The sequence below is a fragment of the Iodobacter fluviatilis genome, assembly GCF_900451195.1.
Lineage (GTDB): Bacteria > Pseudomonadota > Gammaproteobacteria > Burkholderiales > Chitinibacteraceae > Iodobacter > Iodobacter fluviatilis.
In genome coordinates this window covers 288,357-343,357 of sequence record NZ_UGHR01000001.1, presented here as the reverse complement: position 1 = coordinate 343,357, position 55,001 = coordinate 288,357, and the positions used below count along the sequence as shown (strand labels likewise).

The following is a 55,001-nucleotide window of genomic DNA, read 5'->3' as shown; positions in this document are numbered from 1 at the left end:
TGGCCGCCAAACTGGTGGCGGATCTGATCGCCATTCCCCTGCCCGCTTCGATTGTCGTCAGCGAAGGCATCGGCGCACTGATTGCCGGTGCGATCAGTATGAAGCTGCTGCAATGGCTGATTGTGCGGGCTGAACACCCCGAGGACTTACTCAAGATCGGGGGCAAAAAATGAACCTCTATTTACTCATCAGCGTGCTGGCCTGCCTCTTTGCAGCGCTCAGCATTGCCCTGTTTAATCGAAACAGCAAAGCCCATAGCCTAGGCATTTCTATTTTTGCTTATGGCTTAACCGTCTATTACGGCCTGACTGCTATTCGCCTTCTGATGGGGATCACGGCCACCAATCCGGCACACACCTTTTTACTGTTGTTTGGCGGTGTTTATTTCTGCTTTAAGCGCGGCAACGTCAGCGATTTATGGGCCGCTTTGGTATGGCCTATTCAGAAATTATTAGACAAGGAGCCTCACATTGAACACCTCTCCCCAGCTCTCCCCACACTTCAGCCTGCGCGAATTCACCGCCAGCGCAACCGCCGACCGCCTCAACATCGACAACAGCCTGCCCGCCACGCTGCAAGACAACGCGACCCACACCTGCGAGCAATTAGAAAAAATCCGGGCAATACTCGGAAACAATCCCCTCATTATTACTAGCGGCTGGCGTACCCCCGCATTAAATAAAGTGGTCGGTGGCAGCGCCAGCAGCGATCACGCTACCGCCCGCGCCGTAGATATCCGCTGCCCAAAGTTTGGCACGGCCAGAACGATTGCAAGAACTTTGGCCGCCTCTGATATCGAGTTTGATCAATTGATTTTAGAGTCCCCCACACTGCCGAGCGCTTGGGTACATATCGGCTTTCGTAAAGGAGCCAACCGGCGGCAAGTGCTGACCAAGTTTGCAGGGGATAAAACCTATTACGCGGGGCTTAAATGAGCCGACTCACCGCCCTTGCCCTTATCGCTTTGTGCTGCCTAGCCGCGCTGCTGATTGCCATCAATTTGCACCAAGGCCAGAAGCACACAGCCGAGCTGCTGCAAATCGAATTAAACGCCAGCGAGCAAGACAAGGCCCAGCAAGCGGCCTTACTTGAGCAGCTTTACAAAGCCAGCAGCGACAACGACGCCGCCCAGGCTGATTTACGCAGCAGCATTGAAAGCGTCAATTCTGCCCTGCTTAAAAACAAACGCGCCATGGAGCAAATTAAAAATGAAAGCAAAGAAGTCAGGGATTGGGCTGATGCTCGCCTGCCTGCTGATATTGCCCGCCTGCGCCAGCGCCCCGAAATCGCCAGCGGTGCAGCTTATCGAGATTGGCTGTCCCACCGTGACAGCCTGCCGCCTGCCAGCGAGCCAAGCCCAAACAAACGGCGAGCTGAATCAAGCGATTGATGATCTGGAAGCCGCGTGGCACAGCTGCGCGGCACAAGTCGATATGGTGCTGCAATGCCAGCAGACCCCTAAGGCCGCCCCATGATTAAGCCCGCCAGCCTGCGCGATTACCTTTCTGCCACCGTTCAACACCTCGCCCACAATCCCGACAAGCTGGCCATCTTTATTGATGAAGGCAATCTCATTGCCACGGCGGGCAAGTCGCTTTCATTTGAATATCAATACACCCTAAACGCCATCATTCAGGATTACGCCGACCACCCAGACACCATCATGGTGCCGTTGCTGGCCTGGGTAAGCAGCAATCAGCCCGAGCTTTTTAGTAATGTAGACAAACGCCAGAACGGTATCAGTTTTGAAGCGGATATCCTGAACCACGACACCATAGACCTTTCGATCAAGATAAACTTGACTGAGCGCGTGGTGGTGCGAGAAGTAGACGGCAAGCCCGTCATCACCCATTACGGCGAGCCGCCGCTGGATGAATACGCGGGCAAAGATTGGGAGCTATTCCTGCGCGATCAGCCGTGGCCAGTTGAATGAGCGACAACTTTAAAGCGCTGGAAGGCTGGGCGGCGGGCTTATTGGGGAATCTAAGCACGAAAGAATTACGCGGCATGAATAAGAAGCTGGCGATGGAGTTACGCAAACGCCAGCAAGCGCATATCGCAGCCCAGCAAAACCCCGACGGCACGCCCTACGCCCCACGCTTGCCGCAGCAGCGTAAAAAGAAAGGACGCATTAAAAGGCAGATGTTTGCCAAACTGCGCACCACCCGCCACCTTAAAACCCAAAGCAGCGACAACGGTGCAGTCGTTCGCTTCTCCCCCAGCACGGCCCGCATTGCTCAAATTCATCAATTTGGCTTATCTGGCCGCGTCAATAAAACGGGCACCATCAAACACAAATACGCCGCCCGCGTATTGCTGGGATTTAGCCAAAGCGATAATGAACTCATCGCCGAGACTATCCTCAGTCAAATTAGCAAGTAATTTGTAAATTTGAGCGAGGTTAGTTAGCTATAAAATTTATTTCGCGGATAAAGATACCCTGCCGTTTATCAGTTTTTCATTTTCCCCTGTTTTTTGATAATCGTCGTGACGGCAATTTGGAGGCTGTTTAAAACGGCAGGAAAATGTCATGAGAAAGCTTAAAAAATCACGCTTTTGCAACATCTTTAAAAAGGTCATAATAATAATGATTAAAATCATTATTCATGTTTCAGGGCCGAGTAGCAGCGAGATTTATCCCCAGCACGAATACAAGTGTAGTGAAGACAAGAACTGCCCTCAAGCACAGAGCCCAGACTGCCCTGTGAACAAAAAAAACACTTCGTAGCATATTTTAAAAAACCACTCGTTAATGTAAAAAACCTCCTCACACCCGCCGGTGCGTGAACATCACGCACCGGCGCGGCACTATGGCTGAATGAATCAAACAGCCGAACATTCCCGAATTTTAGAAAGCCTGATCCGCATCGGCACCGTGGCCGAAGTGGATCACACCAATGCGCTCTGCCGTGTGCAAAGCGGCGAGCTGCTGACCGATTGGCTGCCATGGCTCACCCCTCGAGCAGGCAAGGTGCGGATCTGGAGTCCGCCCAGCGTCGGCGAGCAAGTGATTCTATTTAGCCAATCCGGTGAAGTGGGCGCGGGCGTGGTATTGCCTGGGCTGTTTTCAGATGCGATGCCTGCGCCAAGCTCTGCCGCCACCGTCACTTGCGTGGCCTTTCCTGACGGAGCGCTCCTCAGCTACAACCACGACAGCGGCGCACTCAGTGTCACCGGCATCAAGACTGCACTGATTCAAGCCTCCGATAGCGTCACCGTCGATTGCCCTGAAACGACCACCACGGGCAATCTCACCGTGGGCGGTGATCTGGTTATTAAGGGCGACAGTACATTTAAAGGCAAAGCCGATGTGCTGGGCGCATTCAGCTACGCCGCAGGCATGAGCGGTACCGGCGGTGAAGGGGGCGGTGCAACCACGATTACCGGCCCAATCACCCAAAGCGGTGGCGCACTCACCAGTAATGGCGTGGTCTTGCATGATCACACCCACGATAAGGTGCAAAGAGGCAATGACAGCACAGGCGGGCCGAAATAATGGCGGGCCTGAACAGACACAGCGGCCATGCGATTGATGATCTGGCCCATATCCAGCAATCCATTGCCGATGTGCTCACCACGCCACTAGGCAGCCGCTTAATGCGCCGCGACTATGGCTCTGAAATCCCCGCGCTGATCGATCAGCCTTTAAACGGTGCAACCCGCTTACGGGTGATGGCCGCAACTGCCACCGCGCTTAAAAAATGGGAGCCGCGTATCCGCGCCCAGCGTGTCACCTTAGAGCTGGGCCAGCCACACGGCGCACTCAGCGTCACCTTAGAAGCTGAACGCATCGATGGCCCGCGCGGCCAGCAGCCGGTGGCGCTTTCTATTCCTTTGCGAGCCTAAGCCATGAAAAGCCAAGAAGTAGACCTCTCCCGCCTGCCCCCGCCCAACCTGATCGAGGCGCTGGATTTTGAAACCATTTTTAAGGATCGCAAAGCGGCGCTGATTGCGCTCTACCCCGATGCGGCCGCCGTACTGAGTCTGGAATCTGAACCACTCACCAAGCTCTTACAAGAAAACGCTTACCGTGAAGTGATCCAGCGGCAACGCATTAACGAACGCGGCGCAGCTTGCATGTTGGCATTTAGCCAGGGGAGCGATTTAGACCATCTGGTGGCTAATTTTAATGTGCAGCGCTTTGTAATTACGCCAGCCGACCCAAACGCGGTACCGCCCACCGATGCGGTTTTAGAATCTGATGATTCACTCCGCGCACGGGGCCAGCGGGCCTTTGAAGGCTTAAGCGTGGCGGGGCCAAGGTCGGCGTATATCTTTCATGCTTTATCGGCGGATGCCCGTGTGGCCGACGCCAGCGCCATCAGCCCCAACCCCTGCGAAGTGGTCGTCAGCGTGCTGGCAAATGATGACGACGGCTCAGCCCCCGCTGATTTACTCAGCAAAGTCAGGCTGCTGCTATCGGGCGAAGATGTGCGCCCCGTAGGCGACCGGCTGACCGTGCAGTCGGCCAGCATCGTCAATTACGCCGTTACCGCCGTTTTATATCTTTACCAAGGCCCAGAAAAAGGCCCGATTTTAGAAGCCGCCCACGCCCAGCTTCAAAAATACATCAGCACCCAGCGCCGCATGGGGCGCGATATCCGGCAATCGGCCATCTTTGCCGCGCTGCATGTGGAAGGCGTGCAGCGTGTCGAACTCGTTTCACCGGCTAAAGATGTGGTGCTTGATGAAACACAGGCCGCGCACTGCACCGCCGTGGATATCACCGTCGGCGGCATCGATGACTAAATCCCTGCTGCCCACCGGATCAAGCAAATTAGAACGCGCTATTGCCCAAAGCTGCCAAGCTGGGCAAGAACTGCCTATTTTGCTGGCGGCGCTTTGGAATGCCGACACCTGCCCGAAAGCGGCCTTGCCCTATTTAGCCTGGGCTTTCTCTGTAGATCGATGGGACGAGAACTGGAGCGAGCCGGTGCAGCGGGAAGTGATCCGCCAATCGTTCTTTGTACATCAGCATAAAGGCACCATCGGCGCACTTAAACGCATCGTCGAGCCGCTGGGCTATCGCTTAGAGATCACCGAATGGTGGGAAGAAAACCCCATCGGCCCGCGTGGCACCTTCAAGCTGGAAGTCAAAACCATAGACCAAGGCATTACCGAAGAAACCCAGATCGAGCTGAATTATTTAATCGACGAAGCCAAACCGCTCTCGCGCCATTTAATCGAAATGAATATCAGCGTCGAGCCACGCGGCCTGATCTATATCGGCGTCGGCCAATACCAGGGCGAAGTCATCAACATCTACCCCAAGGCAATCGACACCCTATGAGCCAAAAATACTTTGCAATCCTGACGACCTACGGCGAAGCCCAGATTGCCGAAGCCACCGCGCAAAACAAAACCATCCATATTGAAAAAATGGCGGTAGGCGATGGCGGCGGCAACGACACCACCCCGGATGAAAACCAGACCCAGCTCATCAAAGAGAACTACCGCAGCAATCTAAACTCGCTCAAATCCGAAGCGGGAAAAAACACCGTGATTGCCGAACTCATCATTAAAGAAAACGTCGGCGGCTGGTGGATTCGAGAAATGGGCCTGTATGACGACAAAGGCGGCTTAATCGCCGTCGCCAATTGCCCGGCCAGCTACAAACCGCAATTAGAAGAAGGATCGGGCAAGGTACAAACCCTGCGCATGGTGTTTGTCGTCAGCAACACCGCCGCTGTCACCATCAGCGCCAGCCAAGATATTGGCATCGCCAGTATTGAGCTGGTCGAAGAAACCATGAAGCAGCATATTGCCGATGACGACCCGCATTCAAAAGACTACTACAACAAAAAAATCACCGACAAAACCAACGCCGACTTAAGGCAAGACCTCAGCGACACCGCAGTTAAAGAAGGCAACCGTGGGCGCGATGAAGCGATCCAGCACGCTGACGAAGCAGACAGCGCCCACAGCCAGGCCGCAGACCCTCACCCGCAATACACCACCGAAGGGGAAACCAAGGGGCTGATTGAAGCGCACGTCAATGAGGCCAACCCGCACGGCGAGCGCTATTACCTGAAGAGCGAAGCAGATGACAGATACCCAATACTTGGGGCGTATTTAGGAAAATCACTTTCTATCAATGGCGTGTACAACTCGAATGCGGAATTGTTCTCTGATGGCGGTTTGTATAACTGGACGCAAGGCGCATTCCACAATTACACCCAATTCCCCCTAGACAATAAAGCGACCTGGCTTGTCTCACAAAGAACTCAGTATTCCCAAGGCTATTCGATCCTGAGCAAGATCGGCACTTATCGCAATGGCTACGCTTACGGGGCGTCAATGGTTTTTCAAATGACGGGCGAGGCCGATTTAGCGCTAGGGCGCTGGGAGATGCGCCAAGATGGCACGCTTCTAACAAAGCACATGACGCTGAATCAAACTACCGAAGCCGCTGATTTTTCGCGGGTCGTTTTTGAAAAAAAGAACCCCAGCGCGACCAAGCAAATTTTAGGGGCGATTACTTGGGATTCATTCAGGGATGTTTCCGCCGTTTCCAATGTTGCGGCCATCTGGGCAGAAGGTGCAGGCGAGGCGGCCAATTGGGGCGAGTTGCACTTTGGCGTTACCACCAATGGCGACGGCAACCTGCCGACTAAAATCATGTCGATCAGCGATGGCCGTGTTCTGACCAGCCAGCTGCATACCTATTACTTAAAATCACGCGATCCAGCGGGCAGCATTGCAGATAGGGCCAGAGATTACGATGGCGTATCGAGCCTGCTGCGCTGGCAAAACTACGGCAACGGCCATGTGATCTTTGACGGCAGCAATGGCTTATCGCCCAAAGGCGGCGGCGTCAGCACAATCAATGCGACCGAGCCTTGGAAACAAAGCTACCCTGTTTTAATGGGCTGGAATGGCGAGAACACCTTCGGCGTGCGCGTGGACGCCTGCCGGACGGCTGACAAGCTGGTCGATGGCTCTTTCGGCGTACCAACCGGCGTCCCCGTCCCATGGCCCAGCAATACCCCGCCCGCTGGCTGGATCTTTTTACAGGGCCAAGGCATTAATCCAGCCGAAGCCCCTGTCCTTGCTTCTCTCTATGGTGCCACCCTGCCCGACCTGCGCGGCATGTATATCTCAGGCTGGGATGCGGGGCGCGGTATTGATCCGGGGCGGGAAGTCTTAAGCTATCAAGCCGCCAATGTCGGCGAGCATCAGCACACCGTGCCTTTTGATGATGGTGGCTGGTTATCTTATTCGGGTGGCGGCGGCCAGCCAGGTGTGAACTATGTACGCACCCAACCCAGAGCGACGGTAGACGGCCCGCAGGGCAGAACGCACCCAGACAATATTGCATTCAATTACATCGTTCGGTGGGGATAATCCAATGCTTAAAAATACAATCAAACCAGACAACACCCGCCCAATGCTGAAACCAGAAACCAAGCCCGTGCAGCCGGTTTCTTTCGATCAAGACGGCTTTGCCAGCCACGACGGCGTCGTGCCTTGCTTTTGCCACGACACCCGCACGCTGGAATATATCGGCAAAGCTGAAATGTGGGTGTCTAAAGATTGCGGCTTGCCTGCCGGTGCGGTGCAGGATGCGCCCAAAGTTCGGCCCGCTAAAAACAAAGCCATCATTCGAAATAAGGCAGATCAGTGCTGGGCGCTGATTGAAGACTACCGAAAGATGATCGCCTACCAAACCAGCGATGGCGCGGCGCGTGTGCTGGATACATTAGGCCCAATACCCGAAGGCTTCACCCTGCTGCCGTATTTTGAAGGGGCGGTCTGGAACGGTAAAAAATGGATCACGGAAGCTCAACCCATCCCGCTGGTTTTAGACCCACCAGCAGCCATCGCTGACGATCAATTGCTCGCATTAAATGAGAAAATCGAACGGCTGGAAGGCTTGCTGGCGCAAGTTTTAAGCGAAACACCCGCCTAAGCTTTGTCGTTCCCTGCTTCACAATCCCCAGTGAAAGCGAATCCAGCCGTAAACGCTCATGATGGCTCGGTCAATTCAAACCGAGGAAATCATGGGCGATCAATTCCACCATGGTACGCGAGTCATCGAGATTAACGAGGGTACGCGCACCATTCAAACCATCAGCACCGCCGTTATCGGCCTGGTCTGCACCGCCCCCGATGCAGATGCAAAATTCTTCCCGCTCAATCAGCCGGTACTGATCACCAACGTACAAAAAGCCATTGGCAAAGCAGGCACGAAAGGCACCATGCTGCGCACGCTTAATGCCATTGCTAAACAGACCAGCCCGATTGTTGTCATGGTGCGCGTCGAGCAAGGCAAAGACGAAAAAGAAACCGAGCAGAACATCATCGGCGGCACCGATGAAACAGGCCGCTTTACCGGCCTTAAAGCTTTGCTCGCGGCCAACAGCATCGTGCATGTGAAGCCGCGCATTTTAGGGGTGCCGGGCTACGACACTTTGCTGGTCGCCAATGAGCTGGCAACCCTCTGCCAGAAGCTGCGCGGCTTTGCCTATATCAGCGCACGCGGCTGCAATAGCGTGCAAGAAGCGCTGGAATACCGCGCCAACTTCGGCCAGCGCGAATTAATGATGATCTGGCCAGACTTTAAAAATCCCAACTGGTCCGGCCTTGATGATGAAGGCCTCGACTTAGCCGTCGCTTACGCCATCGGCTTACGCGCCAAACTGGACAAGGAAATCGGCTGGCATAAGACGCTTTCCAATGTGGTGATTAACGGCGTCACCGGCTTAAGCCAGGACGTGTTCTGGGATCTGCAAGACCCGGACACCGACGCGGGCCTGCTCAATGGCAAAGACATCACCACCCTTGTTCGCGCCAAAGGCTTTGTGTTCTGGGGCAACCGAACCCTGTCTGCTGATCCGCTGTTTATGTTTGAGAACTACACCCGCAGCGCCCAAGTCATCGCCGACACCATGGGCGAGGCGCATATGTGGGCCATCGATCAGCCGATGACGCCGAGCTTAGCCAAAGACATTTTGGAAGGGATTAATGCGAAGGGTCGCGCCTGGGTTTCAGCGGGTTACTTGCTGGGCTTTAACGCCTGGCTGGATGTTGAGGCCAACGGGAAGGAGGATCTGAAGGCGGGCAAGCTCACCATCGATTACGACTACACCCCCGTCCCGCCTCTGGAAAACTTAGAGCTGCGCCAGCGCATTACCGATCAATACCTGATGAATTTTAGCGCCAGCGTCGGCTAATCAAGGGGAATCAACATGGCTTTACCAGGTAAGTTAAAAGCCCTCAATTTGTTTATGGATGGGATCAACTTTGCAGGACAGGTTACGGAAGTGACCCTACCCAAGCTCAGCCGCAAGATGGAAGAGTACCGGGGCGGCGGCATGAGCGGCACAGTCGATATCGACCTTGGCCTTGAAAAGCTCGAAATGTCGGCGACCTACGGCGGCTTTATGCGCGAAATCCTCGCCAGTTTTGGCGCGGCCACGCACGACGCGGTGCTGCTGCGCTTTGCCGGTGGCTATCAGCGGGAAGACTCGGAAGAAGTCGATGCGGTCGAGGTGATTGTGCGCGGGCGGCATAAAGAAATCGATATGGGCAGCGCCAAGCCTAGCGACGATACCGAGTTCAAAGTCGCCAGCTCCCTCAGCTATTACAAGCTAACCCTAAACGGCAAAACGCTGGTGGAAATCGATACGGTCAACATGATTGAAATCATCGACGGTACCGACCGCCTCGCAAAAATGCGCAGCGCCATTGGCCTCTGATTAAAAGGATTTAAACCAAAATGAATGTTCAAGAAAAAAACCCCAACACCGTCGAACTCGATAGCCCGCTGATTCGTGGCGATCAGACCATCAGCCGCATTACGCTGATCAAGCCCAAAAGCGGCGCATTGCGTGGCGTGAAGTTGGGCGACTTGCTGCAGATGGATGTAGAAGCCATCACTAAGGTATTGCCGCGTATTTCAGACCCTGCGCTCACCGAGCAGGACGTCCGCAATCTGGACCCTGCCGACCTGCTGCAATTGGCCGGGATCACCGCCGGTTTTTTATTGCCGAAGGACGCCAAAGCGGACTACCCGCAAGCGTAAATTCAGCCATGGCCGATATCGCCATGGTGTTTCATTGGCCGCCTTCGGCCATGGACGACATGACGGTATCGGATCTGATGGAATGGCGTGAAGAAGCGCGCAAACGATTCAACCCAGAAAACAATATATGAAAAATTTCCTCCACCAAGGCGACTGCCTGCCCTTCTTAGAATCCCTCCCCGCCGCCCGGGTAGATGCGCTGATCACCGACCCGCCTTATGCCTCGGGCGGCTTACACATCGGCTCTAAAAACCGCAGCACAAGCGAGAAATACCAAAACAACGACACCGTCCGCAAATACCCTGAATTCACCGGCGATCACCGCGACCAACGCGCCCACCTGCGCTGGATGACGCTTTGGCTGTCTGAATGCCTGCGCGTTATGAAAGACGGTGCGCCCATTTGCTTATTCACCGACTGGCGACAATTGCCGCTGACCACCGACGCTTTGCAGGTGGCGGGTTTTACCTGGCGCGGCATTGCGGTCTGGGATAAGGGCGAAGGCGTGCGCCCCCAGATGGGCCGTTTTAGAAATCAGGCGGAATACATTGTGTGGGGCAGTAAGGGCGATATGCCACTGGCCCGCGATGTGGGCGTATTGCGCGGTGTTTATAAGGAAGTGGTCAAACAAAAAGACAAGTTCCATATCACCGGCAAACCCACCGATTTAATGCGCGATCTGATCAAGATCTGCACGCCTGGCGGTTTAATTCTGGACCCTTTCGCCGGATCAGGCTCCACCCTGCTGGCGGCGGAATTGGAAGGCTACGACTGGCTGGGCTGTGAGTTAAGCGAGGAATACAAAACCATTGCCTTAGAACGATTGGCACAGGAGCACTAATGAGCGCGGCGCGAAATTTACGATTAGAAGTGGTGTTAAAAGCAATTGATCAATTTACCGCGCCGTTTAAAGGGGTACTGAATCAAAGCAAGGCGGTATCAAAGCAAGTCAGCGAACTTAAAAACAAAATGAAGGCACTGGATAAAACCCAGGGGCAGATTGATTCATTTAAAAAGCTAACCCGCGATACCGCCCAAACCTCGCAGCAAATGAAAGCCGCCCAGGAACGCGCCACGGCGCTGGGCAGAAGCCTCGCCGCCACGGCCCATCCGACCCGGCAAATGAGCGCGGAATTTAACCGGGCTAAAAAAGAAGCGGCGGAGCTGGCCGCCCGCCACACTCAGCTGGTCAACCGGCAACAAAGCCTGCGCACCTCTCTGAATGCGGCGGGTATTTCTACGCGCAATCTGTCCCAGCATCAGCGCGAGCTCAGACAAAACGCCACCAGCACCAGCGCCGCCCTGCAAAGAGAACAACAGCAGCTGGAACGCTTAGGCCGACAGATGCAGCGCCAACATGCGGCCAGAGCAACTTACGACCGAAGCATGAACGCCAGAAACAATCTGGCGGGAGCTGGTGCGGGTATGGCCGTTGCGGGTGGCGGTGCGCTGTACGCGGCCAAACGGGTGATGGGACCGGGCTTAGACTTTGATGCGGAAATGTCCAGCGTACAGGCGCTTACCCGATTGGATAAAAACGGCCCGCAGCTCGCCGCCTTACGCAAACAGGCGCGGGAATTAGGCGCGGCCACCAGCTTTACCGCCAACGAAGCGGCACAGGGGCAAGGCTATTTAGCCATGGCAGGCTTTGATCCGACCGCGATTCAAAAAGCCATGCCGGGTGTGCTCGATTTAGCCAAGGCCGGACGGGTAGAACTGCCCGCCGCTGCCGATATGGCCTCCAATATTCTGACCGGCTTTAAGCTGAACGCAGATCAGATGGGCCGTGCGGGCGATGTGCTGGTCGGCACGTTCACGCGCTCGAATGTCGATTTAAGAATGCTGGCTGAAACCATGAAATACGCCGCGCCAGTCGCTGCCGGCCTGGGCGTGGATCTGGAAACAGCCGCCGCCATGACCGGTAAATTAGGGGACGCCGGTATTCAGGCCAGCATGGGTGGTACGGCCTTACGCGCCATTATGTCCCGCTTGTCAGCCCCGCCCAAAATGGCCGCAGACGCCATGAAAGAGCTAGGGCTGCAAGCCAAAGACGCCAAAGGCAATCTACGCGATCTGCCGACCATTCTGGCCGAGCTGGAAGCCAAAACAAAAAACATGGGCAATGCCCAGCGGGCCGGATACTTTAAGCATATTGCGGGCGAAGAGGCTTTTAGTGCATTGCAAGTGCTGACCGCGCAAGCCGGTAGCGGCAAGCTGCAAGCACTAATTGCCACTCTCAGACAGTCCGCTGGTGAAGCCAGCAAGAACGCGGCCACCATGAGCGACAACGCGGCGGGCGATATCAAGACGCTGCAATCGGCTTGGGAAGATGTGGGCATTGAAATGTTTGAAGGCAGCAACAGCCCCCTGCGCGAGCTGCTGCAAAATATCACCGACGTCATCCGCAAAACAGGCGAATGGATGAAGGCCAACCCCGAGCTGGCCGCAACTTTGGTCAAAGTCAGCGTATCCGCTGCTGCCATCGTGGCGATATTGGGCGGCTTAGCGCTGGCCGCAGCGGCGCTGTTAGGCCCGTTTGCCATGGTTCGGTTTGCCCTGACCTCGATGAATATTCAAATGGGTATGGGTTCAGTGTTAGCCAAAGCGGCCACATGGAGTTATAGCCTGTTGACCAGTGCTTTAAGCCTGGCCGGGAATGCCGCGCTCTTTATGGGCCGCGCCCTGCTGATGAATCCTATCGGCCTGTTGGTCACAGGTATCGCCCTTGCTGCCCTGTTGATTTACAAATATTGGGAGCCGATTAAGGCCTTCTTTGGTGGTCTGTGGGATCAGATCAAAGAAGCCTTTCATGGTGGCATTTCAGGGATCGGCGCATTAATCCTCAATTGGTCGCCGCTGGGTTTGTTTTACAGCGCCTTTACCAAGGTCTTCAGCTGGTTTGGTTTGGAACTCCCCGCCACCTTTACCGGCTATGGCCAGATGATGGTCGATGGTTTGTGGCAAGGGATTGCCGGTAAGTGGGACTGGTTAAAAGGGAAGTTCTACGAGCTGGCCAAAATGCTGCCCGAGCCGGTACAAAAAGCACTTGATATCCATTCCCCCTCCCGCGTGTTTGCCCAAATTGGGCGGCATACCGTTGCAGGTTTGGACAAAGGCTTAAGCGACAGCCAGCAAGCGCCACTCGATACCATTAAAAACATGGCCCGCAAAATGGCGACTGCTGCCGGTGGCCTGATGATTGGCGGCACCAGCTTGGGGGCCATGGCCGATATCCAACTGGATCAGCGCCCGCCCATGTCAGCCCAAACCAACTACAGCCCAGCGCCATCGATCCAGATCACGATTAATGCGGCGCCAGGCATGAACGAACAGGCGTTGGCGCAACGGGTCGCGCAAGAAATCGCCAAAGCCGACCGCCAGAAGCAAGTGCGCAGCCGTTCACGCTTAGGAGACAGCGACTGATGATGATGGTCTTAGGTATGTTTGTATTTGAGCTGGCCAGCGCCCCTTACCAAACTTTAGAGCAATCCAAATCATGGCGGCACGCCAGCCAGACGCGAATCGGTATCGGCCCAGCTAATCAGTTTCTAGGGCCAGATGCGGAAAGCATCGCGCTGAGCGGCGTATTGTATGAAGAGCTGAACGCGGGCGAGGTGTCTTTGCTGGCGCTGGAAGAAATGGCCGATACGGGAGAAGCGTATTTTTTAATTGAAGGCACCGGCTGGATTTATGGCGAGTACGTGATCGAAGCCATCAAAACCACCCGCAGCCTGTTTTACAAGAACGGCTCAGCCCGCAAGATTGAATTTAACTTAAGCCTGAAGCGGATCACATCCAACCCTCTCGAAAAAATAATAGGTCTGTTGCAATGAATGAAGGCCACAACGCCCCGCGCTTTAAAATCTTAGTCGGCAGCAAAGATATTTCTAAGCGGGTGAACGACCGGCTGGTGTCGGTTAACCTGACAGACAATCGCGGCTTTGAAGCGGATCAGCTGGATATCACGCTGGACGATAGCGACGGCCTGCTGGAAATTCCGCCACGCGGTGCCGTTGTCAGCGTGTCGCTGGGCTGGGCGGATAGTGGCTTAGTGGATAAGGGCCAATATACGGTGGATGAAGTCGAGCACAGCGGCGCACCGGATCAGCTCACCATCCGCGCCCGCAGCGCCGATTTACGCGCGGGCCTGTCCGTTAAAAAAGAGCGCTCATGGCATCAAACCACCGTGGGCGCGATTGTTGAAACCATCGCCAAACAAAATAAGATCCAGCACCGGATCGGGCCAGACTTAGCCGGGCAAGCCATCCGTCACATCGACCAGACCAGCGAAAGCGACGCCAGCTTTTTAAGCCGCATCGCTAAAATGTTTGACGCCATTGCCACGGTCAAAGACAGCAGCCTGCTGTTTATGAAAGCAGGCCAGGCCAGCACGGCCAGTGGCCAGCCGCTTGGCAAAGTGCAGATCACCCGCCAATCTGGCGACGGCCACCGCTTTGGCATTGCAGACCGGGGCGCGTATAGCGGCGTGAAAGCGGCATGGCAAAACACCAAAACGGCCAAGAAAGAAACCACCACCGTAAAACGCAAACCTAGGAAAAAAGCAGGCCCGGGGCAAGGAGAAGTCATCCAGGGCGCGGATGATAACGTCAAAACACTAAGACACGTTTACGCCAGCAAAACCAACGCCGAACGGGCCGCAAAAGCAGAATGGGAAAAGCTGCAGCGCGGCGTGGCTCAATTCTCAATCACCCTCGCCTATGGCCGCCCAGAATTGTTTCCAGAACTCCCCGCCAGCGTGTCAGGCTTTAAGCCCATTATCGATAAGCAAGACTGGATCATTACCCGCGTGGTGCATAGCTTAAGCGACAGTGGCTACACCACGGCTTTGGAGCTGGAAGTAAAGGCCAGTGAAGTGGACGGGTAAACAAAAACGGCGACCATCTGGCCGCCGTTTTACACTTGCTCTTTTATCATGCAGCAGGTGTAGCATTTAATTTAATACCCAAACCATGTAAAAGTTTCATGATCGTTTCATAGCGGGGCTTGCTTCCCGGAGCAAGTGCTTTGTATAAGCTCTCTCTACCTAATCCGGAATCTTTAGCAAGTTGCGTCATGCCACGGGCGCGAGCTACGTCTTTGATGGCAAGTAAAAACATAGCAGGATCAGGATCAGCAAGTGCTTCAGATAAATAAGCGCTGATAGTTTCTTCATCATCAAGATGATCTACAACATCAAAGGGGGTAAAAATAGTCATGATTTATTCCTCAAGGCTTGCGGCCATTACCTTGGCACGCTCAATGTCACGTGGTTGTGTGGACTTATCTCCACCCAGCAGCAATAAATAAATGACTGCACCACGCCGAGTAAAGTAAACACGGTAGCCAGGGCCGTAATCGACCTTCATCTCGGAGACCCCACCCCCAACCGGCTCACAGTCACCAAAGTTGCCATTCGTAGCACGGCGAATACGTTGTAATATTTTGGCCTTACCTAGCTTGTCTTTCAAAGAATCCAGCCACTTATTGAATTCATCAGAGCTGTAAAATGTGTTCATCAATTAAGTGTATTCAATTGGATACAAAACAGCAAGGGAAGTTGATCAATGGATAACTGAAGCGACCGCAAAAAAAGATAAGGGCATTGCCGAAGCACGTTATCAGGCCATCATTCAATCAATGAAAACAGAGTCATGAATAATATTGATACCACAATCCAGCATATCACCCCGGCGGGTGGCAACTTGTTTGCTGAGCTTGGCTTTGCGCCGGAAGAAGCACAGCGCTATCACGCCGAATCAAAAAAACAAATTGATACTAACTTAATGCTCAAGGAGCAGCTTATTGCAGAGCTAGGGTTTATATCTGGGCAGTTTTTGGTGCCGGATGACTTCGACACGATGGCTGCAAAAGAAATTGAGCTTTTATTCGGTGTGGCTGACGAGTGAAGTTTTTTTTGGATACACATACCCTGCTATGGGCGGCCTGAGCTTCCGAGAAACTGCCTGAGAGCGCACACGCCCTATTAAGTGATGAAAAAAACCAACTCTTCTTTAGTGCCGCGTCATTATGAGAAATGATCATCAAAAATGGATTAGGTAGGGAAGACTTTAGAGTAAACGCGCGCGTTTTACGCCGTGGCCTGCTTGATAATGGCTATCAAGAATTACCCATTTACAGCGAGCATGCCGTTTCTGTAGATAACTTGCCTGCCATTCACAAAGATCCGTTTGATCACATCCACATTGCCCAAGCAACGGTCGAAGGAATCACACTCATTACGGCAGATAGCTCTATTGCCCAGTATCCAGCCCCCATACTTAAAGTTTAAGTAAAAGCTGCAGTAGCTTTTGAAGCGCGCCAAATATTGCGGAATCTTACTCAATTTATCCGCCCGAACTCATCGAACGTCGCCAGCCCACTTACCAATTTCGCCACCATCAAACGAGAGTTAATGCTCGGTTGAAACGACTGGGTTAGACTGAGCGGCAGGCGGCTATCGGCCAGCAGCAGACGGTAATCGCCGTTCGCTAAAGCTGCCGCTCAATCGTGTATATTCCGATTACTTCACTGCACGATGTTGTTATAAAGATGCCTCTTCTACAACTTTTTTAGAGTTCTAGCCAGTGCAATTACCAGTCAATCTTCTAGAAGTCAGTATCCATAACAGTTGGAAATACCAAGCTGCATTTCCTCCACTTGGGTTTGTTCCGTTCTTCGAAAATGAACTAGGCAATGGTGATACTTTTGGTTTGTATTGGCCCATTGGGCGAGAAAACATCGAACCAATAGTTGCTGAAACTTGGCATGACTCTTGGCAAGTCCAACCCACGTACTCAACGCTAAGCTCCTTTCTTGCGGCATCACAAAAAGCAGAAGAGGAGTATCCTAAATCGCCATCTATTGATGAAGACCCTGCCTCGCCCCGAGCACTGTTTTACGCTGCAAAAGAAAGCGTAAGAAATCAAAACGTTGATTCAGCTATTATGCTCCTTGAGAAAGCGACCACTGTATTGCCTGAGTACACCGATGCTCAGTCTCTCTTGTGGGCGCAATATGTTCGTGTTGGCAGAACAGCAGAAGCGACCTCGATTGCCATACAAGCAATTATTTCACCGCCATGTTTTGGCGCGAGGCCTCACAAAGCATTGCGCTGGCTCTGCTCTCAGCAAGAAACCCTCTTCGTCGAAGATGACCCAATCTGGCAAATCCGAAACAAGCTCAAATTGGTTTATGGTGGCACAAAAGAAAATACTGACTATCCGTTGCTGCTCACCGCCATACATCAATACTTGTCTCAGTCGCACTTTGTACAAGCTGTAACACTCATGCAAACCTATGCCGCACTTTTATCAAGCGAAACGGTTTCGTTTCAAGAGCGCTATAGCTTTGAATCTAAAGAATTTTCCGCTTGGCAAGTTGAGGTCAGTTCAAAGCTTCCACACGGGTCTCGATATTTTCAATTCTAAATTAGAGTTAAAACCGTTCTGCCATATACCTTTAGCATTCCTGAGAGTCTGCTTTAATAAGTCGGCAACTTCCGCTTTGGGTCGGGAGCTGCCAGTGGTTGCAACTACGTGTGCATTTCGATGCATGATATAGGTCACTGGCGGCAGTCGGCCAACAGCAGACACTGATTCGTATTGTTTAGGTGCTAGAGAGATTTAACGTGAGAAGAAAAAAAAGAGCATCTATAGAATCCAAAGAACCGCCCGCTCGTTATCAAGAATGGATTAACTATATCTTTTCTTTTTCAGCCAGTTCGTTTTGGAGCTTAGATGCCGAATCCGAAATCTCAACATTTGACGCCACAGATACAGAGTTGGTGGATTTGACTACATACATGCTTGAAAATTGTGGCCGGGAGTTTGCCAGCTATTCAAATGAAAAAATAAATTCAGCTTTGGACTTCGTTTTCAACAATTCCTATTCTGACATTGCTTTCAACCTTATAAGTGACTCCGTTCCATTGGAGAGTCGCATGCGCTTGATTAAATCTATTTATTGCCTTTACTGCGATTGCTTTGATGCACGGTGTGCAGAAGTCTTGGGTCACCTAAGTGAAACGACGGACAATCCTTTAAACCAAGTCTGTTATATGTTGTGGGATGTCACCCCAATTGCATATTTAGGTGACAGAAAAAACAAGGAGCAGCTATACGATGCAATGATTGATGTTCTTGAAGAATGCCTGAGCTTGGCTAATCCTGCTTGTGTGGAAAGTGCACTTCATGGACTTGGGCATTTGTATGGTGTAAGCAAGGACAGAATCGAAAGTCTGATTGCATCCAAACTTAAAAGCAAAGTTTTTATACCACCTAGCCTTGAATCATATGCTGAACTAGCAATGAAGGGGCATGTTCAATAACTTTGCGCTTCGAGGATACAATTCCGCTTTGGTTCGGAAGCTGCCGCACAGTGTCCTATGCTGAGCGTCCGCACGTCGGCAAAACAAACCAAGCCCCTTTTTATCGAGGGGCTTTTGTTTGCCTGCTATTTATACCGCCGAACTCGCATTGATTGTCAGTACCAGAGAGTCATCCTTTTGCTCTGTCATGGCGGGCTGATCCACCGAAGAATACCGTACAGGCAAATAGTCCCTGCCCGTCACCACACCCAGCGCAAAAGACAGCAATATGCAGGCGGCCAAGAGTAACCGGGGTGAGGCCGCATAGTGAAAATGCTTGTGCTCAATCTTTATGTTTTTAAATGCCACCATACCCACTTCACCCAAAAATGATTGATCTTTCACTTTATTTAAACCATAAAAAAACCCGCAAAATTGCGGGTTTGATCACTTCAACGGCAGCACTTACGATAAGTGGCGACCATTCATTCAGCCATTCACATTTAGAATTTAAAAGTTTGCTTACCTTTTATCTTCACATCACCTTCAATAACCTGTCCTACCTTACCCATAAATTTTGGTTTTACGTCTTGCGACTGATCTGAGGCAGACGCATCGGCAACAGGGACAACTTGAAGCATGGCCAAAATGCCAGTTTGCACCGGCTCTGGAGCCGCACGGAAAGCAGAAATTAACTTTTGTTCTGTGTCGGGTAAGTTAGCAGAGCTACGCACACCCGTGACAATGTACTGAACATCAGCACCTAAATCAGAAAATGGCAAAAGTACCGAAACAGGAGGATTCGTTTTATTCTTTTCGTAACCATAAAGCGAATCAACTGAGATGCCAAGCGCGTTTGCAGCCATTTCTTGGGACAAACCAAGGCGCTTTCTTTCCTCTTTAAGTCGCTCCGAAACTCCGAGCATTCTCTGCTTGATGTTTGACAACTCCGATGATGTTACGGATAATCGATTCATAGATTCAGGCAAGTCGCTTAGTGACACTCTAAATAACCTTAATGGTAACTTAAACAATGATAGAAAACGAGGCAGGTGATCAGACGATGCCCAGAGCGCCGCGCGGCCTGCTCAGCCGCCGGGGCATCAATTTACGATTAACAACAATTGAGCACCCCGTTGTGGGTTCAATCGCAAAACAAGAATCAAGATCTGTTGCTTCTATGTGCCGGTTGCTGATCTTAGAAGGCTTGGCTTTTCGTGGGATTGAAATCCCAGCAGAAGAACTTAAAGACATCGAAGACATTGCACTTACCGAGATAGAACAAGCCGCTGCTGCTTAAGGCGCGATTAAGTTTCGTAGAGAAATATAAGCGCTTTACCCGACGAATGGTAGTCGTTTGTGGCTCTGCCTTTTGCTTTTGTAATTTTTGTTAGCTTTGGAGTAATCATCATGGCCGTAGAGATTCATTGCCCATACTGTAATTCTAAAACGCATACGCGAACCAGCGTCCGGATTACTCCAACAGCCACTACCGCCCAAATCGGCTGCAGAAGTTGCGGCGCTAGATTAAAAGTCGGCTTCCAGATCACCGAAGCTTGGATGCCTAAGTACAACGAAGATTTTGAAGTCTTTAAATGGACGGAATTCCCGCCCGCCAATGACGATAAGTTTAAGAAAGACCAGCTCCCCCTCGCGCTTTAACCCGAAGTAATCCCCCTTTTATCTGAGCCTTCCCGCGCCTGTTTAACAGCCGCAGGGGCTTTGTCACGTCTGGATAAAACATGGCCGCTCTCGCAAAGCAGTTACAAGCAAGGATTGATCCACCTGTCAGTGCCTTAGAGCCTAAGCGCTGTGTGGCAACAAAGATCAATGTGGATGCGCGAAGCCGGGTTTTAGCCATGGTCAGAAACTCCCCGGCCATGCCTTTGCCAGAAGTAAAACAAGAACGCCCTGCCTTTATCTATGCGGATGACGGTGAAGAAGTCCTCGCCACACTGAAACCACAGCGCAAGCCTTTGCCGGTATTAAATCAGGCAGAAAACCAAGAGCTGGCTGATTTATTGGCCTGGGCACAAAAAGCCGATGCGGCCATCCATGCCCGCATGGCCCGCCTGAATCAATTTGATCTGCCCCGTGAATCCGCCAAGCTGAAACAGATACGCGGCTTGCTGGGTAGCGTCATCGCAGAAGGTGAAACCACGCTGCAAAACGCTTGGTATGCCAAGGCCACCGCGCAATGAATCCTAAATTCAATTTACAAGCATGGCTGGAAACCGCCACAGACAGCGAGTGCCGCGCCAAGGCCAAAGAATTTGCCGTCCGTTGCTCAAATATTGAAGCGCCGCTGGAGCTACTGGAAATGGTGGTGGCTCGCGGCTGGATTGTGTTACCCGAGCACGGCGTGAAGCATCTTGATTACCAAAAAATGAAACCCGCCCAGCGCCGTTATGTGCTGGAGCTGGCCGCCCGGATCAAGTCCGATAAATGGTGGAGCAAGCGCTTACGTACCCTCGCCATCCGCGCCGCCGAAGCCCGTGCTTATTCCTACGGTATCGGCATGGGCAAAGATCAGGCTTATGTTAGCCCATGGAATTTAGAACGGATGGTGATCCGCGCCCAGCAAGGCGCGGTGGCCATGGCCGAAGCGGTGGCTATTTCGCCCGATGGTGAAGTGATCGATATGGCCGATGTACTGGCAGGCAGCATGGCCAACGGCAAGAACAAGCGTACCGAGTTGATTGTCCGCACCAAGGGCATGGCCGAACGGGCGCAAGAAATGGGCTACCGCGCTTATGCCATCACGCTGACGGCGCCAGGCTGCTACCACCGCTGCACCAGCGTCGGCGAAAAACCGCACTTAAAGCTGATCCTCAATAAAAAATGGAATGGCTTTAGCCAGCAACAAACCGCCAGCTATTTGACCCAATGCTGGGCGCAATGCCGTACCCAATTTAGTAAAGCCGAAATTGATTTTATGGGCTTACGCACTTTAGAGCCTCACAAAGACGGCACCCCGCACTGGCACTTAATCTTTTTTGTGAAACCACAGCACGCCAGCGAAGCCCTGAAGATCATCCGCGATAAGTATCTGCAAGCCGAACCGAATGAAAAAAACGCCCAAAAAGTCCGCGTAAAAATAGACCCCATCAAACCCCGCAAAGGCCAGGATATGGTTTACGCCGCCGTGGCCTATGCCATTGCCTACATCGCTAAAAATATCGACGGCTACAAGGTAGACGGCGATAGCGAAGCGGGTATGGATGCCATCAGCGGCGCACAGCGTGCAACGGTCTGGGCGCGTATTTTAGGCCGCCGTCAATTTCAGATGTTTGGCACAGCGCCAGTCACGCCTTACCGCGAATCCCGCCGCGTGCGCAAAGATGCTGAAACCCTGTTAGAGCAACTGATTGCAGGGGATAAAGAGCCGGCCATTGCTGAAGCCGCCAAGGGATTAATCGACGGCAATTTGCAGCCCTGTATTACTGAGGCCATGAAGGCCATGCGGTCAGGCCGTGCCGATGTACTGGCCCCGCTCACTGCTTTGCGTGATTTACATCTTGATGGCCAGATCGTTTGCCCTACCCGCATTTTAGGCAGCGCATGGGACGCCGCCGACAAGGGCGACTTTCGTGCCTATATGGTCGCGATGGAAAACGACCCGCTGGAGCTGGTGAAACGTGAACAGATCAACGGCTATGGCGAAGTGGTTGCGGTGATTTGCGGCGTAAAAAGCCAGCGTGGCCAGGTGCTCACCCATAAGGAAGGCTGGAAGGTGCAATGGGGAGCCAAAGGCAAAGCCCGGCTGGGTAAAACTTGCCAGGCGCAAAAAGGACCGTTTAAGGGCGCATCGCATATCGAATACAGCTCGCACGAAGTGGCCGAAATGAAACGCGCCCAAAAGCAGAAACAAGAAGCCGTGTTTTTAGGGGTGGCCTTTGCCGCTGAAGCGAAGCGCAAGCGTCGGGAGAGGGCGAAGCCTTCGACCCTAGGACATGTGGCATTAACTGTTTCCTGCACTTTGGATCAGGCACTTAATGATAAAGGCATAAGAAAAGAGAAAGCCCCGCCGGATCTGAGTGAACGAGCAAGAATCAATGCTCAGAAGTACGGTGCTCAGGCTTATCTGGACGCAAAAAATCAAATTTAAAGCATGACCAAGGCCCTGCTACGCCTGCCGCATCCAGCCCGACGTATGCAGCTGAATCATTCATCGATCTAAACAGGAATCTGAACCATGAGCGACAAGATAGACCAAGCCAGCGACGTATCCGAGCTGATGCGCTGCAACGCCATCGCAGCCCACTACGCCAGCGCAAAGCTAAGCAAAGATAAAACCCCTCAGCCCAGCGGGGAATGCCGCTGGTGCAGCGCGGTGGCCGTCAATGATGCGGTGTTCTGCTGCGAAGAGTGCGCGAAAGACTGGCAAGGGCATAACGCCACGAAACAGAAAGCCCAGCGCATCGCAGGCCGATAAAAGGACACTCCTATGCAAATCCTCCCAAGGCTTATCCGTAAAAGCGATGCCCCTGCCTATCTGGGCATGAATAAAAACGAGTTTACAAAGACAGTCGAGCCTAATGTCGTCGCCGTTCCTATCGGCATTCAAGGCGTCGCATTTGACCGGCTCGACTTGGATGAATGGGTCACGCAATACAAACAAGACGTCGGCTTTCAGCGTATCAATGGCTGCAGAGTACCAGCCGCCAATATTCCGAAAACAGGCCCCGTAGAAAGACAACTTAAAGAGATCTCAACATGGCAAGAAAGAATATCACCGGTCTTACGCTCCGGTCAGGTGCCTGGCACATCGACAAACAAATTAAGGGGTACGGACGACTTTGCGAAAGCACTGGCACAGGCGACAGGGAAGAAGCAGAAAGCTACTTAATCCACCGGCTAGAGGCTATCCGTAATGCCACGGTTTATGGCATTCGGCCAGAGCGGATCTGGCGAGAGGCCGCAACGAAATACTTGCGGGATAATTTAGAGCAGCCTTCTATTAAATTAACGGCCCTCATTTTTTCTCAGCTGGATCCGTATATTGGTAATTGCCCATTAAATAAATTACACGATGGAACATTAGCCGCATTTATTGAGGCTCGTCTATTGCAGGGGGTTAGCCATCGCACCGTCAATATGGCTTTAGAGAAAGTAATCCGGGTATTAAATCTAGCCGCTCGCAGTTGGCGCGATGAGCACGGGATGACGTGGCTTGATTCCCCCCCGATGATTGCCAAGCTAAATGAAAAAGAAACCGCCCGCGAGCCATACCCTCTTAATTTTGATGAGCAGCGATATTTAATGATCGAACTGCCAGAGCATTTAAAGAGAATGGCATTGTTTAAAGTGAATGTTGGAGTACGGGAACAAGAGGTGTGCAAATTGCGCTGGGAATGGGAAGTAAAAATCCCAGAATTAAATACCAGCGTTTTTGTAGTGCCTTGGAATTTTGGCGGAAGAGATGGCGCACGCGGTGTAAAAAATGGAGATGACCGAGTAATCATTTTAAATGAGATGGCAAAACAGGTTATAAGCAATCAGCGCGGAATTGATGAGGAATGGGTATTCCCATATGAAGGCCGGTGTCTTGCAAGAATGAATGATCACGCCTGGCGTAAAGCAAGAAACAGGGCAGCAGAGCGGATGGCCGAAGAAACTAAGCGGCCTTTCTGCGAAGGACTCGCCAATGTGAGGGTGCACGACTTAAAGCACACCTTTGGCCGTCGCTTACGGGCAGCGGGTGTAAGCCATGAAGACCGGCAGGTGTTGCTAGGCCATACAAATGGAAACGTCACCACACACTATTCTGCGGCTGAATTAAGCCAACTGATCGATGCCGCAAACAAGGTGACAGAAGACCTGTCCCGCAAAACTCCCGCACTTACCTTAATCAGAAGCACAAAAAGAAAAAAGGCCACTTAAAAAGTGACCTTTAATCAAAGACTTAAGTTGGTCGGAATGAGAGGATTCGAACCTCCGACCCCTTGCACCCCATGCAAGTGCGCTACCGGGCTGCGCCACATTCCGAACTCAGGGCGTATTATACCTTACGCCCCCTTGCCTGGCTAGTCATCTAACCAAGCAAGTAGTGCTTCTAATTCATGACGTAATTCTGTCACTGTTGCGCCCTCTTCCACACCATCAGCTTCTCCTCGAAGCGCTGATAATTGGTTGCGGGCACCGCTTATGGTAAAGCCTTGCTCGTAAAGCAGTGAGCGGATCCGCCGCACCAACAGTACTTCATGGTGCTGATAGTAGCGTCGGTTTCCGCGCCGCTTTACCGGCTTTAATTGCGTGAATTCCTGCTCCCAGTAACGCAGCACATGCGGTTTTACACCGCATAGCTCGCTAACCTCACCAATGGTGAAGTAGCGTTTCGCAGGGATTGAAGGCAGTTCACTGGTCGGTATGACGAGGTTGGTGCTTTGCATAGTGACTTTCGACCATTCCCTTCAGCTTTTGACTGGCGTGAAATGTCACCACGCGCCGGGCGGAGATTGGGATTTCTTCGCCTGTTTTAGGATTACGCCCAGGACGTTGCGGCTTGTCTCTGAGCTGAAAATTGCCAAAGCCGGAGAGTTTTACCGAATCGCCCTCGGAAAGGGACGTACGGATCTCCTCAAAGAAGGCTTCGACCATGTCTTTGGCTTCACGCTTATTTAAACCAACCTTATCGAACAACATATCGGCTAAGTCAGCTTTAGTAAGCGTCATCATTGTAGTGGGGGTATACTGCATTAGCATTAGACTCTCAGCGTCGCACCGCTTGCTTCGGCAGCACGGATCATATCCGCGACTACAGCGTCGACTTCCTCATCAGTAAGAGTTTTGTGAGTATCTTGCATTAACATCTTGAAAGCAAGGCTTTTTTTACCTTCTGGAACGCCCTTTCCACGGTAGACATCAAACACTTCTGATGCTATTAGGAGCGGGTTTTTCAGCTTGGCGAATGCTGCTTGCAGTGTTGCCACAGACAAGCTTTCATCTGCCAGTAAGGCAAGGTCACGGCGAACAACTTGCAGCTTGGATACTGGCTTAGCTGTAAGTGTTTCAACACTTACAAGCGCTTCCACATCCAATTCAAACAAGACAGGCGCTGTGCCTAAATCGTACGATTGCACCCATTTAGGATGCAGCTCGCCAATCACTCCAACCACGATACCATTGAGTAAAACCTCGGCAGCGCGGCCAGGATGTAGGGCTGGATGATCAACACGACGGAAATCTGCTTTGCGCGGAGCAAGCAAGGCTTCCACATCGGCTTTTACATCATAAAAATCAACATATTGCTTGGCTACGCCCCATTGCTCTGCACTGCGGTGGCCCCAAGCCAAGCCCGCGATTTTCTCTGGCTGGGCATCTGCTGCCGTGCCATTAAATACGCGGGCCAGCTCAAATAAGCGCACACGCTCTTGCTTGCGTTTTTGATTACCTTGCAGAGCTGAGATCAAACCACCAAATAGACTGGAGCGCATCACGCTCATCTGGCTGGCGATAGGGTTCAACAATTTAACTGGGCTGATGTTACCCGCAAAATCGGCTTCCCATTTTTCTTCAACAAAGGCGTAGCTGATGGCTTCGAAATAATCGCGAGCCACCATAATTGATTTCAGTGCGGCCTTTTCACGACGATCGCCCTGCTGCGGCAGCATCACTTGGCGTGATGCAGACGGTGCAACAGGAATATTGTCGTAGCCAAATAAGCGGGCAATTTCTTCGATTAAGTCTTCTTCGATTTCGATGTCAAAGCGAAATGAAGGTGGCGTGACGGTGATCACATCACCCGCCAGCGATGTTGGCAGAGCTAGGCGCGCCAACAATGCGAGAATTTCATCTGCGGATAACTGAATACCTAAAACTTTAGCCACACGCGATACACGCAGCGTGACGGCTGGGCGTGCTGGCAGCTCAGCCTTTGCTTCGGTAACCGGGCCGGCTTCACCGCCACAGATCTCCAGAATCAACTGCGTAGCGCGCTCAAGCGCATTCACTACATTGGCAAAGTCGATACCGCGCTCGAAGCGATGCGAGCTGTCTGAGCTAAAACCCACGCGACGTGAGCGGCCCGCAATCGTGGCAGGCGCAAAGAAGGCGGATTCTAAAAAGATATTTTGTGTGCCAGCGACGACAGACGATGCCAAGCCACCCATAATACCAGCGAGCGCTAAGGGCTGTGCCTCATCGGCAATCACCAGCATATCGGCGTCAAGCGTCAGCTCTTTTTCATTGAGTAGGGTAATTTTTTCGCCCTGCTGAGCAAAACGTGCCTGAATGCCACCTTGCAGCTTATCCGCATCAAAGGCGTGCATTGGCTGACCAAGCTCTAGCAAGACGTAGTTTGTAACGTCAACAATCGCCGAGATAGAGCGTAAGCCTGAACGCTCTAAGCGTTGCTTCATCCAATCTGGAGTATCAGCCGCTTGATTTACATTTTTGATCACACGACCCGCATAACGTGGGCACGCAGCGCCTGCATTCAGGGCTACGGCAATCACATCATCACACGCAGGCACGACAGCGTTAATTTCAACCGGATTAAGCACGGCATCCGTTAGAGCAGCCACTTCGCGCGCAATGCCTTTAATCGACAAGCAATCAGTACGGTTTGGAGTGAGCTTTAAAGTCAGCAAGCGATCATCAAGCTGCAGGTATTCGCGAATTGGCATACCAACTGGCGCATCGCTTGGCAAAATCATCAGCCCGTCAACATCGCTTGGCATACCTAATTCGTCGCCAGAACACAGCATCCCAAAGGATTCAACCCCACGAACCTTAGCTTTTTTGATATTAAAATCGCCAGGTAAAGCGGCACCGACGCGAGCGCATGGCACTTTAATGCCAGGAGCGACATTAGGCGCGCCACACACAATTTGCAGTGGCTCAGCCTCGCCCACATTTACGCTGCAAACATTCAGCTTATCGGCGTTTTCATGCTTGGTAACAGACAATACCTCTGCCACAAACACTTGAGTAAACTCAGGGGCAGCAGGGTCATTTTCTTCTACTTCTAAACCGGCCATTGTTAACAAATGGGCCAGCTGCTCAGAATTTAGGGCTGGATTTACCCAGCTACGCAACCATTGTTCAGAAAATTTCATCACTCGCACCTACAGATGCGCGGACGATACAACATCCGCTGTAGAAAGCCAGCCAAAACAGATCTCTTAAAGAGCTACTTTAGCTGCGCCACTTTTCAACTTATTACTTGAACTGTTCGAGGAAGGAAATATCGTTCTCGAAGAAGAGGCGTAAATCATTTACGCCGTAATACAGCATCGCGAAACGATCCAGACCAATGCCGAAAGCAAAGCCGGTGAATTTTTCGCTATCAATACCTACATTCTTCAGCACATTGGGGTGCACCATGCCGCAACCGCCAACTTCCATCCAGCCCTTGGACCACTTTACGTCGATCTCAGCCGAAGGCTCGGTAAATGGGAAGAATGAGGGGCGAAAGCGCACTTCCAGATCATCACGCTCAAAGAACTGGCGCAAAAAGCTGACAATCACACTTTTTAAATCGGCAAATGACACATCCTGATCAACCCACAGGCCTTCCATCTGATGGAACATCGGCGAATGTGTGGCGTCAGAATCAACACGGTAAACACGGCCCGGCGCGATAATCTTAATCGGCGGCTCATGGCTTTCCATATAACGCGCTTGAATCGGGGAAGTATGCGTGCGCAACACTTCGCCACCTTCTACATAAAAGGTGTCTTGCATGCCGCGGGCAGGATGATCAGGCGGCAGATTCAAGGCTTCAAAATTATAAAAATCTGTTTCGATTTCGGGGCCATCGGCCACTGCGAAACCCATAGAGTGAAACAATGCTTCAATGCGCTCACGCACCTTGGTCACCGGATGCAAACCACCTGCGGCAAGCCCACGGCCCGGCAAAGTGACATCCAGCGCTTCAGCGGCCAGCTGCTTTGCCAACTTTTCATTGGCAAGCGCTTCACGGCGCGCATTCAGCGAGGCTTCAAAAGCTTGTTTAGCCTGATTAACAATTGCACCAAAAGATTTTTTTTCTTCGGGCGGCAAGGTGGCTAACTGTTTTAAGAGCGCAGAAATCTCGCCCTGCTTGCCAATAAATTGCGCCTTGGCATTTTCAAGTTCGTTCGGGTCATTGGTTGCATTTAATGCAGCCAGGCCTTTTTCCAGAATCGCTTGTACGTTATCAACCATGATCTTGCGGCAATCTCAGGCAAATTGTTTTGCTTAAACTGACATTTCAATAAAGAAAACCAGCAAAAGCACCCCTTCGGATAAACCAAAGGAATAAAAAAGGGAGGCCAGAAGCCTCCCCCTCTTGTCGACCAGCCGATTAGGCGGCTAGTTTCGCCTTAGCTACTTCAACAAACTGAGCAAAAGCCGGTTTGTCAAAAATAGCCATATCAGCGAGAACCTTACGGTCAACTTCAATACCCGCTTTCTTCAGACCGTTCATGAAACGGCTGTAAGCCAGGCCGCACTCACGGGAAGCTGCGTTGATACGCGCAATCCATAGGCGACGGAACTGACGTTTTTTCTGACGACGATCACGGTAGGCGTATTGACCTGCCTTCATGACAGCCTGTTTGGCTACACGATAGACATTTTTACGACGACCACGGTAGCCTTTGGCCAGAGCGAGGATCTTTTTATGACGAGCGCGAGCTGTAACACCACGTTTAACGCGAGGCATGGTTCTTTTCCTTTAGTTATGCGTAGGGCAACATTGCACGTACAGAAGGCATGTTCGACGCATCGACCATGCTTGTACCGCGCAGCTGGCGTTTAGTCTTAGTGGTTTTCTTGGTCAAGATGTGACGCTTGAAAGCGTGACTACGCTTAACGCCACCACCACCGAGAACCTTGAAGCGCTTTTTAGCGCTGCTCTTGGTCTTCATCTTAGGCATGATGAACTCCTACTACTGAGTTAGATAGGGCGACAGGCGCCATAGCGGTTACCCGCTCTGCACTTAATACCTGCCACCACGCTTTTATTACGGCTGCTAGCTGGTTTCAAACAAACAACCAGCCTTACCAGGCGCAGCCGCTAGCCCGGTCGTTTTTACAAAAGGAAATTAAGCGGCTTTCTTTTTAGGAGCCAGCATCATAACCATTTGACGCCCTTCCAGACGCGGATACTGCTCAACCACAACCAAATCGCCCAGATCAGCTTCAACACGTTTCAGCTGAGCCATACCGATTTCTTGGTGAGCCATTTCGCGACCACGGAAACGCAAAGTAATTTTTGCCTTATCGCCATCGGCGAGGAAGCGGGTCAGATTACGCAGTTTGATCTGGTAATCGTTCTCGTCCGTACCCGGGCGGAACTTGATTTCCTTGACCTGGACCTGCTTCTGGTTCTGCTTGGCGGCGTGTTTCTTTTTCGCGTCCTGATACTTAAATTTACCGTAATCCATAATACGGCAAACAGGCGGCTGTGCTGTCGGTGCGATTTCCACCAGATCAACATTGGCCTCTTCGGCCAGAGCCAAAGCTTCAGAAAGGCTGACGATACCAAGCTGCTCGCCATCCACACCCTGCAAACGTAACTCACGGGCGGTGATTTCACCGTTAATCCGTGGTTCTTTATCCTGAGAAGCTATTGTGATTCTCCAAGTCATTCAAAATCAAAACCGCGCTATAGCCCACGATTAAACTTTTGGCATTTCCGACTGCAAGCGCTCAACCAGCGCCTCAATCGTTAATTGCCCCAAGTCTTCACCTGTGCGGCTCCGCACGGCCACTAGGCCTGCTTCTTTTTCTTTATCGCCCACAATGAGCTGATAAGGAAGACGTTGCAGACTATGCTCGCGGATTTTATAGGTAATCTTCTCATTTCTCAAGTCCGCCTGAGCCCTAAAGCCCAATGACTTGAGTTTTTCGCACACTTCTACGGCATATTCACGCTGTGCGTCTGAAATATTCAAGACCACAAGCTGTGTTGGCGCAAGCCAAACAGGAAATGCACCGGCATGATTTTCAATCAGAATACCAATAAAACGCTCCATCGAGCCCAATACCGCACGATGCAGCATTAAAGGACGATGTTTTGCATTATCGATCCCAACATACTCCGCGCCTAAACGCTCCGGCAAATTAGGGTCGATCTGTAAAGTACCACATTGCCACACACGGCCCAGACAATCTTTTAAAGAAAACTCAATTTTCGGGCCGTAAAACGCACCTTCACCCGGCTGATACTCAAAGGCCAAACCTTTGGAATCCAGAGCAGCAGCCAGCGAAGCCTCGGCATGATCCCAGCTTTCTTCTGTCCCAACACGTTTTTCCGGACGAGTGGAGAGCTTTACCAGAATTTCATTAAAACCAAAGTCTGCATAAACCTCTTGCAGTAAATCGATAAACGCAGCAGCTTCAGATTGAACCTGCTCTTCTGTACAGAAAATATGTGCATCATCCTGCACAAAACCACGAACCCGCATTATGCCGTGCAAAGAACCTGAAGGCTCATTGCGGTGGCAAGAACCGAACTCGGAAAAGCGCAACGGTAAATCACGATAGGAACGTAAACCCTGATTAAAGACTTGAATATGCCCAGGGCAATTCATCGGCTTCACGGCGTAATCACGTTTTTCCGACTCGGTAGTAAACATCGCATCATGGTAATTTTCCCAATGACCCGACTTCTCCCACAAAGAGCGATCCATCACCATCGGCGTACGGATTTCCTGATAGCCATGCTGATCGAGCTTTTTACGCATATATTGCTCGATCGATTGCCATAACGCCCAACCCTTAGGGTGCCAGAACACCATGCCTGGCGCCTCTTCCTGCATATGGAATAAATCGAGCTGCTTACCGATTTTGCGGTGATCGCGCTTTTCCGATTCTTCCAGCATATGCAAGTACTGCTCAAGCTCATCTTTCTTTGCCCAAGCGGTACCGTAAATACGTGTCAGCATTTCATTTTTGCTATCACCGCGCCAGTAAGCACCAGCAACTTTCATCAGCTTGAATACTTTCAACTTACCGGTAGATGGCACATGAGGGCCACGGCAAAGATCAGTAAACTCACCTTCGCGGTACAGGCTTAATACCTGATCCGCAGGAATCGATTCGATAATCTCGGCCTTATAGGCCTCACCGATTGATTTAAAGTATGCAACCGCTTCATCACGAGACTGCTCGTAACGCTCCACAGGAATATCTTTTTTTGCCAGTTCGACCATTTTCTTTTCGATGGCCAGCAAATCTTCCGGCGTAAACGGGCGCTTATAGGCGAAATCGTAGTAAAAACCGTTTTCGATCACAGGACCAATTGTGGCTTGCGCATCAGGAAAGAGTTGTTTTACTGCATACGCCAATAAGTGAGCCGCAGAGTGACGGATAATCTCTAAACCCTCTGCATCCTTCTCCGTAATAATCGCCAACTGAATATCACGATCAATGAGATAGCTGGTATCAACCAGCTGACCATTAACCTTACCCGCCAGTGCGGCACGAGCAAGGCCCGCACCGATACTGGCTGCTACATCGCCCACGGTAAGCGGGGCGTCGAATTGTCGTTCAGAGCCGTCTGGCAGGGTCACGATAGGCATGTTTTATCCTGTGCTGCGCGTTTTAGATAAGGTTAGAAGGCTTTCAAAAAGAAAACAAACAGTAACAGATGCTGTAAAAAATGAACGAAAAAAAAGTGCGGCTTACGCCGCACTTTTTATAAATCAAGCCCCGCGCACACGCCGCCAGATTTACTCTGTGGTGGTGCTCGTTTGATTCATGGGGCTTAACTCCTGAAGTACGGTTATGATTTTTTTGCTCATCATAACCGATATTTTTTTTGGTAGGGTTGGTGAGATTCGAACTCACGACCTCTTGGATGTCGACCAAACGCTCTAACCAACTGAGCTACAACCCTAGCGATTTAACTGACTTGATACTGAACAACAAGATCAGAGAGAACGCATTCTAAACGAGATTTCCCGCCGGCACAAGCCAGAAATAAAAAATTTCTACCCATCAAACCCAAGAAACGAGGAGAAATACATTAAATATTTGAATTAAAAGTCATTTATTTAAACCCCCGAGAAAATAAGGTCTTTAGCTGCAATAAATCAGTATTTGCCAAACCCAGTCATACTTTCAAAAAACGAAAGGTAGCTCGTCAACAAACGCTGTTTTCTCAATACTGCTACATAACAGATACAAATAAATGATTTATGACGGTGAAATATAGACGGCTTGGCATATTTTGTTATTATTCACACGCCAACTTCATAAATATGAAAGGCAATCAGTACATCAACTAATAAGTCACATAAAAAAATAATCAGGCAAAAGAGTCAGATTAAGTCAGTAGAGGCACTTTATGCCTGAGCCTTGAGCACACCCGTTGTTCATTCAAATCCAAGACACAGGGAGTTATATGAAGCAATCACTCAAGATGGCACTGCTGACTGCAGCCATTGGTTTTTCTATGCCTGCTGCACAGGCTTCGATTATTAACTTTGACTCATTAAAAGGCGAGATTTATGAAGGGGGAGACGTTGTACAGGCAGATCCCTCTTTTAAATTATCTGTGCTGGGCGAAGGAATGGCGGGTGCAATTGCCTCAGCCGACACTTGCTCAATTATTGATTGCCCAGGTGGCAACAACACCCCTTACTACCTTGGCTTAAACGATGGTGGCCTGCGTATCTCAAACGATACTGGCTTCACACTAAGCAGCTTCTCAAGCAGTTTCACATCCCCTCTTCTGGCCAATATCCCTTTCAGCGTGGCTAATTTAATTGTTCTGGGTAAAGGCATCGGAGGCGAAAGCTTTATTGATAGCTTCACTTTGCCAGGACAAAACTCAAATGGGCAATGGTCTTTCAGCGATTTTCAATACACAGCAAATAATCGTGTGTTTACAGAAATCAGTTTTGCTTCTTGCCTGACAACTGAGGCTGGTGCATGCGTAGCTTTTGGCAATAACCAAGCGCAATTTGCAATCGACAATATTAATGTAGCAGCCGTGCCGGAACCGGCTGAATGGCTGCTGATGGCATTGGGCCTGGCAAGCATCACCATGATGATGCGTCGTAAGAACAAAGCTCAAAACAACTCCGCAGGGATTGCATCATGATGAAACGCAGCATTATTAATCTGGCCATTACAGCATTACTAACTGCGGGTGCTGCAGGCTTTGCATCTGCAGATGAGGCCCGCCTGCCTTATATTATTCAGCTGGCTGACCAGCCTGCCGCTTCTTATACCGGTGCAATCAGTGGCTTAAAAGCAACAAAACCAGTCAATGGTCAGATGCTGGATATCAATGCTTATGATGTTCAAACCTATATTAATTACATTGAGCGCAAGCAAAACAACGTAATTGCCAGCATTGGCAACGCACCTGTCGTGCATAACTACCAAGTCGTTTTTAATGGCTTCTCGGCCATGCTGACGGATGCTGAAGTAAGAAAACTCAAAAATAACGCAGATGTTGTTGCCATTACGCTTGATGTGCCACGGACCATCCAAACCAATTACACACCTAAATTTTTAGGCCTAGATAAACCAGGCGTTGGTCTTTGGTCACAATTAAATGGTGCGGCCAGCGCCGGTGAAAACATTGTTATTGGTGTGATTGATACAGGTGTATGGCCTGAAGATCCTTCTTTTGCTGATCGCGTCAATGCGAATGGCGAAGCGACACATGATGCAACCGGTACCCAAGTCTATGGCGCGCCTCCAGCGGCATGGAAAGGCTCTTGCGATAACGGCGAAGGGTTTTCCATTGCCAATTGTAATAACAAGCTGATTGGTGCCAGAAAATTCAGAGCTCAATATGATGCACTGGTTGCAAGCGGGGCAAAAGTACCGCACTGGAGCGACTATAACTCCCCGCGTGACAGCGATAGCCATGGCTCACATACCGCATCTACGGCCGGTGGCAATGGCAAAGTAGCGGCGGCGATTGGTGGCGCATCAATTGGTTATATTTCTGGCATTGCACCCAGAGCACGCCTTGCAACTTACAAAGTATGCTGGACATCGAATGACCCAGTTGTTGCAGCAGGCAAAAACAATTGCTATGGCGGTGACAGCATTAAAGCCATTGAGGCGGCAGTTAGCGATGGCGTCAATGTACTGAATTACTCTATCAGCGGCGGTGAGCAGCTCAATGATCCGGTTGATCTTGCCTTTCTGGCAGCAACAAATGCCGGGGTATTTGTCTCTGCATCCGCAGGAAACAGCGGCCCAGCGAATATGGTGGCGCATATTGGCCCATGGCTGACCACTGTTGCAGCATCCACTCATGATCGCGTACAGGAAAGCACCGTCACCCTTGGCAGCCGCGTATATAAAGGTGGGTCAGTAAACCCTGCTCCGCTGTCAGGCAATCTGATTGTGGCCAAAAATGCCGGTATTTCAAACTATGAAAGCCTTTCTCCAGCGAGCAAAACAGCACTGGATCGTTGCTATGGCGATGCAGATAGCGTCCCCGCAGATGCAAAACTTGATCCAGCCAAAGTAGCCGGAAAAATTGTGCTGTGCGATCGCGGCTCATCTGCTTTGCTCAATAAAAGCATAGCAGTTAAAGAAGTGGGCGGTGCAGGCATGCTGCTGACCAATGTTGCTGGCGGAGCGGCAACGATTACCGCGTTTTCACATGTGATTCCAACGGTCCATATCAGTGCAGCAGATGGTACAGCGGCTAAAGCTTACGTCGCGTCAGCGGGTAATGCGGCTCAAGCTCTGTTTAGCGCATCGGTCACGACCTCAGCCGGCAATGCACCTGTGATGGCTGATTTTTCATCACGCGGGCCAAACCGGGCAGATGCCAATGTGCTCAAGCCAGATTTAACCGCGCCTGGTGTGGATATTCTAGCCGCTTCACGCCCTGAATTGACAGAAGAACAGCGTAACCAAGTTGCAAATGGCGCGGCAGCCCCTGCCGAATGGCAATCGATGCAAGGCACATCCATGTCCAGCCCGCATGTGGCCGGGCTGGGTGCGCTACTGCATCAGCTGCACCCCACATGGTCACCTGCGGCAATTAAATCAGCCCTCATGACCAGCGCTTATTCAACACTCAACGACGGTCAGCCGGGTTTACAAAATGGTTTGCTGCCATGGGCACAGGGCGCTGGCCATGTTAACCCGAATACGGCTGCTGACCCGGGCCTCGTTTACGATGTAAGCCCACTGGATTACGACCGTTATCTGTGCGGGCAAAATCAGCTTAGCCCAAGCAAATGCAGTGTAATCGGCAGCATTCAGCCTTATAACTTAAACGTGCCATCGCTAACGGCAGCGAACGTACTAGGTAAATTTACATTCAACCGCACAGTAACGAATGTCAGTGACCGTGTTGCAACATATACGGCTCAAGCGTCAATCAGTGGCTTTGATACCGCTGTTTCTCCTGCCACTCTGAGCTTAAACCCGGGCGAAAGTAAATCATTCACCGTGACTTTAAGCCGTACCACCGCACCCAAGAGTGTTTACCAATACGGCTCGTTGGTCTGGTCTGATGGCACTCACACGGTTCGGTCACCTTTAACGGCAAAAGCCAGCCTGCTTGCAGCAGTTTCGCAGTTAAACAGCGAAGAAACCACAGGCAATAAAGTGGTAACGATTGCGACGGGCAGCGATGGAAAACTTACTTTAGTGAAGGGTGGCTTGAAAGAAGCGACGCTGAACAAAGCAACTGTTGCAACGGATTCGGCAGCAAAAGATGGTGTACGTGAATGCACAGCAGGTACAAGCACTGCGGGTGTGATCGTTCATTCATTTAGTGTCCCTGCTGGCAATCTGGCAACTCGCTTTGCACTTTACAACTCAGACACCACACACGGTGGCGAGGATGACCTTGATTTACTGGTTATGAACGCTGCAGGTGTGAAAGTGGGTAGCAGTGGAAGCGATGGTTCTAACGAAATGGTTCAGCTCTTTAACCTGCCTGCAGGCAATTACAAAGCGTGCGTTGTGGGTTATGCAGTCAAAGGTGGCACCACAGATTACACATTATCCAGTTGGATTGTGAACGCTGGTGATACAGGTGGCTCGTTTAAAGCGCTTGCTCCAGGCAAAATCTATGTAGGCGGTACCGCTTCTGTAGGCTTTAGCTGGAAAGATCTGCCAGCAGGTAAACGCTACCTTGCTAATGTGTCTTACCTGATTGACGGGGCAGCACAAAGTAATACATCACTACTTGTTGAAACCAATGACCCTGTCCCAAGCGCTACTTCAACTTCACGCGCGGTTAGTGCTGGTATTTAACTACGTGACTTGAGATCTTTAATGCAAAACGGCGAGCCAGTTTGGTTCGCCGTTTTTTTATGCCTAAAAATCAAATATGCCTAGTTCATAACACCCGCACTTTGTAAAACACACTGCTTTTGCCTGCATACTGCGCCTGGGTCGGCCACAAACTGGCATGCAGATAACTCACCGCTTTTTTTAATATCTAACACCCTTTGCTGGCTATATTTTCTGGCAAGCAAAGCTATTTTTTCACCCTGCCCTTCTGCAACAGACCATGGCAGATACCGCTCTGGGCCACCGCAAGACTGAGCCCCAATAGCCACGGTTCGGCACTGCGAATCTTGCACGCACCGAGCGCTGCCAATTTCTGCCCTTAAACTATGCAATGTCTCATCCGCAAAAGAAGAAGAAACACTCAGGCACAAAAGCAAAGCAGACCATTTAGCAATCATTGTGGCTCCATTATCGGGCAGCAAAACACAGACATACACTTACTATTAAACACAAAAAAGCCCAAACAATGTTGGGCTTTTTTTATCAGATTCCAGGTTTACGCCAGAAATAGCGCCAGACAAATCCAGGCCATGCAAACACGATAAACATCGCAAAGGTTGTGGCAAAGAAAGGCCAGTTTTGCGCGTGCACCGGAGAAAGTCTTCCCTCCAGTACCCTTGCCAGCAAGCCCAGCGCAAGATAGAGCAAAATCAGCTCTAACATGCGCCAGTGAAAACCCTTCACCTTTTTGGCCGGAATGCAGAAAATAATACGCTCAAAGAAAAAGGGCAGATTGGCAGCAATCAGCGCCAATCCACAGAGCAGATACACATTATTCATTACATTGGCACAAGAGATGAAGTAACGGCTTGCGAGAGCACAGACATCAAGCGATCAGGCATCAAGCCCATCACAAGCAACAATACACAGTTAACAGATAGTACTAACTTAGTATCAAAGCCAGCCTCAATCGGTGCGGTATCTGTTGCTTCGTCAAAATACATAATCTTAACGATACGCAGGTAGTAGAAAGCACCCACCAGTGAAAACATCACCGCAATCACTGCCAGCCATACATAACCCAGATTAACCACAGCCTGTAATACCGACAGCTTAGCAAAGAAGCCAACAAAGACCGGAATACCTGCCATAGAGAACATGACAAACATCATCATGCAGGCAAACCATGGGCTGCGAGCAGCCAAGCCTTTGAAATCATCAATCTTATCGGCTTCAAAACCTTCACGGGACAACAGCATCACCATACCGAAACCGGCCGCAGCCGTCAGTACATAAACCATGGCATAGAAAAACGATGCGGCGTAACCAATCGGGCTGGCAACCAAAATACCCAATAGCAAGAAGCCCATGTGCGAGATGGTGGAGTACGCCATCATGCGTTTCATGCTGGTTTGAGCAATCGCAGTCAGATTACCAATACCCATCGAGAGTACCGACAACACCACCAACATACCGCGCCAATCAAAGGCGTAGCCTTCCATACCTTGCGCCAGCAAGCGAATCACAAATACAAAGGCCGCTAACTTAGGAGCAGAACCAATCAACTGAGTGACTGGCGTTGGTGCGCCTTCGTAAACATCAGGTACCCACATATGAAACGGTACTGCACCCAATTTAAAGCCAATACCTGTTACAAGGAAGACCAGACCAAAAGCAGCCAGCATACGGTTTGCTTCACCACTGGCAATCTTATGGGCAATGACAAATACATCCAGCGAAGCGGTCGCACCATAAATCATCGACATACCGTAAAGCAACATACCAGACGCCAAAGCACCCAGAATAAAGTACTTCATCGCAGCTTCTGTGGATTGCACTGAATCACGCTGCAATGCCACCAAGGCGTACAAGGACAAAGAAAGCAACTCAAGGCCCATATACAGCGTTAAGAAATTAACGCTGGAGGCCATAATCATCATGCCCGCCAGAGCAAACAGCGTCAGCGTAAACAGCTCACCACGAAATAGACCGCGCACCATGCTGTAGTCACGGCCATAAATCAGGACCAGTGCCACGCCTAGGATCATGCCCATTTTGGCGAAATCAGCGATTGGATCACTAATAAACAAACCATTAAATGCCAGACGCGGAGTGGCCTGATAGCCATTCACAACGAGAAAAGCGGTTACCGCCAACACTAGCAGCGTTAACACATAAGTAATGTGTCGCTTGGCATCCGACACAAACAAATCAATCAGTAGTACCGCACAGCTGGCAAGCAGCAGGAAAATTTCCGGCATTGCCACCCAAGCATTCAGGCTGGTCCAGGTCATTATTCAACCCTATCAAATAATAGTATGGTGGTCCGAAGGTATGTTTCTACCTCTGGATAAAGTCGGGTATTCATTAAAATGAATGCCCGACTATCGCGAATCAGTGCAATTTGCTTTGTGATACATGCCAGATCAAATCATTGACAGACACATGCATCACATCAGCAAATGGCTTCGGATACAGGCCCATGCCCAATACCGCTACAGCTAATACAGCAAGGATTAGGAATTCGCGTGAATTTACGTCTTTCAGATGCTCAACATGATCATTGGCAACTTCACCGAATAACACCCGCTTGTACATCCACAGGGTATAAGCAGCACCAAAGATCAGCGTTGTAGCACCCGCAAAGGCGTACCAGAAGTTCACTTGAACAGCCCCCAGAATCACCATAAATTCACCGGCAAAACCAGAAGTACCCGGCAGACCGGAGTTAGCCATTGCAAACAGCATCATAAAGCTGGCGAAAATGGGCATCTTATTCGCCACGCCACCGTAATCGGCGATCTTGCGGCTATGTACACGGTCGTACATCACACCAATACAGAAAAACATCGCCGCAGACACAAAACCGTGCGAGATCATTTGCAGCAATGCACCTTCAACTGCGTACTGGTTCATTTGTGTGCCACCGGCAAACATAAAGAAACCCAGCGTCACAAAACCCATATGCGAGATTGAAGAATAAGCCACCAGCTTTTTCATATCGGTTTGTACCAGCGCCACTAAACCGATGTAAATCACTGCCACCAGAGACAAGGCCACAAACACCCAAGCATATTCACGCGCCGCATCAGGAGCAATTGGCAGAGCAAACCGCAAGAAGCCATAAGCACCCAGTTTCAGGGTAATAGCCGCCAGAACCATTGAACCACCGGTAGGGGCTTCAACGTGAGCATCCGGCAACCATGTGTGAACCGGCCACATCGGCACTTTCACGGCAAAGGCAAAGAAGAAGGCAATCAGGACTAAAGTCTGCGCGGTCATTCCCAGCGGCAGGCGCTGGAAATCGGCAATTTCAAAACTACCGCCCGTTTGCTGATACAGGTAGATAAAACCAACCAGTGTCAGCAAAGAACCGAGCAGGGTGTAAAGAAAGAATTTAATCGATGCATACACGCGGCGCGGGCCACCCCAGATACCAATAATCAGGTACATAGGAATCAGCATGGCCTCAAAGAACACGTAGAACAAGATCGCATCAAGCGCTGCAAATGCGCCATTGATCAGGCCCGACATAATCAGGAATGCAGCCATATATTGCGCGGTACGTTTTTCAATAACCTGCCAGCCTGCCAGTACAACCATCAGGGTGACAAAGCTATTTAAAATCACAAACAGCATTGAAATACCATCAACCCCAAGATGGTAGTTGATATTAAATGAAGCGATCCAAGGCATCATTTCTTCAAACTGCATGCCGCCGTGCAAAGATTCAAACTGCGTATACAGCGGAATGGTTACCAAGAAACTCAGCAAAGCGCCAGCCAGCGCCAACCAGCGCGCCGCTTTAGCGTTTTTGTCCCCGCCTGTCGCGAGTACTGCAAGGCCTGCCACGATCGGCAGCCAGATCGCGAGGCTTAGAAGATTACCCGTCATAGTCAACCTACTTGTTAATTTAATTCGTAAGGGGGATTCGATCTATTCAAGACCTTCCCCCCCGATCCCCGGCAAGATGCCGGCTTTAGGCCAGCAGGCCAGCAATCCACCATGTCATCAGGCCAATAGCACCGATAATCATGGCAAAAGCGTAGTGGTAGATATAACCAGATTGCAATTTACGCGACAACGCTGAAAACAGCCCCACCAGCTTAGCCGTGCCATTAACAAGCAAGCCGTCGATGATGAAGGTATCCCCTACTTTCCAGAACAAAGTACCCAGTACACGGCCACCCGCTGCAAAACCATTGATATACAGGTGATCCATATAGTACTTTTCATCCAGCAGTTTCTTGATCCCAATCGATGTAAAGAAGCGTTCCAGAGCAGCAGGAATACTTGGTTTTACCAGATAGAAATACCAGGATACCGCCACACCTGCTAAGGCCAGCCAGAATGGCAAGCTGGTCAGAGAGTGAATACCCATGCCGATTGCACCATGGAATTCTTCTTTCATCACTTCCATGGCAGGGTGAGCTTCATGATTTACAAAAATCACACCCTTAAAGAAATCACCGTAAAGCATTGGATCGATCGCAAAGTAACCAATCACCAGCGACGGGATCGCAAGCATCACCAGCGGCAAAGTGACTACCCAAGGTGTTTCATGCGGCTTTTGCCCCGGGGCTAAGCCATGATGGTGCTCATCAGCATGGTCATCTGAATGAGCATCATCATGTGCATGCGCGTCGTGGCCGTGGTGATCATGCGCCTTACCAAAACGCTCTTCACCGTGGAACACCAAGAAGTACATACGGAAAGAGTAGAAGGCCGTTACAAACACACCTGCCACAACCGCGAAGTAAGCAAAACCAGCGCCTGGCAAGTTTGAAGCGTGCACCGCTTCAATAATTGAATCTTTAGAATAGAAACCAGATAAGAACGGTGTACCGATCAGAGCCAGTGAGCCAATCAAAGAGGTAATCCAAGTAATTGGCATGTATTTCTTCAAGCCACCCATATTGCGGATGTCTTGATCGTGGTGCATACCAATAATCACAGAACCTGCAGCAAGGAATAACAGCGCTTTAAAGAATGCGTGCGTCATCAGGTGGAAGACCGCTACCGAGTAAGCTGACGCACCTAAAGCAACCGTCATGTATCCCAGCTGTGACAAAGTGGAGTAAGCCACAACGCGCTTGATATCGTTCTGGATAATCCCGAGGAAACCCATAAACAACGCAGTAATCGAGCCAATCACCATCACAAAATTCAGCGCAGTATCTGACAACTCAAACAATGGCGACATACGTGCCACCATAAAGATACCTGCCGTCACCATTGTTGCCGCGTGAATCAGTGCGGAAATCGGTGTTGGGCCTTCCATCGAATCCGGCAGCCACACATGCAGCGGAAACTGAGCGGATTTACCCATCGCGCCAATAAACAGCAAGATACAAGTCACTGACAGCAGGGACCAAGTCACATTCGGGAACAGGCTAATCGTTGCTTCTTTCAGCTCAGGCGCTTTAGCAAATACAGCGGCGTAATCAAGCGAGCCAAAGTATGCCAGTACCAGACCAATACCAAGTAGGAAACCAAAGTCACCCACGCGGTTGATCAGGAAAGCCTTCATATTGGCGAAAGTGGCCGTTGGCTTTTTGAACCAGAAACCAATCAAGAGGTAAGAAACCAAACCTACCGCTTCCCAACCAAAGAACAGCTGAACGAAGTTATTCGCCATCACCAGCATCAGCATCGAGAAGGTAAACAGCGAGATATAACTAAAGAAACGCTGATAGCCTGGGTCTTCAGACATATAACCGATGGTATAGATATGCACCATCAAGGATACAAAAGTCACCACGCACATCATCATTGCGGTGAGCTTATCAACCAAGAAACCAACATTAAAATCAACGCCATTAACGGTCAGCCAGGTATAAACCGTACCGTTAAAGTTATCGCCACCTGACACCAAGTGGTTTAAAACATAAGCCGACATCAGAAACGAAGCAGCAACACCGCCAATCGTGACGATATGCGATGCACGCCGCCCGATTGCCCAGCCAAACAGGCCAGCAACCAGCGCGCCAAACAGGGGCGCCAGCGGGATTAAGAGATAAATCGTTTTCATATCCATATATAACCCTGTCCCCTTAACCCTTCAGGCTGTCGAGATCTTCGACGTTGATCGATCGTAGATTGCGGAATAACACAATCAGGATCGCCAGCCCAATTGCGGCTTCAGCCGCGGCCACCGTCAAGATAAAGAACACGAAAATCTGCCCTGCTGAATCGCCGAGGAACTGCGAGAAAGCAATGAAATTCATATTCACCGCAAGCAACATCAACTCGATCGCCATAAGCAGCACGATTAAGTTTTTACGGTTCATAAAGATACCGAAAATACTGATGGCAAATAAACAAGCCGCCAGCACAAGATAATGCGTCAACTCAAGCATAAAAACTTTTCCTTGGGCACTTAGGCTGCTGGTTTATCATCGCTGGCAGGAACATCTGCTAGCTCTTTAACGGTGGCGGCCATCTTCACGATACGCAAACGATCACTGGCTTTAACACGAACCTGCTCACCAGGATTGATGTATTTGCTGCTTTTACGTTTACGCAGTGTCAGGGCAATGGCGGCAATCATACCCACCAGCAGAATCACCGACGCTAACTGGAAAGGCAGGAAGTATTGGGTGTAAATCAAGCGGCCTAATTCATGCACATTGCTGTAACCAGCAGGACGCTCAAGCAAGGCTGCACCATCTAGCTGACTTGCGCCGTGAGTAATGACCAAGACCATTTCCACCAGCATCGTGCCTGCAACCACACCTGCTACAGGAGCAAACTTCCAGAAGCCTTTACGCAGCTCCTCGAAATTAATGTCCAGCATCATCACCACAAACAGGAACAGCACCATCACTGCCCCCACATAAATCAGCACAAGGGAAACAGCTAGGAATTCTGCCTTCATCAACATCCACAGCATGGCTGCGGTGAAGAAAGACAAAATCAGCAGCAAAGCGGCTTGTACCGGATTTTTGGTACTGACTACGCCAAGTGCAGAAACCAGCAGCACCAGTGCGAAGAAACTAAATAGAGCAATTGTCATCGGATACCCTTAGCGGTACTTAGCGTCTTGCGCTTTACGTTCAGCAATTTCGCTCTCGTACTTATCACCGACTGCCAGCAACATTGGCTTGGTGTAGTAGAGGTCGCCCCGTTTTTCACCGTGATATTCAAGGATATGCGTTTCCACGATGGCATCCACCGGGCAAGCTTCCTCACAAAAACCACAGAAAATACATTTGGTCAGATCGATGTCATAACGTGTGGTACGGCGTGTGCCATCCTCACGCTTATCTGACTCAATCACAATCGCTTGGGCTGGGCAAACTGCTTCGCAAAGCTTACAGGCGATACAACGCTCTTCACCATTGGCGTAGCGACGTTGTGCGTGCAATCCGCGAAAACGCGGGCTGTACGGTGTTTTTTCTTCAGGGAACTGCACTGTGATCTTGGTCTGGAACATATGGCGGCCGGTAAGCATCAAGCCTTTTACCAGTTCCACGAGCAAGAACGTTTTAAAGAAATAAGCAATCTTTTCCATAATGGTTCCTGTTTATTTCCCTAGCGGCCAGATTGAGAACGGCGTCTGCATCCAAGCGCCCACTACCACAATCCAAATCAAGGTGACCGGGATGAAAATCTTCCAACCCAAACGCATAAGCTGATCGTAACGATAGCGAGGGAAAGTAGCGCGGAACCACAAGAAGCAGAACAGCATAAAGGCTACTTTTAATACCCACCACAGTACCGATGGCGCACCCAAAATGCCCCAGCTTGCCGGGAACGGGCTTAACCAACCGCCAAGGAACATGATTGATGTCATTGCTGAAATCAGAATCATATTGGCGTATTCGGCCAAGAAGAACAGCGCGAAGCTCATGCCCGAGTATTCGACCATATGGCCCGCAACAATTTCTGATTCGCCTTCGGTTACGTCAAATGGCGCGCGGTTGGTTTCAGCCACACCAGAAATAAAGTACACAACGAATAGCGGCATTAAGGGAATCAGATTCCACGAAAGAATCGAGCCACCCGCCATCCCTTGGCCTTGTTGATTGACGATTTCGGTCATATTTAAGCTGCCCGAAACCATCATCACCCCCACCAAGGCAAAGCCCATCGCCAGCTCATAAGAAATCACCTGAGCCGCAGCGCGCATTGCACCAAGAAAAGCGTATTTGGAGTTAGATGCCCAACCCGCCAAAATCACACCGTAAACGCCCATCGATGTAATGGCCATCACGTAGAGCAAGCCGACATTTACATCGGATAAGACATAGCCCGGATAAAACGGCACCACGGCCCAAGCCGCCAATGCCGGTACCAGAACCATAATCGGCGCTAAAAAGAACAGACCGGTGCTGGCTGCGCTTGGAGAAATAATTTCTTTCAGCAGCAGCTTTACACCGTCGGCAATCGGTTGCAGCAAACCAAACGGACCAACCCGATTCGGGCCGATACGGATCTGCATATAACCAATCACCTTACGCTCAGCGAGGGTAAGGTAAGCAACCGCCCCCATTAAAGGCGCAACAATGCAAACGATCTTGAGTAAGGTCCAGAGGACAAACGCGATCTCTGCGCCGAACAACCCTTGTAACATTTCCATATTGGGCGCCCTTTAAGCTTTAGAAACCGAGAGACTGTCGAACATGCCAGCAAGCTCGCGCGTTGCAGAATGCGATACAGGCACGCGAATCACGTTATCTGCAAGACCCGCATCCAGCTCAGCAAACAGCGATACCGCCTGACCTCCCTGCTCTACCCGCGCCAGATCATTCACCACCAGACCTAAAGCCGCCAGTGTTGCAGCATTAGCTTTCAGTGCAGGAGCCGCCAGAGTCGCTTGCAAGCTTGGCGCGCGACGAACCAAGGCATCTGCCTGATACATCGCCACTTCACCTAAGCGAACCAAACCAGATGCAGCCTGAACTTTAACGGCCACAGCAGCTACAGCGGCGTTATTCAAGCGGGCAGCCGTATCGCCTGGCAGGGCTTCATCGCGAATCTGTTCAGACGATTCGTAATCAAAGCCATTAAAGCCAAGCACATTGCCTAATACGCGGAATACTTTCCAGGCCGGACGAGTTTCACCAAGCGGACGAACGACGCCGTTAAAGCTCTGCGGCTTTCCTTCCATATTGACGAAGGTACCGGATGTTTCTGAGAAAGGAGAGATCGGCAGAATCACATCAGCAAAATCCAAAGCACAGCTATTGAATGCTGACATTACAACAACCATTTCAGCTGCTTTTACTGCTGCCAGAGCCTGTGCGCCGTTGTGCGTATCAAACTCGGTTTCAGCATTTAAAAGCACATAAGCTTTTTTAGGCGCAGCGAAGACATTGCCACCAACGGTTGCACCGATCAGCTGAGCGCCCACGGTATTAGCCGCTTCGCTCATCACACCCAGTGTTGCGCCAGTCAGCTCAGCCAATGCAGCAGCTGCAGCGTGTAACTCAGCAGCGCGTGGATTATGCGTTGCGATATTGCCTAGCAATACAGCTGATTTACCGGTTAGGGTTGCAGCAATCCTTCGGGCTGCGTCAGTCACTTCTACGCCAGCCAAATCGATGTTCGCAGGAGCGGCTTTGCTTGAGTCTGCTTCAACAACAGCCTTAATCACAGCCAACACGCCTTCAACTAGCTGATCTGGGCGAACAACAGACTGTGCGGCTACTTTAGTCAGCAAATCATCGCTATGCACATTCACCAAGGAAAGCTTCAAGCCTTTCTTAACTGATTGGCGTAAGCGTTGTGCCAGCAAAGGCTGCTCTTGGCGCAATGATGAACCAATAACAAGTACCGCTTCAGAAGCAGCCAAATCAACAATCGATTGGCCTAACCAAGTAGCGCCAGTCGTATTCAGGCTGAAGTCTGCATTGCGTAAGCGAGTTTCGACGTTTTCTACGCCTAAACCTGCCATCAATTTACGCAGCATAAACAGCTCTTCGACCGTGCTGTTTGGTGTGGCCACGGCAGCCACCGATGCAGCACCGTGGTCTGACACCACTTGCTTCAGGCCGTTTGCTACATATTCAAGCGCAGTTTGCCAGTCAGTCACCTGCCAAACGCCGCCCTGCTTAATCATTGGCTTTTGCAGACGCTCAGTGCTGTTCAATGCCTCATAAGAGAAGCGATCACGGTCAGCGAGCCAGCATTCATTAATGGCTTCGTTTTCCAGCGGCAGAACACGCATTACCTTGTTGTTTTTGACTTGCACAACAAGATTGGAACCCAAGCCATCATGCGGGCTGACAGACTTACGACGGGATAATTCCCATGTGCGTGCTGAGTAGCGAAACGGCTTGCTGGTCAATGCGCCAACCGGGCAAAGATCAATCACATTGCCGGAAATTTCCGATTTAACCGTCTTGCCAATAAAGGACATGACTTCGGTAAATTCACCGCGACCTGCCATACCCAATTCCTGGAAGCCGGCGATTTCTTCGGTAAAACGAACACAGCGGCTGCAATGAATGCAACGCGTCATATCAGTAGAAATCAACGGGCCAAGATCTTTATTGGCCACAACGCGTTTTTCTTCTGTATAGCGGGAGCCGGATTGGCCGTAGCCTACCGCCAGATCCTGCAGCTGACATTCGCCACCCTGATCACAAATCGGGCAATCAAGCGGATGGTTAATCAGTAAGAATTCCATCACCCCCTGCTGCGCCTTCACGGCCTGATCAGAGTGGGTCCAGACTTTCATCCCGTCCGTGACGGGGGTTGCACAGGCAGGTAAAGGCTTAGGCGCTTTCTCAACCTGAACAAGGCACATACGGCAGTTTGCGGCTATAGACAGCTTTTTGTGATAGCAGAAATGCGGGATATGCACGCCAACCGAATTGGCTGCGTCCATTACCGTGCTACCACCTGGCACTGTCAGTTTCTTACCGTCGATTTCAATTTCCAGCATGCTCTACTCAATGGCTATTGAATCAAACCCAAGCCTGCAATGCAGTCTTGTGTTCGATAAGGTATTCGAATTCGCTACGGAAGTGTTTTAGCATTCCGCGCACCGGGAAAACAGCTGCGTCGCCGAGGGCACAAATAGTTCGCCCTGCGATGTTATTACCGACACTGTCCAAGAGTTCCAAGTCTTCCGGAACACCATGGCCCTGTGCGATACGATGAACAATGCGATACAACCAACCGGTGCCTTCGCGACACGGTGTACATTGGCCACACGATTCTTCGAAGTAGAAGTAAGACAAACGCTCCAGCGCTTGCACCATACTGACTGTTTCGTCCATCACGATCACGGCACCTGACCCCAGCATCGAGCCTGCTTTAGCGATCGAATCGTAGTCCATGGTGCATTGCATCATGATGTCAGCAGGCAAGACTGGCGAGGATGATCCGCCTGGAATGACCGCTTTGAGTTTTTTGCCATCACGCATACCGCCGCATAATTCCAGCAGCTCAGAAAACGGCATGCCCAGCGGCACTTCGTAGTTTCCAGGGCGGTTCACATGGCCAGAAACCGAAAATAACTTGGTTCCACCGTTATTAGGTTTACCTAGCTCAAGGAATTTCTGCCCGCCTTCGCGGATAATGTATGGTACGGAGGCAAACGTCTCCGTATTATTAATTGTGGTTGGCTTGCCATAGAGGCCATAGCTGGCTGGGAATGGCGGCTTAAAGCGTGGCTGGCCTTTTTTGCCTTCCAAGGATTCAAGCAGCGCCGTTTCTTCACCGCAAATATAAGCGCCGTAGCCATGATGTGCGTGCAGCTCGAAGCTAAATTCTGAACCTAGAATTTTTTCACCTAAAAAGCCAGCCTTGCGTGCTTCTTCCAGTGCCTCTTCAAAGCGTTCGTAAGCTTCAAACACTTCACCGTGGATATAGTTGTAACCCACAGTAATGCCCATGGCGTAAGCACCAATAATCATGCCTTCGATCAGCGCATGCGGATTAGACACAATAATGTCTAAATCTTTAAAGGTGCCTGGCTCGCCCTCGTCCGTATTACAAACAAGGTACTTTTGTCCAGGGAAGCTACGCGGCATAAACGACCACTTCAAGCCGGTCGGGAAACCCGCACCGCCACGGCCACGCAGGCCGGAAGTTTTCATTTGCGCAATGATTTCATCCTGAGTGATATTTTCACTCAGAATCTTTTCGAGAGCAGCATAGCCACCACGCTTAACATATTCGTCAATGCGCCAGCAGTTTGGATCTTCAAAATTGACGTCATCAAAAATGACACCAGTTGCATAGACGGTCATTATTCGAGCTCCGCCAGTTTCTTATCAATCGCCTCAGGCGTCATATGACTGCACATGGCGTGGTTATTCACCAGCATCACCGGCGCGTAGCCACAGGCGCCCATGCACTCCCCTTCCTTCAGCGTAAATTTGCCGTCGGGTGTGGTTTCATTAAAACCAATGCCAAGCTTTTGCTTGATGTAATGCGCTGCGGTATAGCCGCCCGAAAGTGCACAGGGCAGATTGGTACACACAGTGATCTTGTGCTTACCTACCGGCTTTAAATCGTACATATTGTAGAAAGTAGCCACTTCATAAGCCATCATTGGCGCAATGCCTAGATAGTCAGCTACAAATTCGATCATGTCATTGCTAAGGTAGCGGTGCTCGGTCTGCGCAATACGCAGCGCGCCCATGACTGCAGAGCGCTTTTGCTCAGCAGGATATTTCGCTACTTCACGATCAATCAATGCCAGGGATTGAGTAGTTAACATCAGCGGTCAATCTCCCCGAATACAACGTCTTGTGTACCGATAATAGCCACCACATCGGACAACATATGGCCGCGCGCCATTTCATCTAAAGATGCTAAGTGAGCAAAGCCCGGCGCACGAATTTTCAGGCGGTAAGGTTTATTGGCGCCATCGGACACCATGTAGATACCAAACTCACCCTTAGGATGTTCAACAGCGGCGTAAGCTTCGCCTTCCGGAACATGCATGCCTTCGGTAAACAGTTTGAAGTGGTGAATCAGCTCTTCCATATTGGCTTTCATGCCGCCACGTGAAGGTGATGCCACTTTATGATTATCTACAATCACAGGGCCAGGATTGGCTTTCAGCCATGCTACGCACTGCTTAATAATACGGTTGGACTGGCGCATTTCTTCAACACGAACCAGATAACGGTCATAGCAGTCGCCATTTTTACCGACCGGAATATCAAAGTCCAGTGCACCGTAAACTTCGTACGGTTGTTTCTTACGCAGATCCCACTCCACACCCGAGCCACGCAGCATAGGGCCAGTCAGCCCCAGTGCCAGAGCACGTTCAGGCGTGATAATACCAATACCCACAGTACGCTGTTTCCAGATACGGTTATCTGTCAGCAGGGTTTCGTATTCATCCACATAGGTTGGAAAGCGGTTAGTGAAGTCTTCGATAAAATCGAGCAAAGAACCTTCACGGTTGCCGTTTAATTTTTTGATCGCGGCAGCATTACGTACCTTAGAAGCTTGGTACTGCGGCATTTGATCCGGCAGATCTCGGTAAACTCCACCCGGGCGATAATAGGCCGCATGCATACGCGCGCCTGACACTGCTTCATAGCAGTCCATCAGATCTTCACGCTCACGGAAGGCGTACAAGAAGATGGTCATCGCGCCGCAGTCAATACCGTGCGCACCAATCCACATCAGGTGATTCAGAATCCGGGTGATTTCATCAAACATCACACGGATATACTGAGCACGAAGCGGAACTTCGATGCCCGTCATTTTTTCAATCGCCATGCAATAGGCGTGCTCATTACACATCATCGACACGTAATCAAGCCGATCCATATAAGGGAGCGATTGAATATAGGTTTTTGATTCAGCTAATTTTTCAGTACCGCGGTGCAGCAGGCCAATGTGCGGATCAGCACGTTCGACCACTTCACCGTCTAACTCAAGCACCAAGCGCAAAACACCGTGCGCGGCAGGATGCTGCGGTCCAAAATTCAGCGTGTAGTTACGGATTTCAGCAGCCACCGTAATTCTCCTCGCGGATGATACGCGGCGTTGTTTCTCGCGGATCGATAGTGACAGGCTGGTAGATAACACGGCCCTGCTCAGGGTCGTAACGCATTTCTACGTAGCCAGAAAGCGGAAAATCCTTACGGAAAGGATGACCAACAAAACCATAATCAGTCAGGATGCGGCGCAAATCAGGGTGCCCCTGGAACATAATCCCAAACAAGTCGAACGCTTCACGCTCAAACCAGTTAAGACCAGGCCAGACAGAAACCATGGAAGGCACGACAGGGAAATCATCATCCGTACAGAACACGCGTACACGCAGACGCACATTGTGTTTGTAAGAGAGGAAATGATAGACCGCTGCAAAACGGTGGCCTTCCCATACGGCGTCTTTGTAAGTGCTGTAATCCACACCGCAGACATCCAGACAGGATTCAAAGTGCAATGCGGCATTATCACGCAAAGCTAAAGCCACTTCGGGCCATACTGCTACAGGCACTTCGATAGTGACTTCATCCAGAGCACAGACCAGCTTGGCGATATTTGCGCCACCTATCTCACCCAGAACGGCCTTCAGGCTGTCCATTAGGACGCTAAGTTTACGATCCACTGTTTACCCTCTCACTCGCCAATACACCTGAACGCGCAATCGTGTTAGTACGCTTAATCTTATTCTGTAGCTGAATAATGCCGTAAAGCAAAGCCTCGGCAGTTGGCGGACAGCCCGGCACATAGATATCAACCGGCACAATCCGGTCACAACCACGGACAACAGAGTAAGAATAATGGTAGTAACCACCACCATTAGCACAGGATCCCATCGAGATCACCCAACGTGGCTCAGGCATCTGGTCATAAACCTTACGCAGTGCAGGCGCCATCTTATTACAGAGCGTGCCCGCCACAATCATCAGGTCAGACTGGCGTGGGCTTGGGCGAAAAACGATGCCGAAACGATCCAAGTCATAACGCGCCGCGCCAGCATGCATCATTTCTACCGCGCAGCAAGCCAGACCAAACGTCATTGGCCACAAAGAGCCAGTGCGTGTCCAGTTGATCACGGTATCGAGCGAAGTTGTCACAAAACCTTTGTCTGCAGACTGCACACTTGCTAAAGATTGAGCATCCATATTAATTACTCCCATTCCAGTGCGCCCTTCTTCCATTCAAAGATAAAACCCACAACCAGCACGGTCAGGAAAATCATCATTGCAAGGAAGCCGAACATGCCGAGCTCTTTAAGCACAACAGCCCATGGCACAAGGAAGGCCACTTCGAGATCGAACAAGATAAACAGGATAGCAACGAGGTAGTAGCGAACATCAAACTGCATGCGCGCGTCTTCGAAAGCTTCGAAGCCACACTCGTAAGGTGAGCGTTTTTCAGGATCAGGCCGATTGGTCCCGAGAATCTTGCCCACCCCCCAGCCAAGAACAAGCGGGGCAACACCCACCAAGAGTCCTACAGCCAGAAACATCAGGATGGGGAAATAGTTAGCGAGCATGGCACTCCCCAGATTTGAAAGTTAAGGATATTTTTATATGTTGTATTCGCCCACATTGCGCGGGCGTTTTGTATCTGGTGCCGACAGAGAGACTCGAACTCTCACAACCGAAGTCACTACCCCCTCAAGATAGCGTGTCTACCAATTTCACCATGTCGGCATTAAAAACAAATTAACCTTCCAGAAGTATTACGGCTTACTCTGGAATTTTACTCGGCTGAGCTGGCTGCTGTACTGCAGGTTTTTGCGTGCTCATCACACCCAAATCTGACTTTTTAGCCGGGCTTACCAGTAAAACTAATGCAAGGCAGCTTGCAAAAAACAGTGTTGCTGTCACTGCAGTAGTACGGCTTAAAAAATTAGCCGAACCCGACGAGCCAAACAGGCTACCTGCTGAACCGCTGCCAAAAGCAGCGCCCATATCGGCACCTTTACCGTGCTGCATCAGCACCAGAACGATGGTAGCAATCGCAGAAACCACGTTCAAAATGAGCACGAGTGATTTAATAAGTTCCATTAATTTCTCATTTCTATGCGGCGCGCATTCTAGCGGGTTTTATATTCCCTGACTAGCGCGCAGCCATGCAGATGTCTAAAAACTCGGACGCTGATAAAGCGGCTCCGCCAACAAGCACACCATCTACCCCATCTACCGCCAGAACTTCTTCAGCATTACTGCCTTTTACACTACCGCCATACAACACACGGGTGCGAGGTTCTAAGGTCTCTTTGATAAATGCGTGCATTTCAGCGATTTGCTCTGATGTTGCAATGACACCCGTACCTACAGCCCAAGATGGCTCGTAAGCAACGGCGTAAAGACCAATCGGCAAACCACGTAATACAGCTAACTCTGCCGCAATAATTTCTTTGTGCCGGCCACTGGCACGCTCTTCAGCATCTTCACCCACGCAATAAACGGGAAAAAGCCCCGCGTCCAGACAAGCACGCAGTTTACGAGCGGCATTTTCGCTGCTCTCACCAAAATAACGACGGCGCTCAGAGTGCCCGACAATCACCAGCTCACAACCTATATCGGCCAGCATCGATGCAGAAACTGCACCTGTGTAAGCTCCAACATGATACTCGCTGACGTCCTGAGCTCCAACCTGAACCTGACTATCTTTCAGCAGGCTCTTAGCCAACATGACATACGGGTAAGGAATGCATACTGCAACATTGGGTCCCAGCTTGGCGCGTGCCAGTTCGGGCAATACCGAACGAACCTTACCAATACTGCCGTGCATCTTCCAGTTACCAATTACAAGCTGTCTTGTCATACGACGAGAAGCACCTGTTTCAAAAGTCCCAGATTGTATTCCCACGCCTACCCCCAGTCAAACCGAGCCCTGTCGGTTCATTGATTTTCAGGACAAGCTCACCCACACTGAGTGACTTGTAATATTTCAGCAACAATCAGCAGCTAGCATAGGCACTATTCTTTTCGTCCAAACGTTTTAGCCTTCGGAGTTTCTAGTAATGGCACTTGCACGCAAACTAATTGTCACTATCGGCCTTACTGCCGGCCTGTTCACACATGCTATCGCGGCAGACATTACTGGCGCAGGTGCGACCTTCCCGTATCCGCTGTACGCAAAATGGGCGGAAATGTACAAAGCTAAGACGGGTACCGGGCTGAACTATCAGTCGATTGGTTCGGGTGGTGGTATCAAGCAAATTCAAGCCAAAACAGTTGATTTTGGCGCTTCCGATATGCCTTTAAAACCAGAAGAATTAAATAAACAGGGCCTGCTGCAATTTCCAACCGTTATCGGTGGTGTTGTACCGGTCGTGAATATTCCTGGCGTTCACCCAGGCCAGCTGAAGCTTACTCCGCAAGTATTGACAGATATTTTCTTGGGCAAAATCAAGAAATGGAATGACCCTGCGATTGTTGCGCTGAATTCTGGCGTTACACTGCCAGAGCAAAACATCACTGTTGTCCGCCGCTCTGACGGCTCAGGCACAACGTTTGTATTTGCTGACTACCTGTCCAAAGTTTCAGCAGAATGGAAAGAAAAAGTAGGCGCAAATACCTCCCTACAATGGCCGGTTGGTGTTGGTGGCAAGGGCAATGAAGGCGTTTCCAACTACGTACAACGCATCAAAGGCGCGATTGGTTATGTTGAGTTTGCTTACGCAAAACAAAACAAGCTCGCTCACACTCAGCTGCAAAACCGTGACGGCGCCTTTGTTCAGCCTTCAGAAGACGCTTTTGTTGCAGCAGCAGCAGGTGCAGACTGGAAAAATGCCCCGGGCATGTATTTGCTAACGACCAATTCGGCAGGCAAAACATCATGGCCTATCGCCAATCCAACCTTCATTCTGATGCACAAAAAGCAAGACAAGCCAGCTCAGGCGCTTGAAGTGCTGAAGTTCTTTGATTGGGCTTATGGCAACGATGCTGACAAAGTAGCCCTTGATTTAGATTACATCCCTATGCCAGACAGCGTTGTTAATCTGATCAAGGCAAACTGGAAAGCCCAAATCACTGATGGCTCTGCTCCAGTTTGGAAATAAGCCCGCCATTACTGTGACAACCGTGTTGTTGCATGTCTAAACACAACAGGAGCCATGATGCTCCTGTTGTGTTGTTGTGAAGCCTCGGTGGAATGGAGATTTTAATGCCGAATCAAAATCAACGAATGAAACAGCAGCGCCTGCAAGATGCTCTGTTCGTCGGTAGTACGCGTTTCTTTGCTTTTTTTGTACTTGCTTTATTAAGCGGTATTATTCTTTCTTTATTATATGGTGCAATGCCCAGCATCAAACACTTTGGCTTAAGCTTTATCACATCAGAAAGCTGGAATCCGGTTACAGAAGAATTCGGTGCATGGCCATCTATTCGCGGCACTTTAATTTCTTCTTTTATTGCTTTAATTATTGCAGTTCCAGTGAGCTTTGGTATTGCAATTTTTCTGACTGAATTATCCCCTATCTGGCTGCGCCGTCCGCTGGGTGTGGCCATTGAATTACTTGCCGGTGTGCCTTCTATTATTTATGGCATGTGGGGTTTATTTGTATTTGCTCCATTGTTTGCCGATCATGTCCAGCCATGGCTCACAGAAACAACTGCTAATTGGCCCTTTATT

General features: G+C 50.6%; 65 protein-coding genes, 3 tRNA genes and 1 pseudogene (2 of these 69 cut by a window edge). 36 read left to right on the top strand and 33 right to left on the bottom strand.

Annotated elements, in window-relative coordinates:
• The 20 genes and pseudogenes from DYD62_RS01595 to DYD62_RS01495 form a co-directional block, all read left to right on the top strand.
• Positions 1 to 173, top strand: the end of a protein-coding gene (locus DYD62_RS01595; RefSeq protein ID WP_115225760.1) for a putative holin. Its footprint begins 196 nt before the window's first position; 173 of the gene's 369 nt are visible here — the last part of the coding sequence; its start codon lies off the left edge, out of view; its stop codon occupies positions 171 to 173.
• Positions 170 to 406: pseudogene (locus tag DYD62_RS24355) on the top strand (phage holin family protein); the annotation flags it as partial. The gene DYD62_RS01595 and the pseudogene DYD62_RS24355, both read left to right, overlap by 4 nt.
• A gap of 64 nt (positions 407 to 470) precedes the next feature.
• A complete protein-coding gene (locus DYD62_RS01585) occupies positions 471 to 935 on the top strand; it encodes a YcbK family protein (RefSeq protein WP_115225758.1) in 465 nt (154 codons plus the stop codon).
• Between the two features lie 273 nt (positions 936 to 1,208).
• The gene (gene lysC / locus DYD62_RS24350; protein WP_115228170.1) at positions 1,209 to 1,475 is read left to right on the top strand and encodes an Rz1-like lysis system protein LysC; all 267 of its coding nucleotides are present in this window, start codon (positions 1,209 to 1,211) and stop codon (positions 1,473 to 1,475) included.
• Positions 1,472 to 1,933, top strand: coding sequence for a phage tail protein (locus tag DYD62_RS01575; protein WP_115225757.1), 462 nt, complete (start codon positions 1,472 to 1,474; stop codon positions 1,931 to 1,933). Before lysC ends, DYD62_RS01575 begins: the two co-directional genes overlap by 4 nt.
• Entirely contained in the window at positions 1,930 to 2,382 is a 453-nt protein-coding gene (locus tag DYD62_RS01570) for a phage virion morphogenesis protein (RefSeq protein ID WP_115225756.1), read from the top strand. Before DYD62_RS01575 ends, DYD62_RS01570 begins: the two co-directional genes overlap by 4 nt.
• Before the next feature lie 436 nt (positions 2,383 to 2,818).
• Complete coding sequence (locus DYD62_RS01560; protein WP_115225754.1) at positions 2,819 to 3,496, top strand: phage baseplate assembly protein V; 678 nt, start codon at positions 2,819 to 2,821, stop codon at positions 3,494 to 3,496.
• Positions 3,496 to 3,846 (top strand): GPW/gp25 family protein, encoded by a 351-nt coding sequence (locus DYD62_RS01555; protein WP_115225753.1) that lies wholly within the window; start codon positions 3,496 to 3,498, stop codon positions 3,844 to 3,846. The genes DYD62_RS01560 and DYD62_RS01555 overlap by 1 nt, the downstream gene beginning before the upstream one ends.
• A 3-nt stretch (positions 3,847 to 3,849) precedes the next feature.
• Positions 3,850 to 4,749, top strand: a complete 900-nt coding sequence (locus tag DYD62_RS01550; protein WP_115225752.1) for a baseplate assembly protein — start codon at positions 3,850 to 3,852, stop codon at positions 4,747 to 4,749.
• Positions 4,742 to 5,290, top strand: coding sequence for a phage tail protein I (locus tag DYD62_RS01545; protein WP_115225751.1), 549 nt, complete (start codon positions 4,742 to 4,744; stop codon positions 5,288 to 5,290). The genes DYD62_RS01550 and DYD62_RS01545 overlap by 8 nt, the downstream gene beginning before the upstream one ends.
• A complete protein-coding gene (locus tag DYD62_RS01540; RefSeq protein ID WP_115225750.1) occupies positions 5,287 to 7,344 on the top strand; it encodes a phage tail-collar fiber domain-containing protein in 2,058 nt (685 codons plus the stop codon). The genes DYD62_RS01545 and DYD62_RS01540 overlap by 4 nt, the downstream gene beginning before the upstream one ends.
• Positions 7,345 to 7,348: 4 nt before the next feature.
• Complete coding sequence (locus DYD62_RS01535; protein WP_115225749.1) at positions 7,349 to 7,909, top strand: hypothetical protein; 561 nt, start codon at positions 7,349 to 7,351, stop codon at positions 7,907 to 7,909.
• Between the two features lie 58 nt (positions 7,910 to 7,967).
• Positions 7,968 to 9,173 carry a phage tail sheath protein gene (locus DYD62_RS01530; protein ID WP_233702856.1) on the top strand — a complete coding sequence of 402 codons (1,206 nt, stop codon included), beginning with the start codon at positions 7,968 to 7,970 and terminating at the stop codon, positions 9,171 to 9,173.
• 15 nt (positions 9,174 to 9,188) lie between these two features.
• On the top strand, positions 9,189 to 9,698 hold the full coding sequence (locus tag DYD62_RS01525) for a phage major tail tube protein (RefSeq protein ID WP_115225748.1): 510 nt from the start codon (positions 9,189 to 9,191) through the stop codon (positions 9,696 to 9,698).
• A gap of 20 nt (positions 9,699 to 9,718) precedes the next feature.
• Positions 9,719 to 10,024: a phage tail assembly protein gene (locus DYD62_RS01520; RefSeq protein ID WP_115225747.1), complete on the top strand. Its 306-nt coding sequence runs from the start codon at positions 9,719 to 9,721 to the stop codon at positions 10,022 to 10,024.
• Positions 10,025 to 10,032: 8 nt separating this feature from the next.
• Positions 10,033 to 10,155: a GpE family phage tail protein gene (locus tag DYD62_RS01515; protein ID WP_115225746.1), complete on the top strand. Its 123-nt coding sequence runs from the start codon at positions 10,033 to 10,035 to the stop codon at positions 10,153 to 10,155.
• Entirely contained in the window at positions 10,152 to 10,865 is a 714-nt protein-coding gene (locus tag DYD62_RS01510; RefSeq protein WP_115225745.1) for a DNA-methyltransferase, read from the top strand. Before DYD62_RS01515 ends, DYD62_RS01510 begins: the two co-directional genes overlap by 4 nt.
• Entirely contained in the window at positions 10,865 to 13,447 is a 2,583-nt protein-coding gene (locus tag DYD62_RS01505; protein ID WP_115225744.1) for a phage tail tape measure protein, read from the top strand. The genes DYD62_RS01510 and DYD62_RS01505 overlap by 1 nt, the downstream gene beginning before the upstream one ends.
• Complete coding sequence (locus tag DYD62_RS01500; RefSeq protein WP_115225743.1) at positions 13,447 to 13,857, top strand: phage tail protein; 411 nt, start codon at positions 13,447 to 13,449, stop codon at positions 13,855 to 13,857. Before DYD62_RS01505 ends, DYD62_RS01500 begins: the two co-directional genes overlap by 1 nt.
• The gene (locus tag DYD62_RS01495) at positions 13,854 to 14,909 is read left to right on the top strand and encodes a phage late control D family protein (protein ID WP_115225742.1); all 1,056 of its coding nucleotides are present in this window, start codon (positions 13,854 to 13,856) and stop codon (positions 14,907 to 14,909) included. Before DYD62_RS01500 ends, DYD62_RS01495 begins: the two co-directional genes overlap by 4 nt.
• A 46-nt stretch (positions 14,910 to 14,955) precedes the next feature.
• Here the strand turns inward: DYD62_RS01495 and DYD62_RS01490 are convergent, their stop codons facing one another.
• Together DYD62_RS01490 and DYD62_RS01485 are read right to left on the bottom strand one after the other, a co-directional pair.
• Positions 14,956 to 15,240 (bottom strand): addiction module antidote protein, encoded by a 285-nt coding sequence (locus DYD62_RS01490; RefSeq protein ID WP_115225741.1) that lies wholly within the window; start codon positions 15,238 to 15,240, stop codon positions 14,956 to 14,958.
• A gap of 3 nt (positions 15,241 to 15,243) precedes the next feature.
• The gene (locus DYD62_RS01485) at positions 15,244 to 15,540 is read right to left on the bottom strand and encodes a type II toxin-antitoxin system RelE/ParE family toxin (RefSeq protein ID WP_115225740.1); all 297 of its coding nucleotides are present in this window, start codon (positions 15,538 to 15,540) and stop codon (positions 15,244 to 15,246) included.
• A gap of 135 nt (positions 15,541 to 15,675) precedes the next feature.
• On the opposite strand from DYD62_RS01485, the gene DYD62_RS01480 reads away from it, so the two are divergent.
• The 4 genes from DYD62_RS01480 to DYD62_RS01465 all read left to right on the top strand — a co-directional run bounded on the left by DYD62_RS01480 (position 15,676) and on the right by DYD62_RS01465 (position 18,350).
• Positions 15,676 to 15,930: a hypothetical protein gene (locus DYD62_RS01480; protein WP_115225739.1), complete on the top strand. Its 255-nt coding sequence runs from the start codon at positions 15,676 to 15,678 to the stop codon at positions 15,928 to 15,930.
• Positions 15,931 to 16,058: 128 nt separating this feature from the next.
• A complete protein-coding gene (locus tag DYD62_RS01475; RefSeq protein ID WP_207916265.1) occupies positions 16,059 to 16,313 on the top strand; it encodes a type II toxin-antitoxin system VapC family toxin in 255 nt (84 codons plus the stop codon).
• 295 nt (positions 16,314 to 16,608) lie between these two features.
• Positions 16,609 to 17,451: a tetratricopeptide repeat protein gene (locus DYD62_RS01470; protein WP_115225738.1), complete on the top strand. Its 843-nt coding sequence runs from the start codon at positions 16,609 to 16,611 to the stop codon at positions 17,449 to 17,451.
• A 200-nt stretch (positions 17,452 to 17,651) separates the two neighbouring features.
• Positions 17,652 to 18,350 (top strand): hypothetical protein, encoded by a 699-nt coding sequence (locus tag DYD62_RS01465; protein ID WP_132038589.1) that lies wholly within the window; start codon positions 17,652 to 17,654, stop codon positions 18,348 to 18,350.
• Positions 18,351 to 18,479: 129 nt separating this feature from the next.
• On the opposite strand, the gene DYD62_RS01460 is transcribed toward DYD62_RS01465, so the two are convergent.
• The gene (locus DYD62_RS01460) at positions 18,480 to 18,734 is read right to left on the bottom strand and encodes a hypothetical protein (protein WP_115225736.1); all 255 of its coding nucleotides are present in this window, start codon (positions 18,732 to 18,734) and stop codon (positions 18,480 to 18,482) included.
• Between the two features lie 98 nt (positions 18,735 to 18,832).
• Positions 18,833 to 19,306, bottom strand: coding sequence for a helix-turn-helix domain-containing protein (locus tag DYD62_RS01455; RefSeq protein WP_115225735.1), 474 nt, complete (start codon positions 19,304 to 19,306; stop codon positions 18,833 to 18,835).
• Between the two features lie 86 nt (positions 19,307 to 19,392).
• Here DYD62_RS01455 and DYD62_RS01450 point away from each other — a divergent pair, with 86 nt between their 5' ends.
• The 7 genes from DYD62_RS01450 to DYD62_RS01425 all read left to right on the top strand — a co-directional run bounded on the left by DYD62_RS01450 (position 19,393) and on the right by DYD62_RS01425 (position 24,212).
• Entirely contained in the window at positions 19,393 to 19,629 is a 237-nt protein-coding gene (locus DYD62_RS01450; RefSeq protein WP_132038588.1) for a hypothetical protein, read from the top strand.
• A 59-nt stretch (positions 19,630 to 19,688) separates the two neighbouring features.
• Positions 19,689 to 19,991, top strand: a complete 303-nt coding sequence (locus tag DYD62_RS01445; RefSeq protein ID WP_132038587.1) for an Ogr/Delta-like zinc finger protein — start codon at positions 19,689 to 19,691, stop codon at positions 19,989 to 19,991.
• A gap of 80 nt (positions 19,992 to 20,071) precedes the next feature.
• Complete coding sequence (locus DYD62_RS01440; RefSeq protein WP_115225732.1) at positions 20,072 to 20,530, top strand: hypothetical protein; 459 nt, start codon at positions 20,072 to 20,074, stop codon at positions 20,528 to 20,530.
• Complete coding sequence (locus DYD62_RS01435) at positions 20,527 to 22,437, top strand: replication endonuclease (RefSeq protein WP_115225731.1); 1,911 nt, start codon at positions 20,527 to 20,529, stop codon at positions 22,435 to 22,437. Before DYD62_RS01440 ends, DYD62_RS01435 begins: the two co-directional genes overlap by 4 nt.
• Before the next feature lie 87 nt (positions 22,438 to 22,524).
• Positions 22,525 to 22,764, top strand: a complete 240-nt coding sequence (locus tag DYD62_RS01430; protein WP_115225730.1) for a hypothetical protein — start codon at positions 22,525 to 22,527, stop codon at positions 22,762 to 22,764.
• A 12-nt stretch (positions 22,765 to 22,776) separates the two neighbouring features.
• A complete protein-coding gene (locus DYD62_RS23890; RefSeq protein WP_233702855.1) occupies positions 22,777 to 23,178 on the top strand; it encodes a hypothetical protein in 402 nt (133 codons plus the stop codon).
• Positions 23,061 to 24,212, top strand: a complete 1,152-nt coding sequence (locus DYD62_RS01425; RefSeq protein WP_233702926.1) for a tyrosine-type recombinase/integrase — start codon at positions 23,061 to 23,063, stop codon at positions 24,210 to 24,212. Before DYD62_RS23890 ends, DYD62_RS01425 begins: the two co-directional genes overlap by 118 nt.
• A gap of 28 nt (positions 24,213 to 24,240) precedes the next feature.
• Here DYD62_RS01425 and DYD62_RS01420 read toward each other — a convergent pair.
• The 9 genes from DYD62_RS01420 to thrS form a co-directional block, all read right to left on the bottom strand.
• Positions 24,241 to 24,317 (bottom strand) — tRNA-Pro (locus DYD62_RS01420).
• A gap of 38 nt (positions 24,318 to 24,355) precedes the next feature.
• On the bottom strand, positions 24,356 to 24,721 hold the full coding sequence (locus tag DYD62_RS01415) for a MerR family transcriptional regulator (RefSeq protein ID WP_115225728.1): 366 nt from the start codon (positions 24,719 to 24,721) through the stop codon (positions 24,356 to 24,358).
• The gene (locus DYD62_RS01410) at positions 24,687 to 25,004 is read right to left on the bottom strand and encodes an integration host factor subunit alpha (RefSeq protein ID WP_046352592.1); all 318 of its coding nucleotides are present in this window, start codon (positions 25,002 to 25,004) and stop codon (positions 24,687 to 24,689) included. Before DYD62_RS01410 ends, DYD62_RS01415 begins: the two co-directional genes overlap by 35 nt.
• 29 nt (positions 25,005 to 25,033) lie before the next feature.
• Positions 25,034 to 27,388, bottom strand: a complete 2,355-nt coding sequence (gene pheT, locus DYD62_RS01405) for a phenylalanine--tRNA ligase subunit beta (protein ID WP_115225727.1) — start codon at positions 27,386 to 27,388, stop codon at positions 25,034 to 25,036.
• Positions 27,389 to 27,491: 103 nt separating this feature from the next.
• Positions 27,492 to 28,478, bottom strand: a complete 987-nt coding sequence (pheS, locus tag DYD62_RS01400; protein ID WP_115225726.1) for a phenylalanine--tRNA ligase subunit alpha — start codon at positions 28,476 to 28,478, stop codon at positions 27,492 to 27,494.
• 139 nt (positions 28,479 to 28,617) lie between these two features.
• A complete protein-coding gene (gene rplT, locus DYD62_RS01395) occupies positions 28,618 to 28,977 on the bottom strand; it encodes a 50S ribosomal protein L20 (RefSeq protein ID WP_099398123.1) in 360 nt (119 codons plus the stop codon).
• 16 nt (positions 28,978 to 28,993) lie between these two features.
• Positions 28,994 to 29,191, bottom strand: coding sequence for a 50S ribosomal protein L35 (rpmI, locus tag DYD62_RS01390; protein ID WP_099398122.1), 198 nt, complete (start codon positions 29,189 to 29,191; stop codon positions 28,994 to 28,996).
• A gap of 168 nt (positions 29,192 to 29,359) precedes the next feature.
• Entirely contained in the window at positions 29,360 to 29,905 is a 546-nt protein-coding gene (gene infC / locus DYD62_RS01385) for a translation initiation factor IF-3 (protein WP_099398121.1), read from the bottom strand.
• Between the two features lie 30 nt (positions 29,906 to 29,935).
• The gene (gene thrS, locus DYD62_RS01380) at positions 29,936 to 31,840 is read right to left on the bottom strand and encodes a threonine--tRNA ligase (protein WP_115225725.1); all 1,905 of its coding nucleotides are present in this window, start codon (positions 31,838 to 31,840) and stop codon (positions 29,936 to 29,938) included.
• On the opposite strand from thrS, the gene DYD62_RS23535 reads away from it, so the two are divergent.
• On the top strand, positions 31,839 to 32,015 hold the full coding sequence (locus DYD62_RS23535; protein WP_165928574.1) for a hypothetical protein: 177 nt from the start codon (positions 31,839 to 31,841) through the stop codon (positions 32,013 to 32,015). The two genes, thrS and DYD62_RS23535, sit on opposite strands and share 2 nt — an antisense overlap.
• A gap of 65 nt (positions 32,016 to 32,080) precedes the next feature.
• On the opposite strand, the gene DYD62_RS01375 is transcribed toward DYD62_RS23535, so the two are convergent.
• Positions 32,081 to 32,157, bottom strand: a tRNA-Val gene (locus DYD62_RS01375).
• A 507-nt stretch (positions 32,158 to 32,664) separates the two neighbouring features.
• Between DYD62_RS01375 and DYD62_RS01370 the strand changes: the two genes are divergently transcribed.
• Positions 32,665 to 33,366, top strand: coding sequence for an NF038120 family PEP-CTERM protein (locus DYD62_RS01370; protein WP_115225724.1), 702 nt, complete (start codon positions 32,665 to 32,667; stop codon positions 33,364 to 33,366).
• Positions 33,363 to 36,506 (top strand): S8 family peptidase, encoded by a 3,144-nt coding sequence (locus DYD62_RS24290; RefSeq protein WP_115225723.1) that lies wholly within the window; start codon positions 33,363 to 33,365, stop codon positions 36,504 to 36,506. The genes DYD62_RS01370 and DYD62_RS24290 overlap by 4 nt, the downstream gene beginning before the upstream one ends.
• Before the next feature lie 80 nt (positions 36,507 to 36,586).
• Here DYD62_RS24290 and DYD62_RS01360 read toward each other — a convergent pair whose 3' ends face one another.
• The 19 genes from DYD62_RS01360 to tpiA form a co-directional block, all read right to left on the bottom strand.
• Positions 36,587 to 36,943, bottom strand: a complete 357-nt coding sequence (locus tag DYD62_RS01360) for a hypothetical protein (protein ID WP_115225722.1) — start codon at positions 36,941 to 36,943, stop codon at positions 36,587 to 36,589.
• 85 nt (positions 36,944 to 37,028) lie between these two features.
• On the bottom strand, positions 37,029 to 37,325 hold the full coding sequence (locus DYD62_RS01355; RefSeq protein ID WP_115225721.1) for a DUF2818 family protein: 297 nt from the start codon (positions 37,323 to 37,325) through the stop codon (positions 37,029 to 37,031).
• Positions 37,325 to 38,779 carry an NADH-quinone oxidoreductase subunit NuoN gene (gene nuoN, locus DYD62_RS01350; RefSeq protein ID WP_115225720.1) on the bottom strand — a complete coding sequence of 485 codons (1,455 nt, stop codon included), beginning with the start codon at positions 38,777 to 38,779 and terminating at the stop codon, positions 37,325 to 37,327. The genes DYD62_RS01355 and nuoN overlap by 1 nt, the downstream gene beginning before the upstream one ends.
• A 100-nt stretch (positions 38,780 to 38,879) precedes the next feature.
• Positions 38,880 to 40,379: an NADH-quinone oxidoreductase subunit M gene (locus DYD62_RS01345; protein WP_115225719.1), complete on the bottom strand. Its 1,500-nt coding sequence runs from the start codon at positions 40,377 to 40,379 to the stop codon at positions 38,880 to 38,882.
• An 85-nt stretch (positions 40,380 to 40,464) separates the two neighbouring features.
• Positions 40,465 to 42,522: an NADH-quinone oxidoreductase subunit L gene (nuoL, locus tag DYD62_RS01340; protein ID WP_115225718.1), complete on the bottom strand. Its 2,058-nt coding sequence runs from the start codon at positions 42,520 to 42,522 to the stop codon at positions 40,465 to 40,467.
• 16 nt (positions 42,523 to 42,538) lie between these two features.
• On the bottom strand, positions 42,539 to 42,844 hold the full coding sequence (gene nuoK, locus DYD62_RS01335) for an NADH-quinone oxidoreductase subunit NuoK (RefSeq protein ID WP_099398500.1): 306 nt from the start codon (positions 42,842 to 42,844) through the stop codon (positions 42,539 to 42,541).
• Positions 42,845 to 42,864: 20 nt separating this feature from the next.
• Positions 42,865 to 43,500: an NADH-quinone oxidoreductase subunit J gene (locus DYD62_RS01330; protein WP_115225717.1), complete on the bottom strand. Its 636-nt coding sequence runs from the start codon at positions 43,498 to 43,500 to the stop codon at positions 42,865 to 42,867.
• Positions 43,501 to 43,509: 9 nt separating this feature from the next.
• On the bottom strand, positions 43,510 to 43,998 hold the full coding sequence (gene nuoI / locus DYD62_RS01325; protein WP_046352280.1) for an NADH-quinone oxidoreductase subunit NuoI: 489 nt from the start codon (positions 43,996 to 43,998) through the stop codon (positions 43,510 to 43,512).
• Between the two features lie 12 nt (positions 43,999 to 44,010).
• Positions 44,011 to 45,066 carry an NADH-quinone oxidoreductase subunit NuoH gene (nuoH, locus tag DYD62_RS01320; RefSeq protein ID WP_115225716.1) on the bottom strand — a complete coding sequence of 352 codons (1,056 nt, stop codon included), beginning with the start codon at positions 45,064 to 45,066 and terminating at the stop codon, positions 44,011 to 44,013.
• 12 nt (positions 45,067 to 45,078) lie between these two features.
• Positions 45,079 to 47,376, bottom strand: coding sequence for an NADH-quinone oxidoreductase subunit NuoG (gene nuoG, locus DYD62_RS01315; protein ID WP_115225715.1), 2,298 nt, complete (start codon positions 47,374 to 47,376; stop codon positions 45,079 to 45,081).
• Between the two features lie 22 nt (positions 47,377 to 47,398).
• Positions 47,399 to 48,688, bottom strand: coding sequence for an NADH-quinone oxidoreductase subunit NuoF (nuoF, locus tag DYD62_RS01310; RefSeq protein WP_115225714.1), 1,290 nt, complete (start codon positions 48,686 to 48,688; stop codon positions 47,399 to 47,401).
• Entirely contained in the window at positions 48,688 to 49,161 is a 474-nt protein-coding gene (nuoE, locus tag DYD62_RS01305; RefSeq protein WP_115225713.1) for an NADH-quinone oxidoreductase subunit NuoE, read from the bottom strand. The genes nuoF and nuoE overlap by 1 nt, the downstream gene beginning before the upstream one ends.
• The gene (locus tag DYD62_RS01300) at positions 49,161 to 50,417 is read right to left on the bottom strand and encodes an NADH-quinone oxidoreductase subunit D (protein ID WP_099398506.1); all 1,257 of its coding nucleotides are present in this window, start codon (positions 50,415 to 50,417) and stop codon (positions 49,161 to 49,163) included. Before DYD62_RS01300 ends, nuoE begins: the two co-directional genes overlap by 1 nt.
• Positions 50,407 to 50,991, bottom strand: a complete 585-nt coding sequence (locus DYD62_RS01295; RefSeq protein WP_115225712.1) for an NADH-quinone oxidoreductase subunit C — start codon at positions 50,989 to 50,991, stop codon at positions 50,407 to 50,409. The genes DYD62_RS01300 and DYD62_RS01295 overlap by 11 nt, the downstream gene beginning before the upstream one ends.
• Positions 50,992 to 51,004: 13 nt before the next feature.
• Positions 51,005 to 51,535, bottom strand: a complete 531-nt coding sequence (locus tag DYD62_RS01290) for a NuoB/complex I 20 kDa subunit family protein (protein ID WP_115225711.1) — start codon at positions 51,533 to 51,535, stop codon at positions 51,005 to 51,007.
• A 5-nt stretch (positions 51,536 to 51,540) separates the two neighbouring features.
• On the bottom strand, positions 51,541 to 51,909 hold the full coding sequence (locus DYD62_RS01285; protein ID WP_046352288.1) for an NADH-quinone oxidoreductase subunit A: 369 nt from the start codon (positions 51,907 to 51,909) through the stop codon (positions 51,541 to 51,543).
• A 75-nt stretch (positions 51,910 to 51,984) separates the two neighbouring features.
• Positions 51,985 to 52,069, bottom strand: a tRNA-Leu gene (locus tag DYD62_RS01280).
• A 36-nt stretch (positions 52,070 to 52,105) separates the two neighbouring features.
• Complete coding sequence (secG, locus tag DYD62_RS01275) at positions 52,106 to 52,426, bottom strand: preprotein translocase subunit SecG (protein ID WP_099398510.1); 321 nt, start codon at positions 52,424 to 52,426, stop codon at positions 52,106 to 52,108.
• A 52-nt stretch (positions 52,427 to 52,478) separates the two neighbouring features.
• The gene (tpiA, locus tag DYD62_RS01270) at positions 52,479 to 53,189 is read right to left on the bottom strand and encodes a triose-phosphate isomerase (protein ID WP_099398511.1); all 711 of its coding nucleotides are present in this window, start codon (positions 53,187 to 53,189) and stop codon (positions 52,479 to 52,481) included.
• Between the two features lie 199 nt (positions 53,190 to 53,388).
• Here tpiA and pstS point away from each other — a divergent pair, with 199 nt between their 5' ends.
• Together pstS and pstC are read left to right on the top strand one after the other, a co-directional pair.
• Positions 53,389 to 54,429, top strand: a complete 1,041-nt coding sequence (gene pstS, locus DYD62_RS01265) for a phosphate ABC transporter substrate-binding protein PstS (RefSeq protein WP_115225710.1) — start codon at positions 53,389 to 53,391, stop codon at positions 54,427 to 54,429.
• A 104-nt stretch (positions 54,430 to 54,533) separates the two neighbouring features.
• Positions 54,534 to 55,001, top strand: the 5' end (the start) of a protein-coding gene (gene pstC, locus DYD62_RS01260) for a phosphate ABC transporter permease subunit PstC (RefSeq protein ID WP_115225709.1). The gene runs 489 nt beyond the window's last position; 468 of the gene's 957 nt are visible here — the first part of the coding sequence; the start codon lies at positions 54,534 to 54,536; its stop codon lies off the right edge, out of view.

What these genes read in the sequence shown, in the direction of transcription:
- lysC (WP_115228170.1), top strand. Translation starts at nt 1,209, where the DNA reads ATGAAAGCAAAGAAGTCAGGGATTGGGCTGATGCTCGCCTGCCTGCTG.
- DYD62_RS01575 (WP_115225757.1), top strand. Translation starts at nt 1,472, where the DNA reads ATGATTAAGCCCGCCAGCCTGCGCGATTACCTTTCTGCCACCGTTCAA.
- DYD62_RS01570 (WP_115225756.1), top strand. Translation starts at nt 1,930, where the DNA reads ATGAGCGACAACTTTAAAGCGCTGGAAGGCTGGGCGGCGGGCTTATTG.
- DYD62_RS01560 (WP_115225754.1), top strand. Translation starts at nt 2,819, where the DNA reads ATGAATCAAACAGCCGAACATTCCCGAATTTTAGAAAGCCTGATCCGC.
- DYD62_RS01555 (WP_115225753.1), top strand. Translation starts at nt 3,496, where the DNA reads ATGGCGGGCCTGAACAGACACAGCGGCCATGCGATTGATGATCTGGCC.
- DYD62_RS01550 (WP_115225752.1), top strand. Translation starts at nt 3,850, where the DNA reads ATGAAAAGCCAAGAAGTAGACCTCTCCCGCCTGCCCCCGCCCAACCTG.
- DYD62_RS01545 (WP_115225751.1), top strand. Translation starts at nt 4,742, where the DNA reads ATGACTAAATCCCTGCTGCCCACCGGATCAAGCAAATTAGAACGCGCT.
- DYD62_RS01540 (WP_115225750.1), top strand. Translation starts at nt 5,287, where the DNA reads ATGAGCCAAAAATACTTTGCAATCCTGACGACCTACGGCGAAGCCCAG.
- DYD62_RS01535 (WP_115225749.1), top strand. Translation starts at nt 7,349, where the DNA reads ATGCTTAAAAATACAATCAAACCAGACAACACCCGCCCAATGCTGAAA.
- DYD62_RS01530 (WP_233702856.1), top strand. Translation starts at nt 7,968, where the DNA reads ATGATGGCTCGGTCAATTCAAACCGAGGAAATCATGGGCGATCAATTC.
- DYD62_RS01525 (WP_115225748.1), top strand. Translation starts at nt 9,189, where the DNA reads ATGGCTTTACCAGGTAAGTTAAAAGCCCTCAATTTGTTTATGGATGGG.
- DYD62_RS01520 (WP_115225747.1), top strand. Translation starts at nt 9,719, where the DNA reads ATGAATGTTCAAGAAAAAAACCCCAACACCGTCGAACTCGATAGCCCG.
- DYD62_RS01515 (WP_115225746.1), top strand. Translation starts at nt 10,033, where the DNA reads ATGGCCGATATCGCCATGGTGTTTCATTGGCCGCCTTCGGCCATGGAC.
- DYD62_RS01510 (WP_115225745.1), top strand. Translation starts at nt 10,152, where the DNA reads ATGAAAAATTTCCTCCACCAAGGCGACTGCCTGCCCTTCTTAGAATCC.
- DYD62_RS01505 (WP_115225744.1), top strand. Translation starts at nt 10,865, where the DNA reads ATGAGCGCGGCGCGAAATTTACGATTAGAAGTGGTGTTAAAAGCAATT.
- DYD62_RS01500 (WP_115225743.1), top strand. Translation starts at nt 13,447, where the DNA reads ATGATGATGGTCTTAGGTATGTTTGTATTTGAGCTGGCCAGCGCCCCT.
- DYD62_RS01495 (WP_115225742.1), top strand. Translation starts at nt 13,854, where the DNA reads ATGAATGAAGGCCACAACGCCCCGCGCTTTAAAATCTTAGTCGGCAGC.
- DYD62_RS01490 (WP_115225741.1), bottom strand. Translation starts at nt 15,240, where the DNA reads ATGACTATTTTTACCCCCTTTGATGTTGTAGATCATCTTGATGATGAA.
- DYD62_RS01485 (WP_115225740.1), bottom strand. Translation starts at nt 15,540, where the DNA reads ATGAACACATTTTACAGCTCTGATGAATTCAATAAGTGGCTGGATTCT.
- DYD62_RS01480 (WP_115225739.1), top strand. Translation starts at nt 15,676, where the DNA reads ATGAATAATATTGATACCACAATCCAGCATATCACCCCGGCGGGTGGC.
- DYD62_RS01475 (WP_207916265.1), top strand. Translation starts at nt 16,059, where the DNA reads ATGATCATCAAAAATGGATTAGGTAGGGAAGACTTTAGAGTAAACGCG.
- DYD62_RS01455 (WP_115225735.1), bottom strand. Translation starts at nt 19,306, where the DNA reads ATGAATCGATTATCCGTAACATCATCGGAGTTGTCAAACATCAAGCAG.
- DYD62_RS01450 (WP_132038588.1), top strand. Translation starts at nt 19,393, where the DNA reads ATGCCCAGAGCGCCGCGCGGCCTGCTCAGCCGCCGGGGCATCAATTTA.
- DYD62_RS01440 (WP_115225732.1), top strand. Translation starts at nt 20,072, where the DNA reads ATGGCCGCTCTCGCAAAGCAGTTACAAGCAAGGATTGATCCACCTGTC.
- DYD62_RS01435 (WP_115225731.1), top strand. Translation starts at nt 20,527, where the DNA reads ATGAATCCTAAATTCAATTTACAAGCATGGCTGGAAACCGCCACAGAC.
- DYD62_RS01430 (WP_115225730.1), top strand. Translation starts at nt 22,525, where the DNA reads ATGAGCGACAAGATAGACCAAGCCAGCGACGTATCCGAGCTGATGCGC.
- DYD62_RS23890 (WP_233702855.1), top strand. Translation starts at nt 22,777, where the DNA reads ATGCAAATCCTCCCAAGGCTTATCCGTAAAAGCGATGCCCCTGCCTAT.
- DYD62_RS01415 (WP_115225728.1), bottom strand. Translation starts at nt 24,721, where the DNA reads ATGCAAAGCACCAACCTCGTCATACCGACCAGTGAACTGCCTTCAATC.
- DYD62_RS01410 (WP_046352592.1), bottom strand. Translation starts at nt 25,004, where the DNA reads ATGACGCTTACTAAAGCTGACTTAGCCGATATGTTGTTCGATAAGGTT.
- pheT (WP_115225727.1), bottom strand. Translation starts at nt 27,388, where the DNA reads ATGAAATTTTCTGAACAATGGTTGCGTAGCTGGGTAAATCCAGCCCTA.
- pheS (WP_115225726.1), bottom strand. Translation starts at nt 28,478, where the DNA reads ATGGTTGATAACGTACAAGCGATTCTGGAAAAAGGCCTGGCTGCATTA.
- rplT (WP_099398123.1), bottom strand. Translation starts at nt 28,977, where the DNA reads ATGCCTCGCGTTAAACGTGGTGTTACAGCTCGCGCTCGTCATAAAAAG.
- rpmI (WP_099398122.1), bottom strand. Translation starts at nt 29,191, where the DNA reads ATGCCTAAGATGAAGACCAAGAGCAGCGCTAAAAAGCGCTTCAAGGTT.
- infC (WP_099398121.1), bottom strand. Translation starts at nt 29,905, where the DNA reads ATGACTTGGAGAATCACAATAGCTTCTCAGGATAAAGAACCACGGATT.
- DYD62_RS23535 (WP_165928574.1), top strand. Translation starts at nt 31,839, where the DNA reads ATGTTTTATCCTGTGCTGCGCGTTTTAGATAAGGTTAGAAGGCTTTCA.
- thrS (WP_115225725.1), bottom strand. Translation starts at nt 31,840, where the DNA reads ATGCCTATCGTGACCCTGCCAGACGGCTCTGAACGACAATTCGACGCC.
- DYD62_RS01370 (WP_115225724.1), top strand. Translation starts at nt 32,665, where the DNA reads ATGAAGCAATCACTCAAGATGGCACTGCTGACTGCAGCCATTGGTTTT.
- DYD62_RS24290 (WP_115225723.1), top strand. Translation starts at nt 33,363, where the DNA reads ATGATGAAACGCAGCATTATTAATCTGGCCATTACAGCATTACTAACT.
- DYD62_RS01360 (WP_115225722.1), bottom strand. Translation starts at nt 36,943, where the DNA reads ATGATTGCTAAATGGTCTGCTTTGCTTTTGTGCCTGAGTGTTTCTTCT.
- DYD62_RS01355 (WP_115225721.1), bottom strand. Translation starts at nt 37,325, where the DNA reads ATGAATAATGTGTATCTGCTCTGTGGATTGGCGCTGATTGCTGCCAAT.
- nuoN (WP_115225720.1), bottom strand. Translation starts at nt 38,779, where the DNA reads ATGACCTGGACCAGCCTGAATGCTTGGGTGGCAATGCCGGAAATTTTC.
- DYD62_RS01345 (WP_115225719.1), bottom strand. Translation starts at nt 40,379, where the DNA reads ATGACGGGTAATCTTCTAAGCCTCGCGATCTGGCTGCCGATCGTGGCA.
- nuoL (WP_115225718.1), bottom strand. Translation starts at nt 42,522, where the DNA reads ATGGATATGAAAACGATTTATCTCTTAATCCCGCTGGCGCCCCTGTTT.
- nuoK (WP_099398500.1), bottom strand. Translation starts at nt 42,844, where the DNA reads ATGCTTGAGTTGACGCATTATCTTGTGCTGGCGGCTTGTTTATTTGCC.
- DYD62_RS01330 (WP_115225717.1), bottom strand. Translation starts at nt 43,500, where the DNA reads ATGACAATTGCTCTATTTAGTTTCTTCGCACTGGTGCTGCTGGTTTCT.
- nuoI (WP_046352280.1), bottom strand. Translation starts at nt 43,998, where the DNA reads ATGGAAAAGATTGCTTATTTCTTTAAAACGTTCTTGCTCGTGGAACTG.
- nuoH (WP_115225716.1), bottom strand. Translation starts at nt 45,066, where the DNA reads ATGGAAATGTTACAAGGGTTGTTCGGCGCAGAGATCGCGTTTGTCCTC.
- nuoG (WP_115225715.1), bottom strand. Translation starts at nt 47,376, where the DNA reads ATGCTGGAAATTGAAATCGACGGTAAGAAACTGACAGTGCCAGGTGGT.
- nuoF (WP_115225714.1), bottom strand. Translation starts at nt 48,688, where the DNA reads ATGACCGTCTATGCAACTGGTGTCATTTTTGATGACGTCAATTTTGAA.
- nuoE (WP_115225713.1), bottom strand. Translation starts at nt 49,161, where the DNA reads ATGTTAACTACTCAATCCCTGGCATTGATTGATCGTGAAGTAGCGAAA.
- DYD62_RS01295 (WP_115225712.1), bottom strand. Translation starts at nt 50,991, where the DNA reads ATGGACAGCCTGAAGGCCGTTCTGGGTGAGATAGGTGGCGCAAATATC.
- DYD62_RS01290 (WP_115225711.1), bottom strand. Translation starts at nt 51,535, where the DNA reads ATGGATGCTCAATCTTTAGCAAGTGTGCAGTCTGCAGACAAAGGTTTT.
- DYD62_RS01285 (WP_046352288.1), bottom strand. Translation starts at nt 51,909, where the DNA reads ATGCTCGCTAACTATTTCCCCATCCTGATGTTTCTGGCTGTAGGACTC.
- secG (WP_099398510.1), bottom strand. Translation starts at nt 52,426, where the DNA reads ATGGAACTTATTAAATCACTCGTGCTCATTTTGAACGTGGTTTCTGCG.
- tpiA (WP_099398511.1), bottom strand. Translation starts at nt 53,189, where the DNA reads ATGACAAGACAGCTTGTAATTGGTAACTGGAAGATGCACGGCAGTATT.
- pstS (WP_115225710.1), top strand. Translation starts at nt 53,389, where the DNA reads ATGGCACTTGCACGCAAACTAATTGTCACTATCGGCCTTACTGCCGGC.